The organism is Vulcanisaeta sp. JCM 14467 (genome assembly GCF_001316245.1).
In the GTDB taxonomy this organism is placed as follows: Archaea; Thermoproteota; Thermoprotei; order Thermoproteales; family Thermocladiaceae; genus Vulcanisaeta.
The window spans coordinates 1-47,253 of record NZ_BBDM01000019.1 but is presented as its reverse complement, the minus strand read 5'-3'; the positions used below and the strand labels follow the sequence as shown (position 1 = coordinate 47,253).

The following is a 47,253-nucleotide window of genomic DNA, read 5'->3' as shown; positions in this document are numbered from 1 at the left end:
CCCGCTTAGGTACCTTGGCACTGGTATTGCCATGATGCTCGTGTTGAATGCCCTAGCCCATGCAGTAGCTAGGGCTAGTTCGATGGCTGGCGCCTCACTTGCATTCCCGTGGATTATCAGGAAGTCGCCACGCCTAATCAACTCCCTAATTAGCCTGAAGCTTGTTGAGTTAACATTCACGCGCATCAAGCCGCTCCTATTGATGATTAGATTGGGACCAATCACAGACCAATCAATGACAACCAAGCTATTACCGGGAAGGCTGGGCAACTCACCAACCGTCACGGGCTTAATCAACGATTCATTAACACCAACACTAACCAGCCTCTGAACAAGCATCGACGGACCAACAACGTAAATCGGCACATCAATACTAATTGGCGAACCAACAACGCCTTGGCTGGCTGTGGAGAATCCACCCGTCACAGCACTACCAGGCCTAACCACGGCACTGTGGTTGGTTAAAGGCCTCGGCATGACAAGGATTACTGCGGCAACCACAACAGTAACAACCAAGACAGTTATGAACAAAAGCCTTGATTTGGAACCCATAATCATCAAAGCAACTAAACCCACGGACTTTTTTTCTCTCTCCAGTTATTCATAAAAGATGAGTCGAGTAGGTTGAATGAGTCTTAAGCCTTATTCTGTGTGCCCAACACACCGAGTTCACGTGTGTTATGGTTTCTCGTAACCATGCAATGCATCACTCCGTGGTTTCTCTATTTCGATTTCGGGAAGCCTATATAAATTACTTAGTTATTTTAGGGAATTGGCCAAGCAAAGCAATGCAGGTGTGGCATGGGCTATGCGGAGGATGCGTCCCTAGCGGAATCCCGCGGAAACTGCGGGGGAGTAAGGACACAAGACAGCAAGGAAGAAGTGCAAAAGCGGACCACCACAAACCATGAGTGAGGAGGAGCTTAGAAGGTTGTTGAAGAAAAATCACTTCTGCCGTGGTATTAAGCATGTTAAGGGATATCGACGTGGTGATGAGATCACTGAGAAGGAGAGAAATAGGGCTGGATGTGGTGCTTGGTGATTGTTCTCCATATTTTTAAAGATTGTGAGGAAAGGACGTGTTTATGATGAGGCGGCATTCGCGATAACGATATCGAACAAGAAATTCAATGATTGGGAAGCATTATTGGATAGGTTGAAGGGATTGGGGTTTAAGAATGCTAGGCTCAATCAAACCAATTATGATGTGATTGATATAAGATATTACGGAAGTAACGCGACCAATTTAGCAAGAGCAATGATTGATGCTCTGCCGTAAATTATCAAAGATATTTTCGACGTCATGGCTTTTGAGAAGTGGGTATGAATAAAGCAAATAGCCAATATGGAGTATAGGTATAAGAGAGGTGAATCACAAATTGAAATAGCAAACTATAAGTTCACGGTGCGTGTTCACAAGCGCAGTGTTGAATTAGTGCATAATGCCAGAGATGAGACTGAAGCTAGGAAAATCATTGAGATATTGACGTCAAAGTATGGTAATGTGTTTTACGCCTACGTTAATAAGGGCGGTAAGTACTTACTCGTCAGGGTACCAATGCGCGTATTTACAAGGTATGATGACATCAAGAAGCAGGTTGTAGAAGTGCTCTGCCGAAAATACGAGAGGGCGAAGAGCGAGGAAAAGAGGCGAGAAACACTCATAGCTTTGAGGAGGCTGACGGCACCCACAGAGGGGGCGGCCGCGGTGTGCGAATTACAACCATTTGATTCTCGAGTATTAACGCGGGTAATTCATCATTGCGTAAGTCATTAAAGCCCCTTATCAAGGTTTTCAGCCTAATTTTTATGAGCTGTCGCTGGCTTGATCATCAGTCTCCCTATCTATTTTAACGGATATAACCGCCTTACTCACCCCCTCCTTAACCCTCTCCCTGAACTCACCGTACTGCTCAACGAGGGAGCCCAACTTCTCCTTGTACCTCTTGAGCACTAGGTTGAAGCTGCTAACGGCTAGGTAGCCAATGAGTCTCTTAACTATGAAGTTCTCAACCTTCCTAGTTATAAGGCTGCTAAAGGCCTTGGCCTCCTCGAAGGACTTTATTAAGGCTTTAAGGATGAATTCACGCCTAAGTGGATCATCAAGCATCTTATCCAGTACTGTGAAGTCCCTCTTCCTTAGCGCACCCATTGGTATGAATGGTAGTGGGAACGTGAGTACCCTAAGTCTCTTTAATCTATCTAGTAATTCGAGACTCTTGACTACGTCATCGTCGGTTTCACCGGGCAGGTTTAGTATCATTGTTCCAACCACGACCCAATGATTATCATTAAGTATACCAATGGCCTCCTCAACAACGTCTGGGTACTGCTCAGGCTTATATGGCAGTGCTTTACCGGCCATTAATAATCTTAATAGCCTTGGTGAACCTGTTTCGATACCCATTTCAATGAAGTGCCAGGTACCACCCTCATTCATGTACTCCGAAACCTCCTTAACCATCTTAGGCGCGTACTTTACAACGGCAGCTGTGGTAAAGTCCGTGGTTATCTCATAATCATCGCCATAGGACTTAACGAGCTTATAAGCCTTAACCGTCAAGTCAAGAACTTTATCTGGGTTCGGCTCAATACCCTTAGCACCATACCTAAAGAATTCCTCACTATGAAGCGTTATCTCCTTGAAGCCGCCAACCTCTATGTTCAGCTTAATCTCCCTGTCTATATGGCCCTCAAATGGGAATGACCTAATCATGCCGCTGAGCGTTGGCGTACAGAATTGGCAGCCGCGTCCGCAGCCCCTCGTAACCTCGACCATACCACCAATTGATGGGGTAACGATGGTTGGAACCATTTCAACGGGCACAGGCCTACGAGCAACAACCCTACTTGGTACTGGTTCACCCTTCATTAACTTATCAAATACTTGGGGACCGTCTTCCTCAAACTCGCCTTCATATACAACATCAATACCAAGTTCGCCCTGCTTATCAGTATCAACAATTTGCCAACCAGCAGGGCCGCCAATAACGATCTTTAAATGATCTCTGTGTTTCTTAATTGCTGGGTGGTTGATGACTTGCAAAAAGGATTTTGCGATGTATGGCAAGCCCCTATATGGTAGATCAGCAAGTTTTAATATCCAGTAAAGTATTCCAGAGCCATAGCTTAACCCTAATGGGTCCATTACGTAAATACCAACTACCCGCGTATTTGGCCCAATGACCTTATCAAGCTTATAGGGATCTGCGATAATAACGTCGTTCCTCGTATATCCGTGGGCAAGTAATGCTGCTTCGACCTTTGCTAGACCATAAGGTGCTCTAAATACTCTACCATTTCTATCACTCTTAATTCTGAAGAATCTACGGGCAACCCAATCCCTGAAGTAGTTCTCCGGTATTGCGCTTGCGAAGCCGACTACGGACGATCCATGGGTATCGCTCATTGTCGCGATCTCGCCCGTTAAAACGATTGGGTATCCACCAAATGACACAGACCTACTGCATACCTGTAGTAAATAAAAACCCTTCTTCGTCAATATAAATTACTGGCTTCGCATACTTTAACCTAGTAATTGAAAATTAACTAATACCCTTCCTAGGAGTCCTTGCACCACATGCTGTGCACACGAGTACGTATATCCTACCCTCCCTCTCCAGGTAAGTATCTATTGAATGGCACACAGGGCACTCAACGTAGAACTTGATATATCGCTCGTAAACAGCCTCAAGAGTCCTTGGGCTCCTCTCGCATACAGGACAAAGGTATTGCCCTCAATATTGCCAGGAAGCGCCAACTCCTTAAGGAAGAACCTGGCTATGTGCGTCGGGTCCCTATTAAGTCTCTGTGCAACATCCCTAAAATTCTGGATAATTGTTTTCTTAGGTTGAACCTGAATACTCAGCTTTGGTATCTCCTGTCTCCTCTGAATCCTGGGCGTTATTAATGTGTAGGCTCTATCCAGTAACTTCATGTAAAGCTCATCATAATTAACCTCACTACCCATATCAACGATAGGGAACCTAATGCCTTAATAAATTCTTACCTACACCACACCTCTAAATAATTTATCGGAACCACGACCAGTCTGGTTTAAAGTCTCTGTGTTTTAGTAAATCATTAATGACCTTACTCGTCATTAAGACCGCCAATAGGCGTGGGATGCTTCATGAATTAACCGGCGTGATTAAGGACTACGCCAGCATTGAGTGGGTCTTCGTTTCGATACCCTCGGAGACCGAGAGGGTAATCGCCATGAGACTCAGCGACTCATTGCCAATAAGCGCACTTGATAAGTTGAGGAACATTAATGGTGTTCATGATATTTGGGCGAGCACGAGGCACCCATGGAGTTGGTGGGCTTTGACAAGGAGATCCTGAGGAGTATACTGATGCACATGATTCAGGGAGGCACCGAGGTCCACTCCTTCCTCACGAAGCTCGGCTATGAGATGGGACTATCCATGGCTAGTACAATGCTCAGGACGAAGTATGAGATACCGTCTAACGCGGCCATGAGTAAGGTCCTTGAGACTGCAATAAACATGCTAGTCGTTATGAACCTGACGAGGGGTATTGAGAACATTAACATGTCCATGGATAAGAATGGGTATGTCATTAATGTATCCCTACTGGAACCCTTCGACTTAGACGCTGGACTACCCTTCACTAGGGGTTACCTACTTGGACTAATGAAAGTGTTCCTTAAGTGTGATTGTAATCTTGATGCAATTATTAATAAGTCTAGGGTCACCTTCTATATTAAGGGCGGTAAGGTTGCATGATTATTAATTTATATTCAATATTGATAGTAAACAATGTTTAAATATTAAGTAACGTAATTAGGTTTGGTGAATTCACTTGGAGAGTTGGGTTAGGACTCTGGTCGACATAATGAGCAGAAGTCTCAATTCTAATGGCCTGCCAATACCAATGGATAAGTCCTACTGCACCGAGTGGGCCAAGGACCTAAACATACCCAGGGTGGGGACACGATAATATACACGTCCTGCCTATACCAAATGGCCCCAATGATCAATCAATTGGTGCCCTGGATAGAGAAAGTCAGGGGAACGCCACTAAGTGGTTTGGCTGGGATTCTCTCCAGGTTCGCGGGCTTCGTGATAAAGCCCAACAGGGCTGATATAGACAGGGCCAACAACATATTGAAGAACATAGCAAGGGCATTAACCAAGGCTGGGACCAACTTCGGCTTCCTCTACGAGGACGAACCATACAGCGGCGCCCTACTCCATGAAATCGGCGCTGAGGATGCATTCCTAGAGTACTTCGAGAACACGGTACTAAGGACCTTCAGGAAGTACGGCGTTAAGAGAGTCATAACCATCGACCCACACACCCACAACATCCTAACCAACGTAGCCTCGAACTACTTCAAACTAGACTTCGAAGTCGTGAACTACCTAGACCTGGTCAGGAGCGTCAAGGTAAGGCCGAAAATAAGTAGTGAGGTTGTTATCCACGACTCATGCCTATACGCCAGGTACCTCGGTAAGTATGACGTCTACAGGTCAATACTCGACAACGCCGGCGTTAAGCATGTTGAGGACCCATTAATAACTGGTAAGGAGACATCGACATGCTGCGGAGGACCACTAGAATCACTAAGCCCTGAATTATCGAGGAAGATAGCGAAGATCAGGATTGAGAACCTCGCCAAGCTCTCAAGGACTGTGATGACGGTATGCCCAATATGCCTAGCAAACCTCGGCAGGAATGCGGATGGCGAGGTCCAGGTCCTGGATATAAACGAGGTAATCGAGGCAGAATAGGCTTTTAAAACGTGAACCCGTTACAATCATTAGTGATGATGCGATGGCTGTCCAGACCAGTGAAGAGTAAGGTGTTAGCTGACTCATAATATTTTTACTATAATAATGACATGCGATGAACACAGCATTATATGTGGAGGGTTTAAATTTTAGTGTTGGTGTTTATATGCGTGGCATTAATACTATCGCCCACTGTAGCGGAGCTGTTGAGGGAATTGACTGGTGGCAGGGATGTTGAGTTGTTTATCGTTGATTTGATAGCTGAGAAGCTCGATCCCCCACGTAGGGTTGAGGTTTACCTTAGGCTTAGTGAGGATTATCTGAGGAGTGCGGAGGAGTTGTATAGCAAGGGCGATTTGGCGCAGGCCGGCGAGAAGTACTGGGGTGCGGTTACTGCGTTGTTGAATGCCATAGGTGAGTTGAGGGGTTGGGAGCATTATAGTCATAGGGATTACGACGTAATAATCGATAAACTATACGAGGAGACCCATGACAAGGCACTCCTAACAGGCTTCAGCATGGCCGAGAGACTCCACGCAAACTTCTACCACAACTTCATGAGTAAGGAAGGATTCGAAATACATAGGCAGGCAGTCCTAGAACTAATTGGAAGACTAAAGGAAATCGTCAAGGGGCTACAACACAATTCCTAGGCATGAGGGTCTTAGGTCACCAGAGGGGCGAGGGTCATTTACCATGCGTATCTAATTAAGTCGTTGAGGAAAGTGTTTTTATTTTGGTTTTGCATTGCGTAGGCTTGATGAGCTTCACGACGGTGTATGAGAGGGACTTGGAGGTGCCGATTAAAATTAGTAAGTCGGCTAGTGAGGATGCTAGGAAGAAGAGACTTGAGAGGTGGCCTAGGGAGGCTGGCCTATCCGTGCCACTTGACGACTCTGGTACGAGCTTCATGCAGTTGGTTAAGTCCTTCTCAACGGACTACGGCCTAACGCCTGGTGAGAGGGCGTGGGATGTTAAGGATGTTGGTGGTAAGTACAGTATTAACATGGTTTGGAAGTTAATGAGGGATAATGAGGAGAAGGGCTATGCAGGGTGACCGGCGAGATACCACTGACGCCAAGTGGTGAGGAGAGTAATAACGTTGTTTACACGGCAAGGCTCAAGTACGTCATTGAGATTAGCAATGACGTGCTTAGCGAAAAGGCCACTACGGAGAATGTCCCGGAGGTTAATTTATTTGGTTGATGTAGGTAATTCATTAAAAATAATCCTAAAGTGCTAATGGAGGTATGTACATAGTACCGATTAAGGAGTTTGAGAGAAGGTTAAACCTGCTTTATAAGGTGATGGATGAGAAGAAGCTAGATGCTGCTTACATAGTTAATCCCATAAACATTGCTTACTTCATTGGGTTTTATTACTTACAAACCGAGAGGCCGGCTGCGGTTGTCATACGTAGGAATGGCGAAATATACTTCTTTGGGCCCCTTCTCGAGAGGATCATGTGATGAGTCAGACGAAGCTCGTGAGTAGGGTATACACGTACAGGGACTACCCTGGTGAGGTCCACCCAATACGGTTATTTGCTGACTGGCTTAGGGAGCTTCACCTCGATAGTTTAGTTATTGGTTATGACTCATCGCCAGGCTACGTAAGTTACTGGGGTTACAGGGGGCCGAGCCTGACCAAGCTCCTTCCAAATGCGAAGTTTGTTAATATATCGGATGATGTATACTCCATGAGGTTAATAAAGAGTGACGTTGAGATAGAACTGCTTAGGGAAAGCGCGAAATGGGCCAATCTCGCTCACTCTCTCCTTCAGGACTATACTGCGCCTGGCATGTATGATTATGAAGTCTCGTTGAGGGCGTCACTTGATGCATCATTAATGATGAAGAAGGCCCTAGGACCTGGGTATAGGCCGCTGAGGTCTGAATACCTGCCTACGCGGGCTTTAGGGGTCAGGTTGGTGAGCATGGCGCTTATCCACATTCAATAAGTGTGGAGAGACCGATTAAGGTTGGGGATGCGCTTGTGACTGGCGCAACGGCAGACGTTGGCGGCTACATGGCTGAGCTTGAGAGGAACCTCTTCGTTGGCAAGCCAAGCAGCGATGTCGCTAAGTACCATGAGATTGCGCTTAAGCTTCAGGACTCGGCATTAAATGCCCTAAAGCCTGGTGTCAAGGCCTCTGATGTTGATAGGGCCGTTATAAAGACGGCTAAGGAGCTTGGCGTAATCGAGTACCTGCTTCATCATAGTGGCCATGGACTTGGTTTAGAGGGTCATGAGGCGCCATTTCTAGATATTGGTGATGATACCGTGTTGAGGCCGGGCATGGTCGTTACCGTGGAGCCGGGCATCTACATAAGTGGTCTCGGTGGGTTTAGGCACTCCGATACCGTGGTTATTCATGAGGATTATGTCGAGGTGATAACCTATTACCCGAGGGATACGGAGTCGTTAATAGTCGAGATTTAGGCTAAATTAAGCGTTAAATAATTCCCACAAACTGCATTATCTGTGAATGCTAAACAATTCCTAACATATACGGGCGTCATTGCGCGGTGCTTGCCTGGCTATTCATAGCCATTAGCATAAGCGTTAATCCCTGGTTCGTATTCACCAGGAACGCCTTCAGCGACTTGGGAGGATCGCACGCAACCGATCCCTGGATATATAATTACGGATTAATAACGACATCGATATTCGTCGATTTATACTCAATAAACCTACTACTAATATCGAGGAATAAGGTTGAGGATTTTGCCTCCGCATTCGTATTCATTGCAGGGTTATTCCTGGCATTAATAGGTATTTACCATGAGGGTACTAGACCTCACGTCTTTGTCTCAACATGGTTCTTTGCCCAAATGGATTTGGCGTTAATCACGTGGGGTATTGGCTCGTTAATGGCTAGGGATAGGCGGCTTGGGCTGTTCTCGCTGCTTCTGGGCATAGTGGCTCCGTTAATAGCGTTGGTCATCCCATGGCCGTCAGCAGCCACTGAGGAGGCCTATGGAATAGTAGTTATAGACCTGTGGGTTGCCGTGATGACGTACATAAACGTTAAACACGTGATTAAGCGACGAACAAGCTGAGTGGTAGGTCTAGATTAAGTGGTTGTGAGTTGGTTTAGGTCACATTCAGTTCCGGATACCAATGCACATTCATTGTAATTTGAATCAGCTTTAATGCTTTTAAGGGATGCATGCTTAATCGCCTTGATGCCTGACGAGTGGTTAATTAAGGATGTCAGGGGCGTGTTAGAGAGAGTTGAGAGGGTTGGGCTTGGGTTTAGGGCTGAGAATCCAAGACTGCTCATCGTAATCTTCTACGACCTTTACTGCCCAGGATGTGCATTGCTTGAGGATGAGGTTGGTGATTACCTAGTTGAGTTGTACAGGAGTGGTAAGGCTTCGCTATACTTCGTTGATTACCCAGTGCATAGGGGTGTCGAGAGGCTCCATGCCGCATTTAGGTGCATCTATAGGAGGGACCCGATGGTCTTCCTGGAAACCATGAAAAGGCACTATGAGGCATACTTAAGCGGTAAATTGAAGGGCGAGGAAGCCCTCATAGATGCCAACAATGACTGCATTAATGAGGAGCTTCAGAGGGTTATGGAGGCTAAGTCCGTGGCTAAGGAATTGGGCGCGCCAGGTACACCAACGATAATAATTGGTAACTTAATCAAGAATATTGGGCAGGGAATGTTTGGTTATCCAGGGGCTATGAAGCTCATGAAGCTTATTGAGGATATGTACATCTATTAAAAATCACCTATGATGAACCCTAACCGTCGGCACGTACCTCCTCCTAACCGAGAGTAGTGTTATTACAATTAATAAATCACCCAATGCATTTATGGCGATTCCAACCTCCATCACACTGGGCATTAGCGTTAACCACATAATCACCGCCACTATGGAGATTACTGCACCAGCCCTACCCACATTGCTCCTAAATTGGTTACTAACCATGTAGGCACCGATGTAACCAGCAACCGATAAGCCAAGTATTATGCTCACTGCTATTAGAAATAGAAATGCAGCAGCGCCCACGTCACTATATAGGTAAAATAGGTATGAGAAGGCCATAAGTGGAGTCACAATAAACATCGTATACCTGAATATGGTCGATAACCTACACGAACCCCTATTCACTATGCAAACCCCACCCCAACCAAACATGTTAATACCAATCCAGAGCATTGCAATTATGAGTTGAAACACGTCGTATACCAAGTCTGAAAAGCCCATGAATAGCAAGGCCTTGAGGGCTATGTCTAGGATGAAGCCGTACACCACGGCCGTGAATCCCTCATAAACACCCCTGACAATACTCATTACGTTTTTAAGAAATACCTATGATTTTAAGCAGTACGTTATAGGCTCAGGATTAGGTAATTGATTAGGTTCATTATTGGGTGTATTAACCATGATGGTGGTATGGTGGTTGAAAGCACAAGTATGGTGAACACTATTACCAAGCCCTCAGCCAAACCACCCTTCCACCCAGTCCCTAACTCCCTGGCAAGCCTCACGTAGTAGGGCACTGAAATCACGGAGTTAATCACCAAGAGCACCGCAAGCCATGCCAGATTTCCATAGACCAACGCCAATATTATATACAGCTTCGACCAGAAGCCAAGGAGTGGCGGTGTGCCTATGAATGCAAGCGATATTAACCAGGTACTCACCGCATTATTACCCTTTGAGAACACGGTATTAAAGAACCCCATCTTACCAATGGCATTCATGAACAACTGCAGTAATAGGCCGACGAGCGCCAGGCCTAGGGTTATGCCCATTTCCTGGGCACCCATTATCGCGGCTGCGAATGCCGCCATCACATAGCCCATGTTGGCTATTGAGGAGTAGGCAAGGACCCTTGGGCTCTCCCTACTGGTCAGGGCGCCTATATTGCCCAGGAACATCGATATTGTGGCGAAGGCACCGGCTATGTATGCCAGGTAGTAGGGCGGTACCCTGTAAAGCCCCATGGTCGTTAGCACGATCTTAACCGCAACAATGAATGGGGCTATCTTGGCTATGGAGGCTATTATCGAGACAGGTATTGGATTGCCAGCCGTGAATACATCCGGGACCCACTCATGCATTGGTGCGGCACCAACCTCTAGGGATAGGCCGAGGAGTAGTAGGGAGAAGCCTATTATGTAGGTTATTAGTGATGGGCCCGAGCTAATTATTATCGCACCTACGAAGAAGAGTACCGTGGCGATTATCATATTGACCACGTACTTAATACCAACCTCAATACTAACGCCTGGGTCGCCCATTAGGATTAGTAGGTATGTTGGTGCTGACACGAGCATTAGTGATAGTAGTGTTAGGGCTAGGTTGCTCGTGTATAGGGCTAGTACCGTGGCTATTATCATTAGCGAAACCAGTACGTAATCAACACCCCTTATTGGAGAGTTAAGCCTCATTAAAGTGATTATACCCAGTATCCCAATAACCACTAGGAACGCTGCATAGGCCATTAAGTAAATGCTTGGTGCTATTAGCAGAATTATCATTGCTATTAACGGCGCAATCCACGAATACCTCCTGGCACCCTCACTGAGCAGTGTTGGTGCTGCACCGACTAAGCTAATTATTGCCGAGGCAAGGAGGATGTATGTGTATGGTATGGGCACGACCCATCACCCCTATCCACGTGATTTAAGTATTACTCTTTGATTCGACATATTGTTCACCACCAGCTTTAATCTCCTCAACCCTTACTGACTTCCTAATCCTATCCATCGCCATTATGGCGGTTATCAGGGTCATGAATTCCGTGGACGACGACAATATGGTGACTATGAGGATGCCGAGGGCCACCACGGCATTTACGGCAAAGAACGGAACCAACGCCAGGAATATGGCGTTGAACATTAGCTCCAGCGATATTAATACCCTAATTAGGTCATTAGCCCTTAATGCGCTGTAATATCCAATCATCAGTATTATAGATGCGAAGCCATAGATTATGGCTGCATTCACGACCTCCATCCCCTACTCACCTCGAGGTAATACATTATTAACCCAATCATTATCGCCATTAAGAGTGATGCCAGTAATGCAATTAGTAATAAGCCATCAGAGGTTGAGACGAAGCTTATTAGTGATTGGCTCGTGACAGGTGCCACCTCATAATTGGTGAATGCCGAGGCGACGATTATTGAGACTATGAATAGCAGCATTGGTATTATCCAGGACTTGCCCACACCACCCCTGAACTCGATCCTCCTATATGTGGCCGCCAGGACTATGGTCATCGTTATTGTGGCGCCCACGAATATTAGGTATATCAGTACGAAGCCGTAGGTTATACCAAATAATCCATACACAGCGCCAACGAGACCTGTCGTCACGGCCAAGTATATTGCTGCGTATAGGTTGTCCTTTGTTATGGTTATGCCTATGGCTGATAATACCGCGAAAACACCAAGTGTTATTAATGCACCAATGTACGTGCTAACCATAGCAAGGGGAGACATAACTTACGTGTTTTTAAGTATAACCAATCGATATTCTACAAGTGTTTACTGAAGATACTGAATCACTGCGGTAATGCAAATTAATTCCATACATAGCGCCCCATGATGGGGCTGATACTACTCTATACAGGCGATGGCAAGGGGAAGACAACGGCAGCCCTGGGCCTAGCCCTAAGGGCCGTTGGACATGGCTATAGGGTCGTTATTGCCCACCTAATGAAGACCTTGATATACAGGGGTGAGTACGTGGGTGAGTACCTAGCGATTAAGAAGTTCCTCAGTGGCTACGTCGATGTTTACTCACTGGACCCAGACCAGCACTTAACACCTAGGGATGTGCTTAGGATGGCATTGGACAGGGCTAGGGAGGTCAAGCCTTTCCTATTAGTACTGGATGAGGTCAATAATGCAGTAAGTAATGGCTATTTAACGACTAATGAAGTAATCAACAGCATTAAGTCGCTGCCACCTGAGGTTAATGTGGTGCTAACGGGTAGGGGCGCGCCCAGGGAGTTCATAGATATTGCAGACCTAGTAACAGTCATGGAGCCCAGGAAGCATTACTTTGATAGGGGCATTGTGGGCGTGAGGGGTCTTGAGTGGTAATGCTATTTAATTCCCCATTGAATTCATAAGCAATGCCAACACTTAAGTTTAGGGATGACAGGCCGACACTCATTGGCGTTGTTCATTTACCGCCACTCCCAGGTTCGATCAGGTATGGTGGATTGGACATAAGCACCATCGTGGACTTTGCCGTCAGGAATGCCAGGGTGCTTGATGAGGCTGGATTCGACGCGGTGATCCTAGAAAATTACCATGACTACCCATTTAGGGCTAGGGTTAGGGAACCGGAGACCATAGCCTCCATGGCCATAATAGCCAGGGAGGTGGTTAGGTCCGTGAACATACCGGTAGGTATAAACCTACTGAGGAACTCGGGTCCTGAGGCTGCGGCGATAGCTGCTGTGTTGGTGCATCCTTCATTAGGTCTAACGCCTACTGCGAAGCCATAGTTAGTGCGGAGGGCTTAATTGAACCTGTTGCGAGGGAGGTCCTTGAGGTAATGGCTAGGCTTAACACGAAGATAACAGTACTAGCCGACATATTTGTGAAGCACGCAAGTCCACTGCACAGGATGACCATTGAGGACGTGGCCAGGGACTGCGTTGAGAGGGCGCTTGCTGACGCACTTGTGGTGACTGGCCCAAGGACTGGCGAGCCGCCAGACCCAATACTACTTAGGCGTGTTGTGAAAGCCGTGAACGCTAAGGTTCTGGTGGGAAGTGGTATAAATCCAAATAACATCAATGATTATAGGGACGCCCACGGCTTCATAGTTGGTACGTACTTAAAGGACGAGGAGGGACAGATAGACCTTACGAAGGCTAGGAACATGGTAAATGCAGCAAAGGCGCTAACCAAGGCGTGAGACCAACGACGGAAGTGCATTCTTATCTACCAAACTCTAGACGGGCAGGGTGGCCGTAGGATTAATCTTACCTCCACTCTGCCTGCCCAAGGCGTTCAATCTTTAAATAATTAATGCTACGACCAGCGATGATATAGTGGCCTTAATACCTAATCACAGTAATTGAGAGATCACCATGCCTTATTACGACATAGTGAGTAAGCATGGCTTAGGCGATTGATTCATTTAACAGTCTCACGTGTTATTTCTTAGTCGAGTAATCATTTATAAGGCTTTACACATTGGTAATGTTTAATCCAGGCACATACATAGCCAGGGTCTACGATGTTGATGGCGAGTACAAGACTTACGGCATTAAGTTCCAAATATACGTAACGGTCAACGGGTAGACCAATACGCCTTATTAATTCCATGTAAAATTAATGAATCCCCATTATTTCCTTAAGCTCATCAATCAACGGCCTTATGTACTTAACCCTCCTCTCAACCTCATCAATCCTAATCCTAACCTCGTGAAATCCATTAACATGCAGGAAATAGGCCTCAGCCCAAGCCCTCTCCGCTACGTCGCCTAGCTTCGAGACCGCGTCATCGAGTAAGCTCACGGTCCATCTGCCTTTTTCTGCGGCTTCCCTGGCCTCATCGAGACTCTTCGCAATGGCTAAAGCTTGATGCCCTCCTCCACCGCCTTATACAGCTTCTCACTGGCTTGAACAACATCACCCTTACTGACGAAGTTAAGGCCCTCATTGAACATGGCAATGGCTAACTCGGCATGCGCCTTAGCCGTATCGAGTGGGTCTAGGTCAAGTTTTGCGGCTAGGATGTCAATTAGGTCTTCAATGTCTAATCCCCTCTTCCTGAGGGCCTCGATTAATGCCTGCGGTATACTCACTATAATCAAGCATTTATTCCGCTTTATTAAGTCTTATATGATTAAGGCAAAGTCATTACTCCGGCTTACGCCGTAATCTCTCATTAGGTCGATGAGCCTAACGGCTTCACGCCTCATCTGCCTTATCCACGCAGTGGTCTCGCCATACCACTCCTCACTCGTGTATATGAAGAACTCAACCCTAGGCTCAATGAAGTCCTTGAGTAGTAACCTTCTCTCAAGTTGGTTCATACCCCTAACATCATCGCTAATTATTACCAGGTCAATGTCACTCACATCTGTGTAGTCACCCCTGGCCCTGGAACCTACAACGTATACCTCGACAATCCTTATCCTAGCCCTAGCCCTCTCCACGAATTCCCAAGCCCTCCTGAGTAGGACTACCTGGCTTTCTACTGCAGATTCTGCCTTACCCATTCCATCACCTCCCTGGCCTTCTCGAGTATTCTCCTTGCCATTCCCTCAGTATATATTTCGTAAGGCACACCATTAGCTGCATCAGGATACCTAGCCGTTGTGTAGTGGGTGGTTAGCTCCCTGAGGTTATCCATTATCTGTGATACATCCATGTGTAGTTCATCCCTAATGATGTAGCCGAGCTCCACGAGGTCATGTCCCCTGACCACCTTGCCCCTGGAGATGAGTAGTGCCTTCAGGGCCTTCTCAACTGCCTGCTGAGACCAGAATGCGCAGGCATAGTAGTCGCCGGAGTTTAGGGAGTTCTCCGCAGTGCGTAGGTCCCTAAGCGCCTGGGCAAACCATTTTTGGTACTCCATTACCCGACTTAACTAGGAAATGCATACTTGGGTAAAAATCCCTTTTCACATAAATTATAAATTGGAGTGATTTATTCACTGCCCTAAATGATTGTTTGCTTCAAAAGAGATAAAGTTTTGTATTTAATGTCCACGCTGGTTTAGCATGTCTGTGAGTGTTAGGTTTAGGGTTTGGGTTGAGGTTAATGGTAGGCACGTAATTGGTCCTGGTGGTTATGAGATCCTTAAAGCCATTAATGAGGTTGGTTCCATAAGTGGCGCTGCCCGTAAACTGGGCATGTCATACCGCTTTGTGTGGAATTACATAGAGAGGATGGAGAAGACGCTGGGCATGAAATTAGTCGATGCTAGGAAGGGCGGTAAAGGCAGGGGTGGCGCTAAATTGACGCCTGAGGGTCAGGCGTTATTGAGGTATTATGAGGAGATCATTGAGGAGATGAGTAGGGTGGCGGATAAGTGGTCGCATGAATTATCATTGAGATTTCAAGGCTTGATGAGTGGTGGAAATAATCCCTAATTCTTATTACCCTCATTAGATAGTTTCCTTAGTATTTCGTTTATTATTTGTTCCTTTGTCTTGCCCTGCGTCTCTATGTTTAATGACTTGGCTATCCTGACTGTGTCTGGGTCTATGGCGTTGTTTATTGTCCTCCTCACATCCATCACCGCAGTTATTTATCTTTGCGCTAACAATTGAATGAAAAACTACCTCATCAACTCATCGTTAAAAGTGGAGTTGAAATTAATCCCATGGGCATTATCAACCCTTTATAATAATTCTATGAACAATAACCAATAATACTGATGTAATTAATGTCAGGATTAATAGGGCAATTAATGAGTAATGAGTTAACTCAAATGCATTAACATCAAACATACCCATCACAACCATGGCCATGGGGGAAACACCATAGACCGGGGCTGTACAGACACCTAATCCGCAAGCTGAGCTCACGAAGGTGGCTGTACCCGTAGATGCTGCAATACCCACGGTACCACTAATCACACCACCTATCCTGCTGATCAAGCGCCTCGCCGCAATCCTCAACTGAAGATAGGAAACGCCAATTATCAACCACGTACTCAACACCAGGTTAATAATGCCTATGGTCACGATCATGTAATTAAACAAACCCATTAATGGGTAGGCAGTAAGTATCACGTGGTTGGGACCCACTACCCTAATGATCCCTGCGTTAACTAGGTAGGAGATTAAGGCTGGTATTAATAATATAAAGTACAATTGAATCAACCTCTTACGGGTAAATACGTCCAGGATGCCACGGGAATTATAAACCCTAACCACATCGCTCAAAATAACTCTGGACAATGATGGCGCATACCTATAAATTAGCACCGCACCAAGTATTAACAGGGGTGTTGCAATGGCTATGGAGTCAATATACTCATTGACGATGAGGCGTAAATTAATGATATTTAGGTAGTCTGATTGAACGCTGATTGGAATTAACATTAATGGTAGAATCACCGTAAATATCATATAAATGTACATTATCAGCAATGCAACACCTTCATTATTCATAGTCTCCGTTATTAATGCGGTGCCATTATTAGATTTAAAGTAGTTAATCCGAGTATTTTAAATGAATCATATAAGCCCACCATTTATATATTCAATTATATCTATGTCTATGTAATACCTTATCATTTGTCTAGTAAATTCAAAATAACAAAGAAACCTCCTTTAAATACATGATCACCTATTGACTCGTAGTATGCCAATAACAATCCCATCAATAGGGGAGAAATTCCCAGAACTAAACGTAATGACTACCCACGGACCAATGAAGCTACCGGACGCATTTAAAGGCAAGTGTTCGTACTCTTCAGTCATCCAGGCGACTTCACACCAGTATGCACAACGGAATTCGTGAGCTTCGCCAAGCACTATGACGACTTTAAGAAACTGAACACCGAGTTAATAGGCCTAAGCGTCGATACCGACATCAGCCACATTGAGTGGGTTCAGTGGATTGAGAAGACCCTGGGTGTTAAGATACCATTCCCAATAATCGCTGACCCATTGGGCAATGTATCAAGGGCCCTAGGAATGCTACATGCAGAGTCAAGTACAAATACGGTTAGGACTGTGTTCATTGTTGATGATAAGGCAACGATAAGGACAATACTCTACTACCCACTGGAGCTTGGTAGGAACATACCTGAGATACTCAGGATAGTTAGGTCACTGCAACTCATTGATAAGTATGGAGTTGTCATGCCGGCGAACTGGCCGTACAACGAGATAATTGGTGAGAACGTACTAAATCCACCGCCGCATCACGTTGAGGAGGCTCCAAAGAGACTCCAGCAGTATAAGGCTATGCCTGGTGGTTGACCTACAGGGAGTTGCCTAAGGAGGAGGTTGAGGAGACGAAGAAGATCATTAAGATCAGAATTGAGTAGGAAAGATGCATGCTTAACTTTACTTCGCTTCAATAACTTAAAATATATAAGGTCATTATCCACATACCTATCCTGAACTTAACATGAAATTTAAGGGAGAGACCTTATTTGGGAATGGCACCGTTAGCGGCGAGTTGGTGGTCTACCCAGAGCCACTCTCATTTCTCGGTGACGTTGATGGTAAAAGCGGGATCATAAGGACTATAAACGCCAGCATAGCTGGTAAGGTATTAGCAATACCAAGCTCCAGGGGTTCCACGGTTGGTCCTTACGTGATGTATCAATTGAGTAAGTACGATAAGGCGCCACTGGCGATCCTAAGTGTTAAGGCTGATACAATGTTAATAATCGGCGCTATCATGGCCCAGATACCGATAATGACGAACCTGCCCAGGGAGATACTGAGCTTAAGGAGTGGCGTAATGGCTAGGGTTGACCTGGATAGGGGTGAGGTCTATGTCAATGAGCCTGAGGCAAGGCTTGCGTTATTGCTGCTCGAGGAGCTTGAGTTGAGGAATGGCAGGGCTAGGCTAAGGTACCTAAAGGTGTATAGGATGATGGATTATTGGCTTGGCTCTAGGTTTGCCAAGGCAATACTCGATAGGCTTATTTCGAGCGGTTACGTAGCGGTTAAGGGCGATAGGATTGAGTTACTACGTAGGTTTAAGGCGAGTAAGTCCTGGACCCAGGTATATAAGGAGGCCAGGGAGGTCATCATTAATACTTACCTATCAATGCAACGACCACCAAGTAAATGAAGTAGTTCAGGAATCTTCTCATTATACATGTTGAGGGTCTTCGCCTCATCAATCGCCTTATCCACGTTGAATGATGAATTAATCAGTAGACCCCCTAAGACCCAAATAATGGAATCAAGATTGAGCGGCGGTATGCCACTAAGCCTACTGACCTCGCTCCACGCCCTTTGAATCTCAGCCCTGCGCCTCGTCATTAACTCCCTGGCCAGATCGGCAACATTACTGGGACTACCCATGACGGGCATTAAACCGCTACATATTGTTATTACCGTGACCCTGTAATCCACGGGTATTGGTATATCCATTGGAACATTAACGTCAAGACCGCAGGCCCTACCCACGTAGTAGGCCATTTTAACCGCAAATACTATGGTCTTCTCATCGCCACGTGCGTTCATGATCCTCACAATGAGTCTCCAGAGTGATGCCAGGTCACTTAGGTAATTGCTAATGCTTAGCCCAGCCATTTGTGGGCAAACGCCTTTAATTCTCTTTAACCTCGAATCCCTAAAACGGGCTAGGTACCTGCTATTAATGATATAGTTTACGAAGTCACCGCATAGATCCGTGGGTCTATTCCTAATGAAGTAATTAGCGAAGTAGTTCCAGTGATCCTCACCCTTGCCAGTCAATTGATAACTAACTAGTGCATTGAGCACGGTCAACTTAAGCGTCATCTCAACATCATGCCCCAATCCACGGCATAGCCTGGACACGGCAATGTACTGCGGGTCCCTCACCTCGAAATTCCTGACCCAGTTAATACCGAGCTCACGTAGTATTTCCGCTATCTTCTCCTTAGTACTGCTCATTCTCAACCCCGCATTAACCTACGAATTACGTAAAACCTCCAAATGGTCACCAACGCAATGACCTGCCCCCAGTCAAGGTAGAGGAGTGGCTTACCCACGGTAATTAACTCATAGGTCAATGGATAAATGATTACCGGGGCGCCTATCGTGAATAGGTATACGTAGTGGGTTACTACATAGAAGGTCCCGTAAACAATGCCCGATGAGTCGAGCACGATTGACGGTTTGATTATGTAGGCTATGTACGTGATTATCCATGCGAGGAATAATAATGACGAGACCCTCCACATGTAGAGGTAGAGCGGCAAATAACCCACGTGAATCACCTCTCCAGACTTATAAATCACATAGCCATAAGCCCTAAACTCCAGTGCAAATGCCTCACCAAAGGGTGACAGGCTCAGTGGTAGGAATAGGGCCGTAATGATGATGCCAAGTATGAACCCCCTCCTAACCCTCGCCCTCACGCCATCACGACCACTCATTACTGGTGACCCCACTAGGTAGTTATTAAGAATCACGCACTCCCTAAATCAGCCTATATAGACCTGTTACTAACGTGTAGTATAGTGTTAAGCCAATAAGCGACCATAAAACTATCGATACCGCTACCATGACCTTACTCCTCAGTGCCTGGTCCCTAATCACCTTCGTGAGCAGTGCCTCAAGGAATTGACCACCATCAAGCGGGTATGCTGGGAAGGCATTAAGTAAGGCTAGGGTTAGGTTTAGCGTGTAAATCCAGAACATTAGGTTATAAAATGACCTACTCTCAACGACTATACCCCACGGGCTTATGTACAGCTGAATAGCCGAGTAACGCCATTGTTAAATTCCTCGTACTTAGAACTTCGTGGAGTACAGCACCATCTGCTGGGTTAAACACGGTTAGTGTGACATTGCTTGAGTTGGCTGAGCTTAGTATTGATATTAATGAGTATATGCTGGCAATTGGTTGGTTATTAACTGCCGTTATTACGTAGCCGTTCTTAAGGGCTATATCCGTGGAGTTGGCCACGTAGACTACCGTGGTTCCTAAAAGGCTTTGCGTCAATGATGGACTTAATAGCGCAAGCTCTACAAGGGCCACTGCTATGTAGGCGAGGACTATGTTCATGAAGACCCCACTTGAGTATACAGCGAGCCTAACGAGCAAGCCCCTATTCCTCAATTCTTCCTCATCAATCTCAACGAAGCCGCCAAAGGCTAGGAAGAGTAGGGCGAAGGCTCCACCGGATTTTATCCTTATCCCATACCTAGAGGATACGGCTCCGTGAGCGAGCTCATGCAGTAGTATTCCAATTCCAATGGCCACTATTATATAGAGGAACGTATATAACGACACCGTGACCCCCGGGATCAACGGCGCCAGTGGTGTGAATCCTCTCTCCACGGTCTCCATGGGGCTTAGCCTATGTGTTACGGCTATTACCATCAGCACTAGGTTCTTGAACATTAGGTAGAGCATTGATGGTAGGCCCCAGGCGTTTATGCTCATTATCGCCAGTGGTATTGGAACAATCACGAACATGGATACTGAGAAGAGCCCCACAGTCAACAATATGATCAACCAACCCGGTACCCTGCGCAATAAGTTCCCAAGTGGTGCAATTACCTCCTTAACCAATTCCTCATCCCTAAGCATAATGAATACCCCGTAGTAAACCCGCACGGGCACATCGAAGCCCAGGTACCTAAGTAGGTATATTATACCAACGAGCGTGAACCAAGCGGCAATGACTATTATTAAGCCAAGGTATTGCACATCCATCACCCAAACCTCAGCACCGAGCCTGTACCAACATCATGAGCATTCCTATAATTACTCACCAATTCCCTCCTAAGCCTAGGGCCAGTACCGTGAAGTGGATAAACACCGCCTAAGCCCCTAATAACATCTCTCAATAATGCACCCTGATACTCACTTATTGATGTTGCCCCCAAACCACCCACGAAGTACTTAACGCCCAATTCCCTGAAGAACCTCGTTAATTCATCATCATTGATAAGCCATAGGTTCAACCCACAACCACTAATTAACAACCTATGGCTCGGAATATAAACGAGTAACTCACCAACCCTCTTATTACCAACCCTAATCAACTCCACAGTACCAAAACCAAGCCTAACCCTCTCCCTACCACTAACCTCGATAACGTCAATGCCAAGTTCCTCAAGCTTACCCCTAAGCTCAAAACCCTGCATCGTATTATCAACAGGCATCGCCACCGCCGATAAACCGCTAACAGCATCAATGCCACCCCAATGATGATTAACCGGCGTCGTTATAACGAGCAATTTAGGCCTAACATTAATGCCCAATGCCCTACTATTACCAATTAACTTACCAGTGCTTGAGCAAGTATCAATCATTAACTCGTTATTAATAAGTAGTGATATGGAATTATCCCCCTCCACATTGGGCGCCTTCACCTCATTATCGCAAATCACATTAATTACCAATTCATTACTAGCATTCATTTCCACTAGGCAACACCTATATAGGAAATAAATCTTTTCTCACACCCCGCCATATTCGGTAAGTTTTAAATGGCATTAAAACTTCTAGAGATCTCGAAATGTACCCACAGCAGGGTAGTACCTGGAATAAGGCGCTTAGGTATGCATGGCCAATAGCGTTTGTCCTAGCCTTCGCCATAGTCGGTGCCTGGGGTAATGTGGCCCATGAGACTTTCGTAACGTGGATAATAGTGATTGCCTATTTAGTGATATTCTTTGGCATAGTCATTGCAATAGGCATTAGGAGCACTAGGGTTAGGTTTAGGGAGATTGAGGAATACATGAAGTCGACGAAGTCGGGCGCCGTTGAGAAGTTAACGCGTGATGATTTCATGAAGGCCATGGAGAAGGACCCTGAGTATGTACAGGAGATGAATAGGTTCGTTAAGTCCCAAATGAAGAACTTAATAATACTAATGGTGGTTTTAATAGGACTACTCCTGCTGTATACTTACGTACTTTCTGGACCATTCATAACATTAGCTAAGTACATATCAAACTCGACAAACATAGGCTATTACCTAAAGCCCTGGTTCACACCAACAATCCAGGAGGCAAACCTATTCTATGCATACTTCATTGACTACCTCATTTACTTCGGCGTATTCTTCATCCTCATGTACGTGATTTTCAGGATCATGAGAATGCCCTTCATGACAACCAACGTGCAGATAACTGATTACCCATACACGGTCACGAAGGAGCTAATAATCTTCAGAGACGCAATGCTCATTGATGGCATGTACCTACTCAAGTCACCAATACTCGTTAAGCAAGTCGTGATTAACGAGAAGAGGAGGTTCGTAGAATTCCAACTCTCGAGACCACTAACTGGGCTTCCATACACTAAGATAAGGATTTACCACAAGTCACCAAGAGACCTGTGGGATAGGGCCATGAAGAATTTATTTAAGATTGAGGAGGGTAGCACCGGTGATTTTAAACGAAATTGAAAATTTAAACAAAGAACCTAGCCAAAGAGACTCGCAAGACCAGCCGCAATCTCCTCCTCGCTCGGACCCTCCTTCTTCTCCTCAGCCTTCTTCTCCTCCGCCTTAGCCTCAGCCTTCTGCTCACCACCAGCCGCAGCACCACCTGCCTGGGCAGTGGCAGCTGGAGCAGCAGCTACGGGCATCGCCACGGCAGTCTTTATAGCCTCATCAATATTAACCTCCTTCAAGGCAGCAACCAGTGCCTTAACCCTAACCTCATCAACCTGTATCCCAGCTGCCTGGAGAACCTTGGCTACATTCTCCTCATTAATGGGTTGTTTACCGTAGTGCAACAGTAATGCTGCATATACGTACTCCATACCTCCTCGACATGACAATTGAGAACCGCTTTAAAAACATTACTTAATTCAATAGGCCATAAATGCCGAAGAAGATAATCATAATAACGGCAGAGTGGGACCACTTTAAGGACCAATTAAATGCCCTATGTTCACAGTTCATTAATGAGGGCATCAACTGTGAAATTAGGGATTATGATGATCCCAACGCTCTTCAATTAATTATTAAGTATGGAATTAGCAACGGCATAGTAAGAATACCGCAAATATACATTATCAATAATGGTGATGTAAAAAGGGTTAATTATGAGGTCACGGATAATTTAAAGCTCGTAATTAAGGACAATTTATAAAGATAAGGTATGGCCGGGGTAACCCACGACCTTCATCGGCCCGCCTCGTCGGGTCTCTGTGTGGTGACTAAAAGTGTAGAGTTCCTGCGGTTTAATAATCTTTCGCCACTAAAGCCCCTGAAACCTTGGCTGTCTCTTCTCCTTAAATGCCCTAATACCCTCCTGGAAGTCCTGACTATAACGCAGTAATGCGAAGGTCTTCCTCTCAATGTCAAAACCAACCTCCATCGGCGAGTCCTGAATAAGCCTAATCGCCTCCTTCAACGCCTTAAGAGCCAGCGGCGAGAGACTCATCAAGTCCCTGGCTATTTCCATAACCCTATCGTAAATCCTTGACGAATCAACAATCTCATGCAACAACCCATACTGCAAAGCCTCCTCCGCCTTTATTCTCCTGCCAAGGAGTAGGTAGTACCTGGCGCGGAGTGGTCCAAGTGCCTTAGCAATCCTCGTCAAACCCCCACTGGCTGGTACCATGCCAAGCCTAATCTCAGGTAGCCCAATCTCCACGTCCGGTGTGCCAATCCTAATGTCACAGGCAAGCGCCAACTCAGTACCTGCACCAAGTACATAACCCCTAAGGAGGGCTATTGTCGGCTTACTAAGGCTCTCCACAGCCTCTATAGTCCTACCCCAATCAATTAAGTCATTGGGTGTGGTGCTTAGGAACTCGGCAACATCACCACCGGCGCTAAATGCCCTATCACCACTGCCCTCAAAAATCACAACCCTCACACTGCCATCCTGCTCCAACTCACTGATTATTTTACCCAAGTCCCTCCTCATCTCAAGCGTTATCAGGTTTAGCGGTGGCCTATTTATTACAACCTCGGCAACACCATTATTGACCCTGACCAACCAACCAACGCCTGAGTAAACTCTCTCCACAACAACTCATAAAGCGCCAATTTTAATTGAGTACTGGTATTAACACGTTCGAGTAAGCCCTTTAATCCAAGTGTTAAGTGCTAGTATTAACATGCATGGTTATGCAGGTAAGATACTATGGATTAACTTAAACCGCAATGAGGTTAGGTCTGAGAAGATTGATGAAAGTACCGCCAAGCTCTTCGTAGGAGGTAGGGGCTTGGGGCTCAAGATAATCTTCGACTTAAACCTAAACCTCACTAATGTTGATCCGTACGGTCCCGAAAACCCACTAATAATAGCCACCGGGCCCCTCGGCGGTACCAGGATACCACTAGCCACCAGGGCTGCCGCAATATTCAAGTCACCACTGACGAATAGGTGGAGTTACTCAACCGTTGGTGGAACCCTGGGCGCCTACATGAAGTATGCGGGCGTTGATGCGTGGTGATCACCGGGATCAGTCCAAGGCCTGTCCACCTAATCATTAGTGATGGTAAGGTCGAGATTAGGGATGCCAGGGAATTGTGGGGCTTGGACACGGTGGAGACAGAGCACGCAATTAAGAGGGAGTTTAGGGACTCCGCCGTCTTAACCATCGGGCCCGCCGGCGAGAATAGAGTGCCCTACGCATGCATCGGCCATGAGGACTGGAGGCAATTCGGCCGCACTGGGGCCGGAGCTGTGATGGGTAGTAAGAATGTGAAGGCCATAACCTTCATCCCGGTTAGCAAGACCGTGGATGTGGCTGACGATAAGGTGTATCAGGACCTGGTTAGGAGCCTTGGCAGGCAGGCCGTCACTAACCCAGGAATGATACCGTATAGGCAGGGCGGCACGGTAAGGCTAATAGATGTTGGCTGTAACATGGGGTTTTATCCATCGATTTATTGGACCAGGGTGGTCATGCCCAATTGGGAGGACATATCATGGGAGAAGGTACTGAAGCCCAGGTACTTCATTAAGAATGGCGCATGCCTATACTGCCCAGTGGCTTGCCATAAAGTCGTCAGGTCAAGCAATGGTGAGTATGATCTTGAGTACGAAACGGTAATGGCCCTTGGAGGTCTAACGGGGGTTCACGACCCACAGAAGCTAATAGACCTGGCCGAGCTCGCCGATAGGCTTGGCTTCGACACAATAAGCCTGGGCAACACCATAGCCTTCCTAACATACCTCGGCGAGAAGGGTATTATTAAGGGCGCGCCAAGGTGGGGTGATTATGAGGGCATTAGGCAATTAATAATCGACACCGCCTATAGGCGTGGGCTCGGTGAGCTGGCGGCATTGGGTACGAAGACCATCGCCGAGAGACTCGGCGTACAAGACCTGGCAATCCATGTTAAGGGCCTCGAACCAGCAGGTTACGACCCCAGGACACTCAAGGGCATGATACTCAATAATGCCATTTCCGAGAGGGGTGCCGATCACCTGTGGTCTAGTGCCTACGCCGTTGATATTGCTGGGCAGGGTGGTGGTAGGTTTGCCACTGGGGAGGAGAAGGTTAGGGCTGTGATGGATATTGAGGAGAGGAACGCCCTATACGACTCAATGCTCCTCTGCAAGTTTGGTAGGGCGATGTACACGTGGAGGTGATTAGGGACGTACTTAATGCCGTAACTGGATTCAACTATACAATTGATGAATTGAGAGAGACCGCGCAGAGGATTATCGTGATTCATAGGTACATGAATGGAACTACCATCGAGCAGGACAGGTTACCGCCGAGGTGGTTAAGGGAGCCCGTGGAGTATGAGGGCAAGCAGTACATAGTCACTGAGGAGGAGTGGTCATTCATGGTTAGGAAGTACTACGAATTAAGGGGCTACGATGAAGTTGGTAAGCCCAGGCAGGATACATTGGCCAGGCTTAAGATAATTCCTTCATGATTAAGCCTTAATGGCCCTTACCAATAGGAATATACCCAGGTATGTTCGGTAAGAAACTACATTACCAACTAAGTCCTTAATTAATTCCTTCAACCACGAAATATCTCCAATATTCCTAACCGTAATCCTCATGGTCGCATAATCCCAAACCTCCCTCGGCGCCACGATGGAAACCAGTAACGGTAGAACAAATACTAAATAGAACAGTAAAATCGCGTGGGCCAGCGGGTTATCAGGTCTCCAAAACTCAAGGACTATGAACGACCCACCCCTCCTGAGGATCCTACGCACCTCAAGCAGGGCGAGCGGTTTATCATTGAACTGCCTAAGCGCGAATGATGTGTACACGGTGCATATAGACCCAGACCTAAGTGGTACGTATTCACCAACACCAACAACCCTATCAACCAACCCAGGGCATAGGTCACCAGCGACTTAAGGCCGTTAATCGCCGGGTCAAGAAGTATTATGGGCCTACGTCTAAGGCCGTTACGTATTACGAACCTGGTCATCGAACCATCACCAGCGCCAAGGTCAAGTAGGTAGCCGCTGCAATCACCTATTGAGGAGATTATTTCCCGAAAAGCCCAGTACCTAAGCTTCCTTAATTGGAATAGCGTAATCACGGTATTCACCAATTCATAATTTGAATACGCAAACACCTTATTCATCACATCCTTAAAGAATCGAGGTAAACTCACACAATCACCTTAGCAACCTTAACGAACCAGTAACCTTATTAACTAAATCCTCAGGCCCAGGACCTATCGCCAACACCGTCACAGTGCCAGGCGGCAACTCAGTAAGCCCCGCATCCTCAACAAGGAACGTGGGCAAACCCAACCTCTCAGCCTTATCCCTAAGCCTAACCAACTCATCCAGCGAATCAACCACCAAAACAACCTTCTTCTGCCCAGAGGACTCCCAAGCCCTAAACCACTCAAGCCACTCCCTCCTACCCTCCTCAAGCACCCTAAGCACGGCACCCACAGCCCCATGAGCCACCTGAGCCGCGGTCTTACCACAGGACATCCCCAAATCAGCCCTAACAACAATAACCTGCTTATACACAACCATCACCTCAACAAACCCCAATCACTAAGCACCCTCCTAGCCGCATTATAGCCAGGCACACCAGTCACCTGCCCACCAGGCCACGTGCCAGCACCACCGATATAAAGCCCTGCTATAGGCGTTGAGTACCCCCAGCCAGGCACCGGCCTATTACTGAACATGTAGTCCTCAATCATTGGCAAGTGATTAAGGTTACCACCAGCCAACCTGAAGATCGCCTCGTAATCCCTCGGCGTTATTAACTCAAAGGCCTTCACCTCAGCCCAATCCAGGTCCACGTACTCGTTAAGCTCATCCCTCGTGGGCAACCCCGTAACTATTAAGTAATTATTGTGAACAACGGTTTCCCCAAAGGGTAATTGAAGGATTGAATCCCTATAATTATCCAACTCACCCCTCAACCTAATCGGTCCATTACTAACAATAACAAACCTAGACGCACCACCCAACGGCACACCCCTCAACCTATCAATCACAGACCTATCGAAGTACTCCTCACCAACCAGATCCAACAAGGTATTCACCGGACTAGCCGTGGAAAGGACTGCCCTAGCCTCGATAACCCTACCATCATCAGTAACCACACCCCTAACCCTACCACCCTCAACGACTATCTTCCTAACGCCAAGGCCAAGGACAACCCTAGCACCAGCCCTCAGGGCGGCATTATATAATTCGCGGGCAAAGACCTGCATACCAACCTCGCCATTCTTCGCAGGGAACCACCAGTCAGTGTCTGGGTTGTAGTAGCCGACCATGAAGGCTGGTTGGTCCAGGTAGGGCTCGAATATGTACATATTCCAGAAATCGCGGGGTAAATACTGACTTAGGAACTGCCAACCCTTCAACCTAATGAACTCGCCAAGCACCGGATCATTGAGTAGTTCCTCCTTGCTAGGTGGGTTGAGCCTGTATAGGTATTTACGCAGTGCCTTGTGGAATTCCGTGATTTTATTCCACATGGCCATTAGGTTGTCACCCAGGCCCCACCTGTTGAATTCCCTAACCCTATCCTCAAGACTCCTCCACCACCTGACTAATTCACCATCCTTAACATAAACCGCGATGGGTTCGGGCTTGTAACGCTCAATGCTTATCCCCAACTCGTTCATTAGGTCGTTGGGTATTAGGCCGAGTACGTAGGCTCCTATGGGTACCTCGACGCCGCCGATCACGTGGTAGCCGGCTAAGCCGCCTGGCCAGGTTACGTGGTCGAGAACCAGCACGTCGAGGCCGGCTTTAGCCAGGACTATGCTTGCGACTAGGCCGTTATGCCCTGCGCCTATTATTACTACATCAACCACAGGTGTGTGGGGATCCACGACTTTTAATAACTTAGCCTAGGTACTTCCTGCTGTATTGCTCCACGTAAGTCTTTAGTGACTCCGGCACCTTTATGGCTAACGCCGCCGCGCCTAGGATGCCTATGTCATCGCCAAACCTGGTGAATTCTATACGTGCTGGCTTAACTGCTAAGTATTTCTTTAGGTATTTTTCAATTCCCCTTCTAAACAGATCCACGTTATTCAGAGCCATTGAGCCGCCCAATACCACTAATTCTGGGTCGTAGGCGTTCATAACATTTGCCAGACCAGCAGCGTGAACCCTCATCAGGTAATTGTCTATGAAGTCCCTGGCAAGCTCATCACCCTCGTAATAGGCTTGAAACACCTCCTCAGTACTCACGTACTCACCCCTGACAAGCCTATCGTACAGCCTCGACCTGTACGACTTACCCTTAACGAATTCTCTAATGATCCTCGGCACGTTAGCCCCTGACCCAAGGGCCTCCCAATGGCCGTAACCACCGCAGCCACATTGGATTTCTGAGTTTACGTCAACTACCATGTGTCCTACCTCGTGGGCATTACCGTCTTTACCAACGAGTAGGTGCCCATCAACGATTACCCCCGCGCCAATCCCAGTGCTAAAGGTTATGTAGACTAGGTTATTAACGCTCCTGCCAACCCCGAATAGGTACTCGCCCCATACGGCTGCCATTGCGTCATTGCCCAGTACAACGGGTACCCTGAATTCCCTAATTATTGGCTCCACGAGTTTAAACCTCTTGATCGGCGCGTTTGGCGCCCATGGGACGATGCCCTCCCTGAGGTCCAGTGGGCCTATGGAACCAATACCTATACCATCGATATTACCTCCACCTGTTAAATCTCTTATGGACTTTATTATTACGTTGGCCACGGTATTCTCATCACCACTCATTGGCTGTCTCGTCTTGACCTTATTGATTATACTCCCATCCTCACTCACAAGCCCAACCCTTATGTACGTTGCGCCAACGTCGACCCCCACATACACCATATTAGGCTTTTCGGTGGGGTATGCACTTTTAAGTTGTAAATGGGCATAATTGATGGATTTATAAAAGGGACTTTAGATAGGGCTTTTCATAAGCATGGTTAAGTTGGTTATAAAGCCCATAGCCGATGTATTAAGTGAGGACGAGATTAGGAGGAAGACTGAGGAGTACGTAAGTGAGATGCTGAGAAATGCCCAGGTCATTGGTGATGACCTATTCCTCGTGGATAAACCCACGGGTAAGGCCACGCCGTCACTCTTCAGCAATGACTGCTTCGTTAAGTCGCTGATAAAGCTTAGGTTTGGTACAATAACCAACATGGAGGGTATTAGGAACTTAGCGAGGGGTAGGGCTATCCACGACCTTTACCAGGAGTGGTTTAAGATAGCAAACCCGAGGGTTCACGTGGAGGTTGAGAGCGGAATAGAGACTGTGGACACGTCTGGCAGGGCTGACATCATATACATGCGGGAGTTCGACGGCGAGGAAGTCTGGGGATTAATTGAGTTGAAGAGTTCGTGGAATCTCGACGAGGATAGGGAGAGGAGGTATCTTAAGCAGGTGGTTTCCTACGTGTTGATGCTCGGGGAGGCTGGTATAGACATTAGGGAGGCATACCTGGTGACCATGAGGGATGTTAGGTCATTACCAATAAATAGGTTGAAGAGGGAGCACCAAAACGTTTTAGCGGAGCTTAAGGCCATCGAGAATTACCAGGGCTGGCCCATGGAACCACCAGACCCACTGCTCTGTGTTAGGTGTGAATTAAGGCCCATTTGTAGTACCTACGCCATATATAGGGGCAATAAATCATTGATGAATATTAATAAGGCTTGAGGGCCAATAATACTTATTAACAAATTACATAGTGAGGAATTAATGTCATTAATAACAAAGATATTGGTTGGCTATGATGGTTCGAAGGCTGGGGATAAGGCGCTGGACTACGCAATAAACATTGCCAAGAGCTTCAACGCAAAGCTGTACATACTCCACGTGATTGAGGAGGGCAGGATAGCCATAGCCCCAGACTCATCCATGTACCCGGCCCTAATTGACGCCATGGAGAGGCAGGGGAGAGACTTAATTAATAAGGCCGTTGAGCGTGCCAGGAGTCAGGGCGTTAATGCGGAGGGGCTGCTCGAGACAGGAACTGATGCTGCCGAGACCATAATAAACGTGGCAAATAACCTGAATGTTGACCTAATCATAGTTGGTTCAAGGGGTTTGAAGGGACTAACCAGGTTCCTTCTAGGTTCGGTTTCTGAGAAGGTCGTGAGGTATGCGAATAAGCCTGTACTGGTTGTTCATTGATTGAGTTAGGTTTAAAACAATAATTGTCCTAAACATACTGTCGCAATGGTATGTCGATAGTAATTGCAATCAACGTCAACGGTACGGGCAATGCCAGCGGGGCGACTGGAGTAGGTAATTTCATCCTAATTGGGTTTGGAGTGCTTTGATCGTTATTGTGGTTGCCGTGGCGATTTACTTCGTTCTTGATTATGTATTTGATAAGTTGGTTAGGGCCTTTGTTAAGCTTTCGAGGAAGGGTGATGTGGAGAATGCGAAGTTTATCTTTAGGATGATGCTTATAGTGACCATACTATCGGCGATAGTACGTTTATCAGCAATACCTAATAGTTGGGGCCTTGCTCGTCATCTTTGCCGTAATACTCATACTCGGCACGAGACCCATAATTGAGGAGTACTTCACGGGTAAGTTTGCCAGGCTCATTAAGGATTACTCACTGGACGTTGGGGATCACGTGGAGGTTATGGGGATTAAGGGGTACATAATCAAGCAGTCCTCAATGGGCTTGATAATTAGGAGTTCACGTAATGAGTTGATATACGTGCCGTATACCCTGGTGCTTAAGAACGTGATTAGGAAGGTGCCGCCGACGGAGGGGATTGAGGTTAGGATACCGTTTAAGGTACCTAAGGATGGGTTACTAATTGATGACCTTCGTAAGGAATTGACGGACTACATGGAGAAGTTGGGTATTGAGGACCCACACGTCGATGTTGCGGCGATTGAGGATAGGTATGTTGAGTTGATTGCCAGGGGTTCGTATAAGGACCTGAGGACTATAGATGATGTTAGGTACTCCGTACTTAATAAGGCGTTCGAACTATCAATGGAGTTAGGTAAGAGGTATAGCGTTAGGAGTAATGAGTGATTACCCACCTAACTCGCTTATTAACTTATCGACATCCTCCGAGGGACCCACAATGACTAGCTCGTCATTGCTCTCGATTACGTGATCATTACTTGACTTGGTTATGCCATTTGACGTAATTACGTATGGTATTGAGACGCCGTAATTATCAATCACATCATTGATAGACTTACCTATTAACTGCGAATCAGTGTTAACCCTCACTATGGCGAATTTGAGGTTTGTTGATGGGTCAGTGAATTGAGACCTGACATTACTGCCCATGATTAATGTCGATACGTTGTTTGACACGAGGTCTTCGACGATTATTGCGTTTACATTCAATTCCCTAAATAAATCCACGTTATCCCTATTATTAACCCTGGCAATTATCAACGGGACGCCCTTACCCCTTGCTATGCTGCATGCCCTGTAATTTAATTCATCATTGTCAGACAACGCCAGGAATAGCTCAGCCTTGTCAATACCCACCTCATTAAGCACATCCTCACTGGTTGGGTCGCCCCTATAAACGAGTGCGGATGACTTAAGGGTCTTGAATGCCCTCGAGCAAGCTTCGTCGTTTGAATCCACAATCACCACGTCGTACCTATCCATGAGTGTCTTAGCTACGTTTATGCCCACGTTATTTGCCCCAATTATTATGGCAAGTCTCAATGTTAATCACCGATCACGTAACTTAAGCGGGGAACCGTTTAAATTCATTATTACTTTATTACCCATCGTGATACCTAGGGAGTGGATTGAGCTTGTTAAGGATGGGTTGAAATACTCATACGCACCGTACAGTGGGGTCAGGGTAAGCGCATTGGCTATTACGCCTGACGGTAAGGTGTACAGGGGTGTAAATGTTGAGAATGCATCTCTCGGGCTCACGGTATGTGCCGAGAGGGTCGCCATATTCAATGCTGTGTCCAATGGCGAGAGGAAGATAAAGACCGTGGTGTTGACATCAGACCTTGATAAGCCTATATATCCTGCGGGGCTTGCTTGCAGGTGATGAGTGAGTTTGGTGTTGAGGAGGTTATTATAGTCCATGGGGATAAGGTGATAAGGCATAGCCTTAGCGAGCTGTTCCCGAGACCATTCAGTGATTGGAGGAGGTAGGGCAATTAGGTAAATTAATGTTATGGGCCTTCAAAACCACAGACTGGGCACTTATAGGGATTTCCAGTCCTCCTGCAATGCTCACACCTCCAAATCTCTGCCTTACCGCAGTTTGGGCATAGGAAGTGGGTTGCTCTTTCATACGGCTTAATGGGCTTGCCGCATGACGTGCATACCGGCACTGTTGGTCCATGGAGTACTGGCCTTGGTCTCTCAATCCTGGGTAGTGCCATTGGGTACCCGTGGGGCAATCACTAATTTAAGCATTTCTATGACGTTCCTGTGTGAGAAATTCTTAATAAATCTAGCACCTATGGTGCTTGATGGACATTAACAGGGTAATAGATGGCGCAATACTCGTGTTGGTGATTATACTAGCCGCAGTATTGACATACTTCCTACTGGTTAGGGTTGTTGCACCGCCATCTAAGTTGCATAGTGGTGTGACTGAGGTAACGTACCCCATCGGCACCTCAAGCATTGTGGTATGGCCCCCATACTTCCAATTAGACAATGCATCACTCATCTTTAGTAGCTTCAGTAATTACAGTCTGGTTTATGGGCCAAGTACGGCGCCGATCAAGGTATTAATACTGTATAACCCAGTCATGCCGCCCTCGACCAATTTCACGGTCAATAACGTTAATTACATACTCAGCACCTCCAGGGATGGGCTTGTTCAGTATGAGATTGCGTTTAATGTTTACTCCTACATGGGTACAATGTCCGCATCGCCGCTAACGACTGCGGAGCTCAACGTGGCGTCAGTGGCTTACTGCCTATACTTCAACTCGACTAATAAGGATAATGCCCTCCTATTTCTTAGTAAGGTCGGTTCTATCATTGGCTCCAACGCAAGCAACATAGCGAACCTAACGAGTATTGCCTCGGTACAGTCAATACTTAATAGCATGGGCATTAACATGAATGCCACGACCTGCGTGAATGAGTATGAGAAGTTTGTCATGAAGTACCAGGAAATGGTTGGCCTGGTACTTACCCTGTACTACGTACCACCATTCCTAACACCATCACCGCTCACGTATGAGGTTCCCATAAACTCACCGGTGTTGTTCATGCTTGGCTATAACACATTAACGGGGGCTTATGACGATACTATTAATAATATTCAGCTGCCAATCTTCATACAGAACCTAATGACCCAGAAGTTCATGTATCAGAACCTAAGTGGTTAACATACCACTTATTAATTTCTTCAGCGCCATAATCTCGAAATACTCCACATTAGCCGCGATGTAGAGTAACACAACCGATATTAAGTAGTAGATTACCCATGTCACAATATCACTCTTAGTAATGCGTTGCTTACCACGTAGTGAATTAATGAGGTTCCCGGTGAATGTTAGTGAGCCTGTTGTTGAGAAGGCGTAGGCGAGGAGTTCTATTATTCCGTGCGGGAAGAACATCGTTACGAATAAGGATATTACGAGCCCGAGTATGGAATTTAGGGCATACGCAACATACACGCCAAGTATGAAGCCCGTCATCACCAGTGCGGATATGAAGACTAATGGCCCAATCACGGGAATAGCCATTAACGTATCTATTACCAGGTTATGAAGGAATATGTAGTTTGGGCCGAGATCCGCCGTAGCCATTATTTGATTCTGTAGCGACTCAATCATTGGCTGGCTCACGAGTAGTGGTCCCACGTAAAAACCCATCAATGATAGGAGTACTAGTATAACTAGCTCAATTACGTAGAGTAAGATGATCCTCTTAATATTTATTGCCATAAGGTTCCACCAGGCACTTCCTAATATCGTGAGGAGGGCTGTTTAAATCCGCGTTCAAATCCGTCGTCACCGCTCGGTACATCCCTCCTATCTTCACTACGTGTATGGTCATTATGAAGTACTTAAGCGTTTCTCTCCTCCCTCTTCACGGCTTACGGTCAATTCCTAAAAATACGCGTGTCTTATTGATGCAGGGTAATGTATAGGCTCCTCAGGGTGGCTAAGGGCCTAATGAATCATCGCCTACCAAGTGTTTCGAGGAGTCTATTAATCACTATTCTCCTAACGAACTCCTCACGCTCATCCTCATCAAGCTTGAGCCTAACGAACTTCGCGCTCTCGATTATCCTCGGTAATAACACATTATCTATCGCATTGACCATCCTCTGATACTCCCTAACCCTGGCAAGTAGTGTGTAGAACAAACTTTCTAGGTTCATCATCTCAGAAATAACCTTAAAATTACTGTAAATACCGTATAGGGCACTATCAAGCTCCGGCGGTATTGCGAAGATTCCATAGTTAGGGCTTGAAACACCCCTGAACTCAATTCCCCTGAACTTAAGGCCCTCCATCACTATGTCGACGAACTCCACATCAACTGATGGCTTCACTACCTCGCTTAATTTACCGTAATCCTCAATGCTCATCTTCGAAATAGCTGCCTTAAGCATTAGGGATGACTTACTCAATTCCTCATAAACGCTCTTCCTAGCACCCTCGAGTTTGGGTATTATCGCCCTAATCCTCTGTATTGTTGCGTTCCTCGCATCCTCAACAGTCTTCTTAATACTCCTATAAAGTCTCTCCTGATTCCTGAGCCTCAATAGCGTTAGCCTAGACGGTATTGGCCTCTCAAAGGCCACGTGGTTAGGGTACGTTTTATATTTTTAAACATTATTACATAAGGACTTAGGCATCAATAAATGAGCAGGGTTAGCCAGGCCGAGGCTTGGAGGAGGGTTAGGAACGTGCTGGAAATGAGTGACTTAGTACTTGAGGTTATTGACTCCAGGGACCCTGTGGAGACTAGGAATAGGAGGGTTGAGGAGCTACTGAGTAAGTTGGGTAAGCCGTTGATAATAGTCATTAATAAGGCCGACTTAGTACCTATCGATGTGCTTAAGGAATGGAAGGAATACCTAGAGAGGGAGTACCCCACCGTATTCATAAGCGCCAGGAATAGGCTAGGCACTAGGAAGTTAATGGTTAGCATTAAGCAGCATGCACCGAGACTCCCAGTTAGGGTCTCAGTGGTTGGCTATCCAAACGTGGGTAAGTCAACAATAATTAACTACCTAAGGGTAGGCACGTCGCAGAGACAAGCCCAGTACCGGCTGGACCATTGGCGAGCAGATAGTTAGGGCTAAGCAGTGGCTCGTGGTCATCGACACGCCAGGCGTCATACCGCCCGAGGAGGTTAAGGATGAGGCTCTACTAATCATTAAGGGCGCCATAGACCCCTCGAAGCTTGAAGACCCTGTCTTACCGGCGGTAAAGTTAATAATGAGGATTAAGTCGTTCAACCCCAAGGCATTTATGGATAGATATGGCGTTGATTCCGAGGACCCAATGGAACTCCTGGAATTAATTGGTAGGAAAAGGGGATTATTATTGAAGGGTGGTAAAGTAAACATTAGGGGTGCGGCTATTGCCGTGATTAAGGACTGGATACTCGGTAAATTAACCTATTACTACAGGCCTGGGGTGGTTGGTAATGCCTAAGAGATTAATACCAATGGTGCTGAAGCCCTCGGTTAGGCTGCTTAAGTATTATGATATTGTTGGTGATGTAATGATAAACTTCCTAACTAATAGGAGGGCGGCCATTATTAGGCAGGTCAATGATACGGCCGTATTAATGACTAGGGTTAAGCATGAGGATGGGAGTAAATTACCAATTATTATTAATAGTAAGGATGAGTTGATTAGGTACGTTAAGGCTGGCGGTACTGATTTCATGGCCTCCGTGGGCACTGCCCTATCAAGGGGTATTGATATGGCGATAATCGATGTTAAGGGTGGTAGGAGGGTTTGGATGCTTGATAGGGGTTTGGATCTCATGGACATGATAGTTACTGTGGTACGCATTATTTTTGAATATGTGGGTCTCACGAATAATGCCGTAATATTTGATGGTATGAATGGGTTCAAGGTAATTGCATCATTGTCGAAGGAGGTCAATGACGAGGTTGTGAAGTCTTTCGTAAACCTAGTAAGTGAGGTCGTGAATAGGAGTTTGAAGTGGCTTGACCTATTTCAGGCATATGGCAGTGACGTGATAATCGGCGGTAATACGATGCTTAAGGTTAAAATGTACAGGGTGCCGCTATCCCTGCATTGGTCGACCAAACTCTCGGCAATACCACTTGCCAGGTCTATGACTTCCTAACCCTCTATGCAGACCCATCAAACGTGATTAGACGCCTGGAGACTAATAGGAGGTTGCTTGAACCATTACTCACGAAGAACCCCGCCGATTTGTTGGTTGATGCCGTGAATAGGTGGGTTAATGGCGATTATACATTGGTTTACTATATTAAGGGTGTTATTAGGAATAGAATTAAGTACAGCGGTAAAGGCCCGAAATTAGAAATTGATAGAGAAAACCTTAAAACAGAGGATTAATTCTTTAGGCGATAGCAATGAAGAAGATCATGATGGCATTCATAGTCATTGGCATAATAATACTCATAATGTCTAATATAAGGGTCGCATTACCAATAACTAATGCGGCTATGCCTAATTTTAACGACGTCGTAAACGTAACGCCTGGGTTAAAGTTAATAGTCAGTGACACAAACGGCTCATTAACACTAATACCGATCAAGGGCTATTCACCATTTATAGACACAATCGATTACTTATCGCCAATATTCGTCTTCGTGGGTATAATGATATCAATAACAATGTTAATAATAAGGAAGAAACAGAGCATAGATGTCTCAGACCCGCTATTCTTCGGCGTAATCCTAATGCTCGCACTAGCCCTGGCATTCTCACTACCCATACCAACCCAGGTCTACCTAAGTGAGGGATCAACAACACAGTCGATACTAATCGGCGTTAATGCATATGTCGGGTTCTCATCAATAACGTACCTAATAAGCACAATACTACTCATGATGAGCACCTGGCTTTACCGCGAGAGGACAGCTATAGAGGACGTGTACTCAGACATTGATCAATTAATGAGCATGACAATCATGCTTAAGAGCGAGGAAGAGACCGAGCGGTCTGAGAGTGATGAAGAGGAGCAATAAGGGTGTCATCTGCTTCTTCTGCCTCAGGAGGGTCAGGGAATACTACATAGTCGATTATGAAGTCAAGGAGTTGGGAATAACCTTCAAGATATACGTATGCCCAGAGTGCTATGCCAGGATCACGTCAAGTAAGGGAAAACAATCTCGGTGATACTCAATAGCATTCACTATCATATATGACCCCAGGAAACCCTAAACGACCTGGTTTCGTTGATTAACCCATCAAGCTCATTAATGAAGGAATTAACCTGGTAAATACCAACAACTGGGACGCCATCGATCAACTCCGTGGATACCCTATGCCACGTAATAACCACAGGCACTAGGACAGCCTCGCCCCAGTTAATGCCGATCCTGCTCATCAAGACCTCAGGCTCCCTAGCCACTAAACCAACCTTCTCAAGGTGCCTACTAACTATCTGCCTTATTGATGATGAAACCCTCTTCCAACGCTTAGCCTCAATAAGCAGAACCCAGGGCCGTTTACCGGCAATAACATCAAACTCAACCCTCGAACCAGCCACTGGGACCCTAAGCCTACTAACAACCTTGAAACCCCACTCCTCGAATACGAGCCTTATGAGAGCCTCAAACTCATCCCAGGGCAGGTACCTCGACATGGACTCAAGGTCAATATTCACACCCTTACCCATGAAGTACCTAATCAACCTATGAGGCGGCATGGTCGACCTATACCCATCACCAACCCTAACCAAAACACCCTCATTAATCAATAAATTTATGAAATCATTAACCAGGGAATCACCGACACCTGATGCCGCCTTAATCGCGTCAAGCGTGAAGACTCCATCCTTCGAAGCCATGATCAACGCCTTAGCAAGCCTCTTCCTAAAACTCATCCTCAGTATGTTTTTAAACACCACTTAAATAGTAAATTCCCAAGGAGTGATGAGACTTCAGCGGCGGATGAGCAAGTGAATGGTGGGTCAGGGACTGATCACTTATACGTTATGACTATTGTCTTTAACTCAGTAACGTCCTCAACACTAAAGCCAATACCCTCCCTACCGAAGCCTGACTCCTTCACACCGCCGAAGGGGAACAGGCCAAGGCCATGGCGTGGAAAATCGTTTATTGTGACCTCACCAACCTCGAGGGAGCGTGCAACCCTCCATAACGTGCTCACGTCGCGCCCAAACACTGCGGCATCAAGTCCATAGACTACTTCGTTGGCTACTTCAATGGCTTCGTCAACTGACTTAACTTATGATTGGTATTACGGGTCCGAAGGTCTCCTCGAGTGCTAGCCTAGACTTCCTGCTCACGTTGTCGATTACCGTGGGTTCGTGGTACGTGAGCCAGTACTTACCGCCGTAGATTAGTTTTCCTCCCTTCACCAGCGCGTCATCAACCATTGAGTGCACCCTCTCGACTACGTTGGAGTCAATTAGTGGGCCTACCCTGACCTTGGGGTCGCGTGGGTCACCAACGGTCCATTCACTCGTCTCCTTAACTATGTAGTTGATTAATTCATCGGCCACGCCGTCCATAACGATAACTCTACTAATGGCGTCACAGCGCTGGCCAGAGAGCCTTAATGAGCCTGTGACTATTTTCTTCGCCGCATCCCTGAGGTCAGCGTCCTCAAGGACTATGGCCGGCGCCTTACCGCCAAGTTCGAGCTGTAGCTTCTTCAGCCCAGCCATCCTCATGACCCTGAGTCCCGTCTCGGTGCTACCCGTCAATGTGATGGCCCTGACCAGTGGGTGTGTTACCATGCATCGCCCACGGTTGCGCCGGGTCCCGTGACCATGGCGAAGTAGTTGCCGAGCCCCGCATACTCGATGGCCTTGGCGATCAGTATGCCGGTTATTGGTGTGTAGCTTGAGGGCTTGAAAATGACTGGATTACCCGCTAGGAGTGCTGTGGCGATCTTAACCATTGATGTGAATAGTGGGTAGTTGAATGGTGCTATGGCCGCAACAACGCCGACTGGCTCCCTAACGACTATTGCGTACTTATTCTCGGTGCCTGCCCCGTACTCGCCGGGAATGCCCACGTTTAGTAGCCTGCCCAGGTCCTGGTGGATCATCCTGAGCCTGGTTATTGTTGACTCAACCTCACCCTCGGCCTCGTTTATGGGTTTACCGCCCTCGATGATGAGTACGTCCCTAAATAACTGCCTGTACTCCTCAATGAAGTCGGCAACCTTAATCAGCATGTCAGCACGCTTATGGGCTGGTATTGCCTTAAGTGATGGCCATGAGTAATGAAGCCTTTCTATGGCTGAGTTCACGTGATCAGTACCCAGCTTATTCACCTGGGCTATTACCTCACCATTTATTGGTGACTTAACGGGCATGTAACTGCCGAAGTCAATCCATGAGCCCGCAATGAATGCGCGGAAAACCCCGAATTTGGTCATTGTATCGTGAAACTCCCTGGGGAATTCTGGCAATGTTACAGGGCCGAGTATGTTTATGGTTAATGCCTGCATTAACCATGCCTTTTAATGGCCTTAAAATAAGCCTTGTGGGTTTAACAATGTCCTGAGGGTTTAATAGGGTTTAATGATTAGAAATATTTAACTGGGGATGCGCCAAATGATTATTAATGAATGCGCAGGAGTTAATGACAGGTAACGTACTTACAATAGGTCCCAACCAGGAATTAGCGGAGGCCATGCAACTAATGGTTGATCACGGATTTAGGCATGTACCAATCACCGAGGGTAATTCCGTGAAGTCCCTATTAACTGCGCTGGACGTAATCAATGGCATTATTAACAATGGCATTAATGCCCTGAGGGAGCCCGTGATTAAGTACGGAAGTAGTAAATTCCTCACTGTATCGCATGGTGATGATGCCATTACCGTGATTAGGAAGATACTCGATAGTGGTACTGATTACGCACTTGTGCTTAGGGGCGATGAATTAATTGGTATCATTACTGAACGTGACGTGGTTCATAAAATGCCTGAACAATCCTTCATGAGGTATAGGGTTCATGAGGTTGCCAATAAGAACCCAGTAAGGGTTGGTGGAGATGAACCGTTAAACTCCGCGATGGGGGTCATGGTTAGGCATGGCATTAGGCATTTGTTGGTTACGGAAGAGGATAAATTGCTTGGTATCGTAACTGTTAAGGATGTATTAAAGTACATAATTAAGTACTATAGGGTTAGGGGTCAGGTTGACCTTAGTGTTGCCGTGTCGAAATTAATGAGCCATAATCCGGTGACTATTGATAGTGCTGCCTCGTTAATTGATGCTGTTAAGTTGATGAGGAGGAATAACATTGGTTCATTGCCGATTGTTGAGGCTGGTAGGTTGATGGGCATTATTACTGAGCATGATATTGTTAAGAACGTAATTAAGTAATTTAGGTATATCGAGCTTTAGGAATAGAACCATTTCATTTTTAAGGCATTAATCATCAAGAATGGCGCGCCCGGTCATATCTTAATTACGTTCTTAATCACATCAACAACCTCCTTACTCAGCTCAGGTACTTTACCCCTGACGTTCTTCCTAAGGTCCTCATAGTAATTATTACCGTATGAATCAATTATCACCGTTAGTGGGCCGAAATTCTCAACCTCAAGGACCCACATGGCCTCCGCAATGCCGAGGTCGAGCCAATAGACATTAATAACCCTCTTTATCGCCTGTGCCGCTAGGACCCCAGCACCGCCCGTGAATATTGCATAGGCTGCCTTGTACTTCTTCATTGCCTCGGTTGTCTTTGGTCCCATGCCACCCTTACCAATGACCAACTTAACGCCAAGCTTCTCAATGACCTCGGGCTCGAACTCCTCCATCCTAGCGCTCGTGGTTGGCCCCATACTTACTATCCTCCAAGTATCACCCTGCTTAAGAGCCACGGGGCCCGCGTGGTAAATGACACCACCCCTTAAGTCCACGGGTAGTTTCTCGCCTTTATGCAGTAGCTCAATCATCCTCACGTGCGCGGCATCCCTGGCGCTTACGAGGGTGCCACTGACGTATATTGTATCTCCAACCCTTAATTTGGCGATATCGTCATCGGATATCGGTGTTTTAAGGTAGTACGTGCCCATACGCGCTATAATTCCGAATGCTGGTATAATTAAGTATTCTCCCCTAAGTTTTCCACAGTAGATATAGAATTAAAGCTTTAATATGAGCAATAAATCGCCATACCTATGCCGAGCCTTGAGGAGGTTGTGAAGGAGGCAGCTAAGGCCATTGTTAGGATGGCTAGCGTGTCCCCGGCCGAGGATGTCGTAAATGCCCTGAGGAATGCCGTTAAGATTGAGATTCACGAGCCTAGTAAGGTTCAGTTAAACGCCATTTTAACAAACATTGAGTTAGCCCAGAAGTACACGGCAGCCGTATGCCAAGACACTGGTGTACCAACATTCTTCATAAAACTCGGTGATGAATTCCCCATTAGGAGCAAGTTATTCTCAATACTAACGGAGGCGGTTAGGGAGGTAACGAAGGAATTACCACTTAGATCAAACTCTGTTGACCCATTAACCGAGAAGAATAGTGGCGACAACACCGGCATTGGTATACCGGTCTTCGATGTGGAGTTATTCGATGGAGATTACCTAGAGATGATTTATACACCGAAGGGTGGTGGTACGGAACTACCCAGTAAGGCATTTGTTGTACCGCCGGGGAACGCTTGGGAGAGATTACCAGAACTCGTGCTTAACGCAGTAATAGATGCAGGACCAATGCCATGCCCACCAGTCATTGTTGGTATTGGTATTGGGCCGAACTTAGACGTCGCTGCTAAACTCGCTAAGAAGGCTGCCGTGCTTAGGCCCGTTGGCTCGAGAAATAGCAACCCAGATGTTGCTAAGATCGAGGAGGCGCTGTTGAGTGCGATTAATAAGTTGGGCATTGGTGCGCATGGTACTGGTGGAACCGTGACCGCGCTTGACGTGCACATTGAGTACGCCTATAGGCACCCGGCAACGTTTGCAATAGGCATAGTCTTCTCCTGTTGGGCGACCAGGAGGGCTAGGGCTATCGTTTATCCAGACGGTAGGTATGAAGTTAAGCCATTATAAAATATTCCTATGCTTATTAGTAAATAACATAATTAAGGATTGTTATAAATAATTGCTAATTAGGTATATAAAAATCAATATTTTTATTGAACATGTAAAAAGTATTTATAAACATCGCACTAAGCCGTAAGTTGATGGAGCGTAATAACGAGGCTTATGACGTAATAATCATAGGCGCTGGTATAGCTGAGTTTAGCGTGACATTGTACACAGCTAAGTAGGGGTTAAGGATATTAGCCATTAATTAAGGATATTAGTGGTCAATTACCCTTACTAAGTCTTTATCGAATGGCTTACCCATACCCTTCATTACTTACTATTTCTTCTTTTTTCAATTATTCTCTTCCTTACCTCTCTGAAATACTCTGCATTAGCCTTAATTATATTCTCCAGGGCTGCGGAGACCTTCATGATGGCTGACATACTATCAGCCTGCACAAAAAAATTCCAACAACCTTGGGTAAACCCACATCCTATACTCCCTCTCTGAACACTTCACTTGCTTGCACTCCCTCATTTTTTTCATTTAGGAAGTTTATAAGATCGTTCAGCTTAATAGAAGTACTCCCTGAACTATTACTGTATCCCTCACCCTTGTAGAAGAAGAATACGTAATCAACGGCATTGAATCAACCTGCATTGCGTGAAACGTCGTCTCATACGCCCTGAGGTATGGCTGAGGCGAAACCCCTGCGAACTTAAAACCTGCTTTTCTAACCGAGTACACGAATGCGCCGACCACGGAAGCATCCTTGCTATTGAAGGTGGATATTAAGGCCCCACCTGGCTTAAGCACTCTATAGCACTCCCTAAACACCTCCTCTAAACCCTGCTGATAATGATGGATGGAAAAGCCCCTGGTCCTGTTAATCACGATCTCCTCATTTTTCGGCGCACTCTCTCCAAAGAGCCAGAGGAAGTAATCACTTAACTCGGCATAGTTCACATTATCGCCGTAGGGTGGGTCCGTTATCACCGCATCAACACTCTCACTTGGTAATGGTAATTTCCTGGCGTCAGCCTGGATAACCATGTAAGTAGCCTCTGTAAGTAAGTCGCTGAAGTCCCTCGCCTCCTTGGCATAATAACCTATGTACCTATTAGTGTAGGACTTACCCTTTAACACCGCCTCCGCCCTATTCAGGAACTGTTTCCATACATTAATCTCCAGGTACTTAGGGTATATCCAGTATGCATGGATTGCCCATCCCTCTATTATGGATCCTCGTAAGTGCTCATCTTCGAAGCCCACTTCAACGTACTGCTGAGGGTGAATAGCAGGAAGGACTTCACATCCTCATCAAATGGATCCCCAAGTCTCTCTATCTCTTCCTTGAGCCTCAAAACCATGTATAGGTTCCTTTTCGTATATAGTTGATCGAAGAACCTTATGCCCCTCTTCAATAAATCAGAGGTCTTATCACCTATTGGTATTTGAACCCTCCTGAACTGAGGCATTGATTGAGGCTCAGGCAAATCCCCCGGTTCAGGCTTCTTTATGCCCTTAGAGCCACAGATCGGGCATTCATAATATATCCTTATTGGCTTATTACTTGTTGAATCGTACTCGGTCCAAATAGCCATGGCTTTACCTCCACAGTGAGGACACCTCACAGCGTAAATTTCCGAAGCGACTGGTTCGATGACTTCGGCAAGTCTCTTTAAAGCTCCTTTATAGAGTCCCATATTTAGGGGCTTCACCTCGTGTTTCATTATTTTCACGGCGAGTGGATTTAGATCAACCGCAATAACCCTTCTCCTGGCAATTAATCCCTCGACCAACGTCACCCCACCTCCTGCAAAGGGATCTAATATGATATCGCCAGGCTTAGTAAACCTAGTTATGAGCTCCCTAAAGACTCTCCACGGACGCCTTGCCCAGAACTTATGCATTGTGTATGGTGGTGTATGAACCGAGGTCTCGATTACGCCTAGCTTGCCAATCTTCTCCTTAAGCTCCTCCGGTGCTTCAGCACTAATAATGGGCTTATATTCCTGAGGTTCATGCAGCACAGCCTTCCTTATCTTCTTAGATCATTACCTTAAATTTAAGTCTATCTTCGAACTTATTGGCAGCCTTATGAAGCAATATACTATTCAGGTATTCATCGAGACCTTAAAAGATTATGCGTCGAAGGGTCATCCTTAAAATGGGCATGTAATCTTTAGCGTGGAATAAGACTTAGAAGATGTTAATTAATGAAGTAATCTGAGACCTCATGAGCATAAGCTTACTAAAGCCCATTGAGCTGCTCCTCATAGCATTTACGGTATCCTTCGTAACGTCTCAGGGAGGGATCTCGGGCGCCTACCTATTACTGCCAATACAGTCATACATCCTTAATACTGCGAACCCCGTAATAAGCAGCACGAATTTGATGTATAATTTAATCTCAATACCACTTAGTATGCATAGGTATATCCGTGAGCAGCGACTTACGGCACCGCTTACATCAATACTAGTCGTGGGGTCGGTAATTGGGGCTGTGGTTGGCGTGTGGTTAAGGTGGCAGTATTTAGTGGGTGGTTACGTATTTTCCTACTTCATGGGCTCAGTACTGATATTACTCTCAATAGAGCTCATCCTAAGCTCTTTACTTGTGAGGCAAATCCATACGTATGAGTCAACGATGCAGTGTAGGCATGCTGGATTATCATTAGTTATCATAACAAATAAAGGTAATACCTATAGGGTCAACATGCCATTGCTATTTATCATCGCCGCATTAGTCGGAATAGTAAGTGGTGCCTATGGCATTGGTGGTGCATCGATATTATCACCAATACTCATGGGCCCCATGGAGCTGTCACCCTACGTGATATCGGGGCCGACGTTAATCGTTACCTTTGCCGTGTCAATAATTGGGGTTGTGTCGTACACATACCTTGGTTATCCACCTGACGTGATTAATGGATTATTCATGGGGCTTGGCGGTATGGCGGGTATTTACCTGGGAACAATCACCCAGAGGAGACTTCCTGAGCGGTATATCAAGCTCATGGTGGCTGTGGTCACGGTACTCATGGGCCTCTACGCAATGTTCTACGCGTCAAAAATTTGAAGACACCGCAATATCATTTATATCTAAGTTCCTCGCAGTGCTGATGATGCGTGCCGTAATATTTGATAGGCCAGGTATGGATAACCTACGGGTAATGGATGTGGAAACGCCGAAGCCAGGCCCTAACGAGGTATTGATTAGGGTTAAGTTTGCAGGTGTTAACCCGGTGGATTACTTTACGATTAATAGGGGTGGTAAGCCCATGCCTCATATACCTGGTGCCGAGTTCGCCGGCGTGATCGAGGAGGTTGGCGCTAATGTGAGGGGTGTCGATGTTGGTGATGAGGTCGTGGTTTATAATAGGTTGTTTGATGGTTCGTGCAGGTATTGCCTGGTTGGTCATGAGGAGTTGTGCGTGAATGGTGGGTTGATTGGTGTTGTAACTAATGGTGGGTTTGCCGAGTATGCCGTGGTTCCCGCGACTAATGCCATAAAGGTGCCGAGGAGTGTCAGCCTTGATGAAGCAGCGACACTACCAGTCGGCGCGTTAACGGCTTGGCACATGGTCTTTGACAGGGCTGGCGTGAGGGCTGGGGAGTTGGTGGTCGTCTTTGGCGCCACCGGGAATGTGGGTAGTTACGCAGTTCAATTTGCGAAGTTGGCTGGCGCCACGGTCGTTGCGGTGAGCCGTAAGGCGGGTAGGGTTAGGGATGTGTTAATGGGGCTTGGTGCTGATTACGTAGTGACGCCTGATGAGGCTCAGGCATTAGTGAATGAGTTAAGCAATGGGCTCGGCGCTGACCTAGTCATTGACGCTGTTGGTCAGGCTACCTGGAACCTAAGTTTTCAATTGGTTGCCCGCTATGGTAGGTGGGTTACTGCGGGCGCATTGACTGGAGGTGATGTTACGCTTAACCTACCATCACTTTACTCAAGGGAGGTTACGGTGATGGGCTCCACAGGCGGCACAAGGGCCGAACTCATAAAACTACTTGAACTATTAAGTAGCGTAGGATCAAGGCGCCCATATACTCTAAGGTGGGTTTTGATGGGGTTAGGGAGGTGTTTGGCGTGATGTTTGGGGCTGGGGATAGGGTGGGTAAGGTACTGCTTGCACCGTAATGAGTGATCCAAAGCCCTCCCAAGGTAAATACTTAAATACTGTGTTCATGGGGAGTCCCTGATGGTTGACGTTAAGAAATTGGCTGCTGAGATACTTGGCGTTGGTGAGTCCAGGGTTAGGATTAGCCTGAGGCTCTTGATAGGCTTGAGGAGGTC

66 protein-coding genes and 8 pseudogenes are annotated in these 47,253 nt (G+C 46.4%); 41 read left to right on the top strand and 33 right to left on the bottom strand.

The window, feature by feature from the left end:
* Positions 1-552, bottom strand: a pseudogene (locus JCM14467_RS13920) (hypothetical protein); the annotation flags it as partial.
* A gap of 355 nt (positions 553-907) precedes the next feature.
* Here JCM14467_RS13920 and JCM14467_RS19585 point away from each other — a divergent pair.
* Both JCM14467_RS19585 and JCM14467_RS13910 read left to right on the top strand, forming a co-directional pair.
* Positions 908-1,042, top strand: a complete 135-nt coding sequence (locus tag JCM14467_RS19585; protein WP_256359266.1) for a hypothetical protein — start codon at positions 908-910, stop codon at positions 1,040-1,042.
* 303 nt (positions 1,043-1,345) lie between these two features.
* Positions 1,346-1,777: a hypothetical protein gene (locus tag JCM14467_RS13910; RefSeq protein WP_054850570.1), complete on the top strand. Its 432-nt coding sequence runs from the start codon at positions 1,346-1,348 to the stop codon at positions 1,775-1,777.
* A 30-nt stretch (positions 1,778-1,807) separates the two neighbouring features.
* On the opposite strand, the gene JCM14467_RS13905 is transcribed toward JCM14467_RS13910, so the two are convergent.
* Together JCM14467_RS13905 and JCM14467_RS13900 are read right to left on the bottom strand one after the other, a co-directional pair.
* Entirely contained in the window at positions 1,808-3,457 is a 1,650-nt protein-coding gene (locus tag JCM14467_RS13905; RefSeq protein ID WP_252901782.1) for a B12-binding domain-containing radical SAM protein, read from the bottom strand.
* A gap of 88 nt (positions 3,458-3,545) precedes the next feature.
* Positions 3,546-3,970, bottom strand: a pseudogene (locus tag JCM14467_RS13900) (translation initiation factor IF-2 subunit beta).
* Positions 3,971-4,086: 116 nt separating this feature from the next.
* On the opposite strand from JCM14467_RS13900, the gene JCM14467_RS19135 reads away from it, so the two are divergent.
* The 12 genes from JCM14467_RS19135 (at position 4,087) to JCM14467_RS13865 (ending at position 9,493) form a co-directional block, all read left to right on the top strand.
* Positions 4,087-4,344, top strand: a complete 258-nt coding sequence (locus JCM14467_RS19135; protein WP_252901781.1) for a hypothetical protein — start codon at positions 4,087-4,089, stop codon at positions 4,342-4,344.
* Positions 4,290-4,748 (top strand): hypothetical protein, encoded by a 459-nt coding sequence (locus JCM14467_RS13895; RefSeq protein WP_252901780.1) that lies wholly within the window; start codon positions 4,290-4,292, stop codon positions 4,746-4,748. The genes JCM14467_RS19135 and JCM14467_RS13895 overlap by 55 nt, the downstream gene beginning before the upstream one ends.
* 76 nt (positions 4,749-4,824) lie before the next feature.
* On the top strand, positions 4,825-4,962 hold the full coding sequence (locus tag JCM14467_RS19130) for a hypothetical protein (protein ID WP_252901779.1): 138 nt from the start codon (positions 4,825-4,827) through the stop codon (positions 4,960-4,962).
* A gap of 32 nt (positions 4,963-4,994) precedes the next feature.
* Positions 4,995-5,756: a (Fe-S)-binding protein gene (locus JCM14467_RS13890; protein ID WP_252901778.1), complete on the top strand. Its 762-nt coding sequence runs from the start codon at positions 4,995-4,997 to the stop codon at positions 5,754-5,756.
* A 170-nt stretch (positions 5,757-5,926) separates the two neighbouring features.
* A complete protein-coding gene (locus JCM14467_RS13885) occupies positions 5,927-6,409 on the top strand; it encodes a PaREP1 family protein (protein ID WP_054850568.1) in 483 nt (160 codons plus the stop codon).
* Positions 6,410-6,516: 107 nt separating this feature from the next.
* A complete protein-coding gene (locus JCM14467_RS13880; protein ID WP_252901777.1) occupies positions 6,517-6,813 on the top strand; it encodes a hypothetical protein in 297 nt (98 codons plus the stop codon).
* A complete protein-coding gene (locus JCM14467_RS19125) occupies positions 6,810-6,962 on the top strand; it encodes a hypothetical protein (protein WP_252901776.1) in 153 nt (50 codons plus the stop codon). Before JCM14467_RS13880 ends, JCM14467_RS19125 begins: the two co-directional genes overlap by 4 nt.
* A gap of 44 nt (positions 6,963-7,006) precedes the next feature.
* A complete protein-coding gene (locus JCM14467_RS19120) occupies positions 7,007-7,225 on the top strand; it encodes an aminopeptidase P family N-terminal domain-containing protein (RefSeq protein ID WP_252901775.1) in 219 nt (72 codons plus the stop codon).
* On the top strand, positions 7,222-7,716 hold the full coding sequence (locus JCM14467_RS19115) for a hypothetical protein (RefSeq protein WP_252901774.1): 495 nt from the start codon (positions 7,222-7,224) through the stop codon (positions 7,714-7,716). The genes JCM14467_RS19120 and JCM14467_RS19115 overlap by 4 nt, the downstream gene beginning before the upstream one ends.
* 2 nt (positions 7,717-7,718) lie before the next feature.
* Positions 7,719-8,198 carry a M24 family metallopeptidase gene (locus tag JCM14467_RS19110; RefSeq protein ID WP_252901773.1) on the top strand — a complete coding sequence of 160 codons (480 nt, stop codon included), beginning with the start codon at positions 7,719-7,721 and terminating at the stop codon, positions 8,196-8,198.
* Positions 8,199-8,284: 86 nt separating this feature from the next.
* Positions 8,285-8,818, top strand: coding sequence for a DUF998 domain-containing protein (locus JCM14467_RS13870; protein ID WP_054850567.1), 534 nt, complete (start codon positions 8,285-8,287; stop codon positions 8,816-8,818).
* A gap of 126 nt (positions 8,819-8,944) precedes the next feature.
* A complete protein-coding gene (locus JCM14467_RS13865) occupies positions 8,945-9,493 on the top strand; it encodes a DsbA family protein (protein WP_252901772.1) in 549 nt (182 codons plus the stop codon).
* A gap of 3 nt (positions 9,494-9,496) precedes the next feature.
* Here JCM14467_RS13865 and JCM14467_RS13860 read toward each other — a convergent pair whose 3' ends face one another.
* From JCM14467_RS13860 to JCM14467_RS13845, 4 genes are read right to left on the bottom strand one after another with little or no spacing between them, the layout of a single operon-like run.
* Positions 9,497-10,066: a hypothetical protein gene (locus JCM14467_RS13860; RefSeq protein ID WP_054850565.1), complete on the bottom strand. Its 570-nt coding sequence runs from the start codon at positions 10,064-10,066 to the stop codon at positions 9,497-9,499.
* 38 nt (positions 10,067-10,104) lie between these two features.
* Positions 10,105-11,379, bottom strand: coding sequence for a proton-conducting transporter transmembrane domain-containing protein (locus JCM14467_RS13855; RefSeq protein ID WP_054850564.1), 1,275 nt, complete (start codon positions 11,377-11,379; stop codon positions 10,105-10,107).
* 25 nt (positions 11,380-11,404) lie between these two features.
* Positions 11,405-11,737: an NADH-quinone oxidoreductase subunit K gene (locus JCM14467_RS13850; protein ID WP_054850563.1), complete on the bottom strand. Its 333-nt coding sequence runs from the start codon at positions 11,735-11,737 to the stop codon at positions 11,405-11,407.
* Positions 11,725-12,210: a hypothetical protein gene (locus JCM14467_RS13845; RefSeq protein ID WP_054850562.1), complete on the bottom strand. Its 486-nt coding sequence runs from the start codon at positions 12,208-12,210 to the stop codon at positions 11,725-11,727. Before JCM14467_RS13845 ends, JCM14467_RS13850 begins: the two co-directional genes overlap by 13 nt.
* Before the next feature lie 117 nt (positions 12,211-12,327).
* Between JCM14467_RS13845 and JCM14467_RS13840 the strand changes: the two genes are divergently transcribed.
* Positions 12,328-12,831, top strand: coding sequence for a cob(I)yrinic acid a,c-diamide adenosyltransferase (locus JCM14467_RS13840; RefSeq protein ID WP_252901771.1), 504 nt, complete (start codon positions 12,328-12,330; stop codon positions 12,829-12,831).
* A gap of 32 nt (positions 12,832-12,863) precedes the next feature.
* A pseudogene (locus tag JCM14467_RS20580) lies at positions 12,864-13,657 on the top strand (BtpA/SgcQ family protein).
* Between the two features lie 419 nt (positions 13,658-14,076).
* Here the strand turns inward: JCM14467_RS20580 and JCM14467_RS13830 are convergent.
* From JCM14467_RS13830 to JCM14467_RS13820, 3 genes and pseudogenes are all read right to left on the bottom strand, one after another.
* Positions 14,077-14,414, bottom strand: a pseudogene (locus JCM14467_RS13830) (PaREP1 family protein).
* A gap of 171 nt (positions 14,415-14,585) precedes the next feature.
* On the bottom strand, positions 14,586-14,969 hold the full coding sequence (locus JCM14467_RS13825) for a nucleotidyltransferase domain-containing protein (protein WP_054850560.1): 384 nt from the start codon (positions 14,967-14,969) through the stop codon (positions 14,586-14,588).
* A complete protein-coding gene (locus JCM14467_RS13820; protein ID WP_054850559.1) occupies positions 14,945-15,328 on the bottom strand; it encodes a HEPN domain-containing protein in 384 nt (127 codons plus the stop codon). Before JCM14467_RS13820 ends, JCM14467_RS13825 begins: the two co-directional genes overlap by 25 nt.
* A gap of 145 nt (positions 15,329-15,473) precedes the next feature.
* On the opposite strand from JCM14467_RS13820, the gene JCM14467_RS13815 reads away from it, so the two are divergent.
* Positions 15,474-15,845: a winged helix-turn-helix domain-containing protein gene (locus tag JCM14467_RS13815; protein WP_054850558.1), complete on the top strand. Its 372-nt coding sequence runs from the start codon at positions 15,474-15,476 to the stop codon at positions 15,843-15,845.
* Here JCM14467_RS13815 and JCM14467_RS13810 read toward each other — a convergent pair.
* Both JCM14467_RS13810 and JCM14467_RS13805 read right to left on the bottom strand, forming a co-directional pair.
* Complete coding sequence (locus JCM14467_RS13810) at positions 15,842-15,991, bottom strand: hypothetical protein (protein WP_252901769.1); 150 nt, start codon at positions 15,989-15,991, stop codon at positions 15,842-15,844. The two genes, JCM14467_RS13815 and JCM14467_RS13810, sit on opposite strands and share 4 nt — an antisense overlap.
* A gap of 97 nt (positions 15,992-16,088) precedes the next feature.
* Positions 16,089-16,802, bottom strand: coding sequence for a hypothetical protein (locus tag JCM14467_RS13805; RefSeq protein WP_252901768.1), 714 nt, complete (start codon positions 16,800-16,802; stop codon positions 16,089-16,091).
* A 262-nt stretch (positions 16,803-17,064) separates the two neighbouring features.
* Between JCM14467_RS13805 and JCM14467_RS13800 the strand changes: the two are divergent.
* Both JCM14467_RS13800 and JCM14467_RS20575 read left to right on the top strand, forming a co-directional pair.
* Positions 17,065-17,755: pseudogene (locus tag JCM14467_RS13800) on the top strand (peroxiredoxin).
* Between the two features lie 83 nt (positions 17,756-17,838).
* Positions 17,839-18,513 carry an aconitase X swivel domain-containing protein gene (locus JCM14467_RS20575; protein ID WP_252901766.1) on the top strand — a complete coding sequence of 225 codons (675 nt, stop codon included), beginning with the start codon at positions 17,839-17,841 and terminating at the stop codon, positions 18,511-18,513.
* On the opposite strand, the gene JCM14467_RS13790 is transcribed toward JCM14467_RS20575, so the two are convergent.
* The 5 genes from JCM14467_RS13790 to JCM14467_RS13775 are packed head-to-tail and all read right to left on the bottom strand — an operon-like array spanning position 18,480 to position 21,806.
* Positions 18,480-19,325 (bottom strand): N-glycosylase/DNA lyase, encoded by an 846-nt coding sequence (locus JCM14467_RS13790; protein ID WP_054850556.1) that lies wholly within the window; start codon positions 19,323-19,325, stop codon positions 18,480-18,482. The two genes, JCM14467_RS20575 and JCM14467_RS13790, sit on opposite strands and share 34 nt — an antisense overlap.
* Before the next feature lie 2 nt (positions 19,326-19,327).
* Positions 19,328-19,846: a hypothetical protein gene (locus JCM14467_RS13785; RefSeq protein WP_252901765.1), complete on the bottom strand. Its 519-nt coding sequence runs from the start codon at positions 19,844-19,846 to the stop codon at positions 19,328-19,330.
* Between the two features lie 7 nt (positions 19,847-19,853).
* A complete protein-coding gene (locus JCM14467_RS19090) occupies positions 19,854-20,075 on the bottom strand; it encodes a site-2 protease family protein (RefSeq protein WP_252901764.1) in 222 nt (73 codons plus the stop codon).
* A 22-nt stretch (positions 20,076-20,097) separates the two neighbouring features.
* Positions 20,098-21,096 (bottom strand): site-2 protease family protein, encoded by a 999-nt coding sequence (locus JCM14467_RS13780; protein WP_252901763.1) that lies wholly within the window; start codon positions 21,094-21,096, stop codon positions 20,098-20,100.
* Positions 21,096-21,806, bottom strand: coding sequence for a hypothetical protein (locus JCM14467_RS13775; RefSeq protein ID WP_054850554.1), 711 nt, complete (start codon positions 21,804-21,806; stop codon positions 21,096-21,098). The genes JCM14467_RS13780 and JCM14467_RS13775 overlap by 1 nt, the downstream gene beginning before the upstream one ends.
* Positions 21,807-21,904: 98 nt before the next feature.
* Here JCM14467_RS13775 and JCM14467_RS13770 point away from each other — a divergent pair, with 98 nt between their 5' ends.
* Positions 21,905-22,798, top strand: a complete 894-nt coding sequence (locus JCM14467_RS13770) for a DUF2208 family protein (protein ID WP_054850553.1) — start codon at positions 21,905-21,907, stop codon at positions 22,796-22,798.
* 17 nt (positions 22,799-22,815) lie between these two features.
* Here JCM14467_RS13770 and rpl12p read toward each other — a convergent pair whose 3' ends face one another.
* Positions 22,816-23,157 (bottom strand): 50S ribosomal protein P1, encoded by a 342-nt coding sequence (gene rpl12p, locus JCM14467_RS13765; RefSeq protein WP_054850552.1) that lies wholly within the window; start codon positions 23,155-23,157, stop codon positions 22,816-22,818.
* A gap of 62 nt (positions 23,158-23,219) precedes the next feature.
* Between rpl12p and JCM14467_RS13760 the strand changes: the two genes are divergently transcribed.
* Positions 23,220-23,489, top strand: a complete 270-nt coding sequence (locus JCM14467_RS13760) for a hypothetical protein (protein ID WP_054850551.1) — start codon at positions 23,220-23,222, stop codon at positions 23,487-23,489.
* A 108-nt stretch (positions 23,490-23,597) separates the two neighbouring features.
* Here JCM14467_RS13760 and JCM14467_RS13755 read toward each other — a convergent pair whose 3' ends face one another.
* Complete coding sequence (locus JCM14467_RS13755; protein ID WP_252901762.1) at positions 23,598-24,377, bottom strand: enoyl-CoA hydratase/isomerase family protein; 780 nt, start codon at positions 24,375-24,377, stop codon at positions 23,598-23,600.
* A 91-nt stretch (positions 24,378-24,468) separates the two neighbouring features.
* On the opposite strand from JCM14467_RS13755, the pseudogene JCM14467_RS19085 reads away from it, so the two are divergent.
* The 3 genes and pseudogenes from JCM14467_RS19085 to JCM14467_RS19075 all read left to right on the top strand — a co-directional run.
* Positions 24,469-25,016, top strand: a pseudogene (locus JCM14467_RS19085) (aldehyde ferredoxin oxidoreductase N-terminal domain-containing protein); the annotation flags it as partial.
* Positions 25,017-25,043: 27 nt separating this feature from the next.
* On the top strand, positions 25,044-25,952 hold the full coding sequence (locus JCM14467_RS19080; RefSeq protein WP_342765562.1) for an aldehyde ferredoxin oxidoreductase C-terminal domain-containing protein: 909 nt from the start codon (positions 25,044-25,046) through the stop codon (positions 25,950-25,952).
* Positions 25,943-26,245 (top strand): aldehyde ferredoxin oxidoreductase C-terminal domain-containing protein, encoded by a 303-nt coding sequence (locus tag JCM14467_RS19075; protein WP_252901761.1) that lies wholly within the window; start codon positions 25,943-25,945, stop codon positions 26,243-26,245. The genes JCM14467_RS19080 and JCM14467_RS19075 overlap by 10 nt, the downstream gene beginning before the upstream one ends.
* Here JCM14467_RS19075 and JCM14467_RS19070 read toward each other — a convergent pair whose 3' ends face one another.
* The 4 genes from JCM14467_RS19070 to JCM14467_RS13730 form a co-directional block, all read right to left on the bottom strand.
* Positions 26,246-26,656: a class I SAM-dependent methyltransferase gene (locus JCM14467_RS19070; RefSeq protein WP_252901760.1), complete on the bottom strand. Its 411-nt coding sequence runs from the start codon at positions 26,654-26,656 to the stop codon at positions 26,246-26,248.
* A 294-nt stretch (positions 26,657-26,950) separates the two neighbouring features.
* Entirely contained in the window at positions 26,951-27,322 is a 372-nt protein-coding gene (gene pth2, locus JCM14467_RS13740) for a peptidyl-tRNA hydrolase Pth2 (RefSeq protein WP_252901759.1), read from the bottom strand.
* Entirely contained in the window at positions 27,322-28,623 is a 1,302-nt protein-coding gene (locus JCM14467_RS13735) for a phytoene desaturase family protein (protein ID WP_054850550.1), read from the bottom strand. Before JCM14467_RS13735 ends, pth2 begins: the two co-directional genes overlap by 1 nt.
* Before the next feature lie 31 nt (positions 28,624-28,654).
* Positions 28,655-29,641 carry an ROK family protein gene (locus JCM14467_RS13730; RefSeq protein WP_054850549.1) on the bottom strand — a complete coding sequence of 329 codons (987 nt, stop codon included), beginning with the start codon at positions 29,639-29,641 and terminating at the stop codon, positions 28,655-28,657.
* 94 nt (positions 29,642-29,735) lie between these two features.
* Here JCM14467_RS13730 and JCM14467_RS13725 point away from each other — a divergent pair, with 94 nt between their 5' ends.
* The 4 genes from JCM14467_RS13725 (at position 29,736) to JCM14467_RS13715 (ending at position 31,822) form a co-directional block, all read left to right on the top strand.
* Positions 29,736-30,476 carry a Dna2/Cas4 domain-containing protein gene (locus JCM14467_RS13725; RefSeq protein WP_054850548.1) on the top strand — a complete coding sequence of 247 codons (741 nt, stop codon included), beginning with the start codon at positions 29,736-29,738 and terminating at the stop codon, positions 30,474-30,476.
* A 42-nt stretch (positions 30,477-30,518) separates the two neighbouring features.
* The gene (locus JCM14467_RS13720) at positions 30,519-30,953 is read left to right on the top strand and encodes a universal stress protein (RefSeq protein ID WP_054850547.1); all 435 of its coding nucleotides are present in this window, start codon (positions 30,519-30,521) and stop codon (positions 30,951-30,953) included.
* Between the two features lie 145 nt (positions 30,954-31,098).
* A complete protein-coding gene (locus JCM14467_RS19065; RefSeq protein WP_252901758.1) occupies positions 31,099-31,344 on the top strand; it encodes a hypothetical protein in 246 nt (81 codons plus the stop codon).
* Entirely contained in the window at positions 31,292-31,822 is a 531-nt protein-coding gene (locus JCM14467_RS13715; RefSeq protein ID WP_054850546.1) for a mechanosensitive ion channel domain-containing protein, read from the top strand. The genes JCM14467_RS19065 and JCM14467_RS13715 overlap by 53 nt, the downstream gene beginning before the upstream one ends.
* Here JCM14467_RS13715 and JCM14467_RS13710 read toward each other — a convergent pair whose 3' ends face one another.
* Positions 31,823-32,479 (bottom strand): potassium channel family protein, encoded by a 657-nt coding sequence (locus JCM14467_RS13710; protein ID WP_054850545.1) that lies wholly within the window; start codon positions 32,477-32,479, stop codon positions 31,823-31,825.
* Between the two features lie 67 nt (positions 32,480-32,546).
* On the opposite strand from JCM14467_RS13710, the gene JCM14467_RS13705 reads away from it, so the two are divergent.
* Positions 32,547-32,822, top strand: a complete 276-nt coding sequence (locus tag JCM14467_RS13705; RefSeq protein WP_444823198.1) for a cytidine deaminase — start codon at positions 32,547-32,549, stop codon at positions 32,820-32,822.
* 127 nt (positions 32,823-32,949) lie between these two features.
* Here the strand turns inward: JCM14467_RS13705 and JCM14467_RS19060 are convergent, their stop codons facing one another.
* Entirely contained in the window at positions 32,950-33,162 is a 213-nt protein-coding gene (locus tag JCM14467_RS19060) for a zinc finger domain-containing protein (RefSeq protein WP_252901756.1), read from the bottom strand.
* A 90-nt stretch (positions 33,163-33,252) separates the two neighbouring features.
* Between JCM14467_RS19060 and JCM14467_RS13700 the strand changes: the two genes are divergently transcribed.
* Positions 33,253-34,125 carry a hypothetical protein gene (locus tag JCM14467_RS13700; protein WP_054850544.1) on the top strand — a complete coding sequence of 291 codons (873 nt, stop codon included), beginning with the start codon at positions 33,253-33,255 and terminating at the stop codon, positions 34,123-34,125.
* Here JCM14467_RS13700 and JCM14467_RS13695 read toward each other — a convergent pair.
* Together JCM14467_RS13695 and JCM14467_RS13690 are read right to left on the bottom strand one after the other, a co-directional pair.
* Positions 34,114-34,686, bottom strand: a complete 573-nt coding sequence (locus JCM14467_RS13695; RefSeq protein WP_054850543.1) for a stage II sporulation protein M — start codon at positions 34,684-34,686, stop codon at positions 34,114-34,116. The genes JCM14467_RS13700 and JCM14467_RS13695 overlap by 12 nt on opposite strands.
* A gap of 236 nt (positions 34,687-34,922) precedes the next feature.
* Positions 34,923-35,552 (bottom strand): V-type ATP synthase subunit D, encoded by a 630-nt coding sequence (locus tag JCM14467_RS13690; protein ID WP_054850542.1) that lies wholly within the window; start codon positions 35,550-35,552, stop codon positions 34,923-34,925.
* Between the two features lie 60 nt (positions 35,553-35,612).
* Between JCM14467_RS13690 and JCM14467_RS20280 the strand changes: the two genes are divergently transcribed.
* From JCM14467_RS20280 to JCM14467_RS19050, 6 genes are read left to right on the top strand one after another with little or no spacing between them, the layout of a single operon-like run.
* The gene (locus JCM14467_RS20280; RefSeq protein ID WP_342765561.1) at positions 35,613-36,050 is read left to right on the top strand and encodes a GTPase; all 438 of its coding nucleotides are present in this window, start codon (positions 35,613-35,615) and stop codon (positions 36,048-36,050) included.
* A 16-nt stretch (positions 36,051-36,066) separates the two neighbouring features.
* Positions 36,067-36,411 carry a hypothetical protein gene (locus tag JCM14467_RS20275; RefSeq protein ID WP_342765560.1) on the top strand — a complete coding sequence of 115 codons (345 nt, stop codon included), beginning with the start codon at positions 36,067-36,069 and terminating at the stop codon, positions 36,409-36,411.
* On the top strand, positions 36,404-37,078 hold the full coding sequence (locus tag JCM14467_RS13680; protein ID WP_252901755.1) for a hypothetical protein: 675 nt from the start codon (positions 36,404-36,406) through the stop codon (positions 37,076-37,078). The genes JCM14467_RS20275 and JCM14467_RS13680 overlap by 8 nt, the downstream gene beginning before the upstream one ends.
* Positions 37,027-37,314, top strand: coding sequence for a hypothetical protein (locus JCM14467_RS19055; protein WP_252901754.1), 288 nt, complete (start codon positions 37,027-37,029; stop codon positions 37,312-37,314). Before JCM14467_RS13680 ends, JCM14467_RS19055 begins: the two co-directional genes overlap by 52 nt.
* 17 nt (positions 37,315-37,331) lie before the next feature.
* Positions 37,332-37,949, top strand: a complete 618-nt coding sequence (locus tag JCM14467_RS13675; protein ID WP_054850541.1) for a hypothetical protein — start codon at positions 37,332-37,334, stop codon at positions 37,947-37,949.
* Positions 37,933-38,100, top strand: a complete 168-nt coding sequence (locus JCM14467_RS19050) for a hypothetical protein (RefSeq protein ID WP_252901753.1) — start codon at positions 37,933-37,935, stop codon at positions 38,098-38,100. The genes JCM14467_RS13675 and JCM14467_RS19050 overlap by 17 nt, the downstream gene beginning before the upstream one ends.
* A gap of 19 nt (positions 38,101-38,119) precedes the next feature.
* Here the strand turns inward: JCM14467_RS19050 and JCM14467_RS13670 are convergent, their stop codons facing one another.
* The 3 genes and pseudogenes from JCM14467_RS13670 to JCM14467_RS13665 form a co-directional block, all read right to left on the bottom strand.
* Positions 38,120-38,809, bottom strand: coding sequence for a hypothetical protein (locus JCM14467_RS13670; RefSeq protein ID WP_054850540.1), 690 nt, complete (start codon positions 38,807-38,809; stop codon positions 38,120-38,122).
* A 98-nt stretch (positions 38,810-38,907) separates the two neighbouring features.
* Positions 38,908-39,153, bottom strand: coding sequence for an aldehyde dehydrogenase family protein (locus tag JCM14467_RS19045; RefSeq protein ID WP_304956494.1), 246 nt, complete (start codon positions 39,151-39,153; stop codon positions 38,908-38,910).
* A 16-nt stretch (positions 39,154-39,169) separates the two neighbouring features.
* Positions 39,170-40,272 (bottom strand): annotated as a pseudogene (locus JCM14467_RS13665) (aldehyde dehydrogenase family protein).
* A gap of 251 nt (positions 40,273-40,523) precedes the next feature.
* Between JCM14467_RS13665 and JCM14467_RS13660 the strand changes: the two are divergent.
* Complete coding sequence (locus tag JCM14467_RS13660; protein WP_054850539.1) at positions 40,524-41,291, top strand: CBS domain-containing protein; 768 nt, start codon at positions 40,524-40,526, stop codon at positions 41,289-41,291.
* A gap of 74 nt (positions 41,292-41,365) precedes the next feature.
* On the opposite strand, the gene JCM14467_RS13655 is transcribed toward JCM14467_RS13660, so the two are convergent.
* Complete coding sequence (locus tag JCM14467_RS13655) at positions 41,366-41,989, bottom strand: FumA C-terminus/TtdB family hydratase beta subunit (RefSeq protein WP_054850538.1); 624 nt, start codon at positions 41,987-41,989, stop codon at positions 41,366-41,368.
* A 105-nt stretch (positions 41,990-42,094) separates the two neighbouring features.
* On the opposite strand from JCM14467_RS13655, the gene JCM14467_RS13650 reads away from it, so the two are divergent.
* Entirely contained in the window at positions 42,095-42,973 is an 879-nt protein-coding gene (locus tag JCM14467_RS13650) for a fumarate hydratase (protein WP_054850537.1), read from the top strand.
* Between the two features lie 547 nt (positions 42,974-43,520).
* Here JCM14467_RS13650 and JCM14467_RS13645 read toward each other — a convergent pair.
* Complete coding sequence (locus tag JCM14467_RS13645; protein ID WP_054850536.1) at positions 43,521-44,225, bottom strand: methyltransferase domain-containing protein; 705 nt, start codon at positions 44,223-44,225, stop codon at positions 43,521-43,523.
* Positions 44,189-44,986 (bottom strand): DNA methyltransferase, encoded by a 798-nt coding sequence (locus tag JCM14467_RS13640; protein WP_054850535.1) that lies wholly within the window; start codon positions 44,984-44,986, stop codon positions 44,189-44,191. Before JCM14467_RS13640 ends, JCM14467_RS13645 begins: the two co-directional genes overlap by 37 nt.
* 206 nt (positions 44,987-45,192) lie before the next feature.
* On the opposite strand from JCM14467_RS13640, the gene JCM14467_RS13635 reads away from it, so the two are divergent.
* The 3 genes and pseudogenes from JCM14467_RS13635 to JCM14467_RS19040 form a co-directional block, all read left to right on the top strand.
* Positions 45,193-46,035 (top strand): sulfite exporter TauE/SafE family protein, encoded by an 843-nt coding sequence (locus JCM14467_RS13635; protein ID WP_054850534.1) that lies wholly within the window; start codon positions 45,193-45,195, stop codon positions 46,033-46,035.
* A 94-nt stretch (positions 46,036-46,129) separates the two neighbouring features.
* Entirely contained in the window at positions 46,130-47,050 is a 921-nt protein-coding gene (locus JCM14467_RS13630; RefSeq protein ID WP_252901751.1) for an alcohol dehydrogenase catalytic domain-containing protein, read from the top strand.
* A gap of 108 nt (positions 47,051-47,158) precedes the next feature.
* Positions 47,159-47,253: pseudogene (locus JCM14467_RS19040) on the top strand (50S ribosomal protein L19e domain-containing protein); the annotation flags it as partial.

Bases quoted from the DNA above. Each gene is read 5' to 3' on its own strand.
- JCM14467_RS19585 (WP_256359266.1), top strand. From the start codon at position 908: ATGAGTGAGGAGGAGCTTAGAAGGTTGTTGAAGAAAAATCACTTCTGC.
- JCM14467_RS13910 (WP_054850570.1), top strand. From the start codon at position 1,346: ATGGAGTATAGGTATAAGAGAGGTGAATCACAAATTGAAATAGCAAAC.
- JCM14467_RS19135 (WP_252901781.1), top strand. From the start codon at position 4,087: ATGACCTTACTCGTCATTAAGACCGCCAATAGGCGTGGGATGCTTCAT.
- JCM14467_RS13890 (WP_252901778.1), top strand. From the start codon at position 4,995: ATGATCAATCAATTGGTGCCCTGGATAGAGAAAGTCAGGGGAACGCCA.
- JCM14467_RS13880 (WP_252901777.1), top strand. From the start codon at position 6,517: ATGAGCTTCACGACGGTGTATGAGAGGGACTTGGAGGTGCCGATTAAA.
- JCM14467_RS19120 (WP_252901775.1), top strand. From the start codon at position 7,007: ATGTACATAGTACCGATTAAGGAGTTTGAGAGAAGGTTAAACCTGCTT.
- JCM14467_RS13865 (WP_252901772.1), top strand. From the start codon at position 8,945: ATGCCTGACGAGTGGTTAATTAAGGATGTCAGGGGCGTGTTAGAGAGA.
- JCM14467_RS13860 (WP_054850565.1), bottom strand. From the start codon at position 10,066: ATGAGTATTGTCAGGGGTGTTTATGAGGGATTCACGGCCGTGGTGTAC.
- JCM14467_RS13850 (WP_054850563.1), bottom strand. From the start codon at position 11,737: ATGGAGGTCGTGAATGCAGCCATAATCTATGGCTTCGCATCTATAATA.
- JCM14467_RS13845 (WP_054850562.1), bottom strand. From the start codon at position 12,210: ATGGTTAGCACGTACATTGGTGCATTAATAACACTTGGTGTTTTCGCG.
- JCM14467_RS13840 (WP_252901771.1), top strand. From the start codon at position 12,328: ATGATGGGGCTGATACTACTCTATACAGGCGATGGCAAGGGGAAGACA.
- JCM14467_RS13825 (WP_054850560.1), bottom strand. From the start codon at position 14,969: ATGGGTAAGGCAGAATCTGCAGTAGAAAGCCAGGTAGTCCTACTCAGG.
- JCM14467_RS13820 (WP_054850559.1), bottom strand. From the start codon at position 15,328: ATGGAGTACCAAAAATGGTTTGCCCAGGCGCTTAGGGACCTACGCACT.
- JCM14467_RS13815 (WP_054850558.1), top strand. From the start codon at position 15,474: ATGTCTGTGAGTGTTAGGTTTAGGGTTTGGGTTGAGGTTAATGGTAGG.
- JCM14467_RS13810 (WP_252901769.1), bottom strand. From the start codon at position 15,991: ATGGATGTGAGGAGGACAATAAACAACGCCATAGACCCAGACACAGTC.
- JCM14467_RS13805 (WP_252901768.1), bottom strand. From the start codon at position 16,802: ATGTTAATTCCAATCAGCGTTCAATCAGACTACCTAAATATCATTAAT.
- JCM14467_RS20575 (WP_252901766.1), top strand. From the start codon at position 17,839: ATGAAATTTAAGGGAGAGACCTTATTTGGGAATGGCACCGTTAGCGGC.
- JCM14467_RS13790 (WP_054850556.1), bottom strand. From the start codon at position 19,325: ATGAGCAGTACTAAGGAGAAGATAGCGGAAATACTACGTGAGCTCGGT.
- JCM14467_RS19090 (WP_252901764.1), bottom strand. From the start codon at position 20,075: ATGTTCTGGATTTACACGCTAAACCTAACCCTAGCCTTACTTAATGCC.
- JCM14467_RS13780 (WP_252901763.1), bottom strand. From the start codon at position 21,096: ATGGATGTGCAATACCTTGGCTTAATAATAGTCATTGCCGCTTGGTTC.
- JCM14467_RS13775 (WP_054850554.1), bottom strand. From the start codon at position 21,806: ATGAATGCTAGTAATGAATTGGTAATTAATGTGATTTGCGATAATGAG.
- JCM14467_RS13770 (WP_054850553.1), top strand. From the start codon at position 21,905: ATGTACCCACAGCAGGGTAGTACCTGGAATAAGGCGCTTAGGTATGCA.
- rpl12p (WP_054850552.1), bottom strand. From the start codon at position 23,157: ATGGAGTACGTATATGCAGCATTACTGTTGCACTACGGTAAACAACCC.
- JCM14467_RS13760 (WP_054850551.1), top strand. From the start codon at position 23,220: ATGCCGAAGAAGATAATCATAATAACGGCAGAGTGGGACCACTTTAAG.
- JCM14467_RS19080 (WP_342765562.1), top strand. From the start codon at position 25,044: ATGGGTAGTAAGAATGTGAAGGCCATAACCTTCATCCCGGTTAGCAAG.
- pth2 (WP_252901759.1), bottom strand. From the start codon at position 27,322: ATGGTTGTGTATAAGCAGGTTATTGTTGTTAGGGCTGATTTGGGGATG.
- JCM14467_RS13730 (WP_054850549.1), bottom strand. From the start codon at position 29,641: ATGGTGTATGTGGGGGTCGACGTTGGCGCAACGTACATAAGGGTTGGG.
- JCM14467_RS13725 (WP_054850548.1), top strand. From the start codon at position 29,736: ATGGTTAAGTTGGTTATAAAGCCCATAGCCGATGTATTAAGTGAGGAC.
- JCM14467_RS13720 (WP_054850547.1), top strand. From the start codon at position 30,519: ATGTCATTAATAACAAAGATATTGGTTGGCTATGATGGTTCGAAGGCT.
- JCM14467_RS19060 (WP_252901756.1), bottom strand. From the start codon at position 33,162: ATGGCACTACCCAGGATTGAGAGACCAAGGCCAGTACTCCATGGACCA.
- JCM14467_RS13700 (WP_054850544.1), top strand. From the start codon at position 33,253: ATGGACATTAACAGGGTAATAGATGGCGCAATACTCGTGTTGGTGATT.
- JCM14467_RS13695 (WP_054850543.1), bottom strand. From the start codon at position 34,686: ATGGCAATAAATATTAAGAGGATCATCTTACTCTACGTAATTGAGCTA.
- JCM14467_RS20280 (WP_342765561.1), top strand. From the start codon at position 35,613: ATGAGCAGGGTTAGCCAGGCCGAGGCTTGGAGGAGGGTTAGGAACGTG.
- JCM14467_RS13680 (WP_252901755.1), top strand. From the start codon at position 36,404: ATGCCTAAGAGATTAATACCAATGGTGCTGAAGCCCTCGGTTAGGCTG.
- JCM14467_RS13675 (WP_054850541.1), top strand. From the start codon at position 37,332: ATGAAGAAGATCATGATGGCATTCATAGTCATTGGCATAATAATACTC.
- JCM14467_RS19050 (WP_252901753.1), top strand. From the start codon at position 37,933: ATGAAGAGGAGCAATAAGGGTGTCATCTGCTTCTTCTGCCTCAGGAGG.
- JCM14467_RS13670 (WP_054850540.1), bottom strand. From the start codon at position 38,809: ATGAGTTTTAGGAAGAGGCTTGCTAAGGCGTTGATCATGGCTTCGAAG.
- JCM14467_RS13660 (WP_054850539.1), top strand. From the start codon at position 40,524: ATGAATGCGCAGGAGTTAATGACAGGTAACGTACTTACAATAGGTCCC.
- JCM14467_RS13655 (WP_054850538.1), bottom strand. From the start codon at position 41,989: ATGGGCACGTACTACCTTAAAACACCGATATCCGATGACGATATCGCC.
- JCM14467_RS13650 (WP_054850537.1), top strand. From the start codon at position 42,095: ATGCCGAGCCTTGAGGAGGTTGTGAAGGAGGCAGCTAAGGCCATTGTT.
- JCM14467_RS13635 (WP_054850534.1), top strand. From the start codon at position 45,193: ATGAGCATAAGCTTACTAAAGCCCATTGAGCTGCTCCTCATAGCATTT.
- JCM14467_RS13630 (WP_252901751.1), top strand. From the start codon at position 46,130: ATGGATGTGGAAACGCCGAAGCCAGGCCCTAACGAGGTATTGATTAGG.